Source organism: Ruegeria sp. AM2 (assembly GCF_056540685.1).
In genome coordinates, this window is record NZ_JBQFXE010000016.1 from 1 (window position 1) to 49,816 (window position 49,816).

Genomic DNA, 49,816 nt, shown 5'->3' on the forward strand with positions numbered 1-49,816 from the left:
CAGAACAGCCTTGATGAGCCTTTTTTCATGCGATTGCACAATGCTATCATGAGCGTCGAGGCTGACTATGACGTGGTAATAATCGATAGCCCACCATCACTCGGTTTCATCACTATGTCAGGCATGGCGTCCGCAACATCAGTCGTTGTGCCACTGACACCCAGTATGTTGGATGTGGCCAGCACCGCGCAGTTTCTGCAAATGGCGAGCAGCTACATGAAGGTTATCCAGGATATCGGTGCTGAACTCAGCTATGATGATTTCCGAATGTTGATAACGCGGGATGAGCCCACCGATATTCCGTCTCAACAAATCGTCTCCTTCCTCCGGGCCCTTTTCCAAGAGCGAATGATGATGGCAACAAGCCTGAAATCAACGGCTATCGCAGATGCCGTAATGCTGCAGCAAAGCATTTACGAATTGAACCGGAGTGACATAACGAGATCCACTTATGATCGGGCCAAGGCAAGCATGGATGCCGTTGGCTCTGAGATAGAAAAGATGATTTTGACATCGTGGGGGCGTAACTAATGGCTGGGAGAAGGAAGAGAGACCCGGGTGCAAGCCTGATGAGTGCCTTGCAAGCGCCGTCTGCCGCACAAACAACCGCGGCCCCCAACGACACACCGACAGCCGCCGCGACGGCTCCGGGCATTAAGTTGATTGAGAGAACCTACAATGCTGTTCGGGAAATTGACCCGGATCTGATCGATGATTCCGCATTCGCTGATCGCCTTGAACTCTTCACAATTGTGAAGTCGGCTGAATCACTGAACGCCGATAGCGACGTTGACCATCAGGACGCAACACTAGAGCAGCTGGTGGACAGCATTCTAACACATGGTCAGAAGGTTCCAATTTTGGTGCGACAGTCTTCCAAGGACAAAGGTCGCTATGAAATAATCTTTGGCCGCCGACGTCTGGCAGCTATACGCCACATCCGCTCAAACCCGAGACCGGATATGGAAGATGCTGACACAGGGTTGCGTATAAAAGCCAACATCGAAACGAAGGCGGAGGGGCAGACCGACAAGGAATTCGACAACCAGGCACTTGTCACTCAGGCGCTAGAAAATGCGGCTCGCAAGAACCTTTCGCCATACGAAAAAGCAAGATTTGCCAACATAATCTATGCCGCTGGGGTCGAAAAACAGGATGTTGCTCGCATGATGAATATGTCAGCAACCAACCTTTCCAACTTATTAAAGATTACCCGCGTCGTGCCTGACGAACTTGGCGACCTTATTGGCGCTGCATCAGGTAGCGGCCGGCCCAAGTGGGAAGCGCTGGCCAACGGCTTGCAAAGCGAAGTGATCACCGCTCACGAAGCAAGCAAACTGTTGTCCGATATGGACCCGTCATGCACATCTGACGAACGGCTCAATACCTTGCTAGCAGAAATCAAAAGCAGGTCAGGTAAAAGCACCAAACGGGAAGTGCGGACGTTAGGTGAAGTCGCAAAGGTTCAGAAAGGTCCGACGGGCCTGAAACTAACGATCGCGGATACAAAGAACACTGCGGGCTTTGCTGATTGGCTCGATGTGAACATAGAGGCAATAATTGAGGATTCCCTGAAGAGGTTCAAAGCAGAGAACCCTGGGAAGAACTGACTTCACAATTGTGAAGTCCACTACTGAGGCAACGAGCAAAAAGGAGATTGCAGAAAAGAAAACCCTCGAAACCGGAGGCTCCGAGGGCTGCACCACACTAGTGTGGAATTAGTCTAAGCACCTAATTTTTAGCAGCCCGCGAATCGCTTCACAACAAAAAACACCCTTGGGTGAACGAGATTTCTTTGTCTGCTGATAAAAAACCATGAAGACAGTGAAACGTTTCGCTCCAGACGGCGTAGCCGGGCCGTCTGCAGGGCAGGGGAGTGGTGCGCCTAAGTGGTCACAACTTCGAGCTATCGAAGAGGCGAGAGAACCACTTGGCATCAAAGCCACCAGTATCTCTATTCTCAGGGCAATGCTCAGCTATATGTCAGCTGATCGGATTTCCGAACTGGCGGATGATCAACACATCGTTTTTGCTAGCAATGCGTCCATCGCTCAAAGAGCCCACGTCAGTATTCAGACCGTAGAGCGGCACATCGCCAGACTTGTAAGCATCGGTGTGATCCGGCGCATCACAGCAGCAAACGGAAAGCGTTGGGTACGGCGCAACAGGGCAGGGCGGGTAACACTGATAAGCGGTCTTTCATTGCTACCCCTTGCCACAAGACACGCAGAATTCACAGCGCTGGCACGGGAGTATCGTCAGGCGCAAGACGCTCTGCAGATTTTGCGCGATCAATGCACACTTGCGCTCGCTCGCCTCAAAGGCGCTGTGACAAGCGGTGTCCAGGATCTTTTGGAACGGGCGCGAATTATCCTGCGTCGACGGCCCCAAAAGAGCGCTCTTGAGGCGCTGCTTGTTGAGCTCAACGAGCACATCACTGTGGACAACCGCCAACGAGAGAAACCTGAGCCCATCAATTTGACGGATGCCAACAGCGAAACTGAGGGGCATAAAGAGCAGTCACTGAATCAGAATAGTAATAAAAGAAAATCTCCTTCTATTCATGTAACCCAAGAACAAATGGAGCGCGCATTTCCTCGGCTATGCAGTGAATTGAGGTTTGCTAGGGATCAGGTCCATTGTGATCGGATTATGGATGATCTGGCAAACCAATTGCTGCTTGGTGAGGCTTGGTATGCAATGAAAGCCACCTACGGCCCGGCGACACGCTTCATGGCACTGGGGTACGTTTTTGAGCGTGCGGAGAGTATTCATCGCCCTCTGGCATATCTCAGATCGCTACTTTGCAAAATCCAGACAGGCGAAATCGACCATTCAGTGTTGCTAAGGCCATACAAGGCGGGCAGGGGCGTGGTTCCACACTCCTAAGTCGTTGAATCTACGTCTTGGTATGCTCTCTGCACTTTCTGGGTTCGTTCGCGTGACAAATACTTTGTGCAGCTGGAACACCGAGAGATTTCCTTGAGCCAGGTGTAGCCGCTGTATTTGGTGAAGAGTCGGTGTCGTGGCACAAACCAAGTCGCCACGCAGGTCTATCGGATTGCCAGTCCTTGGAGTCTGCTGGACCCATTGTGATTCCCCGATACGACACGGCCAAAGAAAGAGCTAGGCTGGCCGTCAATCCCCTAGGGATCGGCTTGTCGCGACCTTCAGGTGAAAATGCTCCAGATCGCCGGTTAGCTTTTCGGCCAAGACGTCGATGGCAGTCAGTACGTTTTGCGCGGCTCGGTATTCTGGCGAGTTGATCTTTGCTTGCGTGCAGACCTGGATCGCGCCGAATCGGCCAGTAGCGAGCTTTGCAAGGGCTTCATCTTTTTTAACGAATCCACGGTTTGTTCTCCGACTCATGACGCACCAACTCCATTGGTCAGCATAAACAATGTTCTCTTTGTGTTCTAAGATCAAGCGGCCTGCAAAAACCAACTCTCACATCTTTTTGCAACAACTTTCAATGATGCTGACCCGCGCAAAAATCTCGTGAGCGCTTAAATTGGTAACTCCAACGTAGCCTTCACGGTTGAAACCACAATGGATGTACGAAACTTCCGCACATTTTTGTCCGTGAAGAAGAACCGGTGTGTGAAAGCCTCGTAGTCTTTTATGTCCTTGGCAACAACGATCATGATAAAGTCTGCGTCGCCGGCGATGCAATAAAAGTTGGTCACATGCGGGTCCATCCGGGCTTTGCGTTTGAAATCTGCGGTTTGGTCGACGCTGTCGCGCTCCAACTCGACCGAGACAATTGCAGTGATGCCGAGCCCAAGCACCTCTTGGTCCAGAAGGGCTACCTCGCCGCGGATCGCGCCGCTGTCCCGCAATGCTTTGAGCCTCCGCTGAACCGATGCTGTTGAAGCTCCAATCTTGTCGGCCAATTCTAGAATGGTTGTTCGAGAATCGCTCTGCACAATTGCGAGTAGTTTTTTATCCATGTTGTCCATGATCGAATAACATCACATATGGCCGAACTGGTGAACTAAAAAACCGAAAAACCGCGAAATAGATGATTCAAGGCACATCCGTTGCTGTGCTTTATGATCGGTATGCAACTTTCAACTACAGCAAGAAGCGGAGAGTTCGCGATACTGCCACTCGCCGCTGGAGCGGCCGTTTATGGCTTTGCGTTCGGATTTTTGGCGGCTCAGCTGGGGATACCCTGGTGGGGTGTTGCCATCATGAGTGGCGCGGTTCATGCAGGATCTTCGCAGATCGTCGCCGTTGAACAATTCGCATCAACATCGAGCATCGCAGGTGCTGTTTTTGCCGGCGCCATATTGAACCTGCGGTACATCGGCATCGTCGCGTCACTAACCGAAATGCTGAGTGGCCTTTCCCTTTGGGCAAAACTGGTTGCGATTCACATCACGAGCGATGAAAGCTGGGCGCTGACTATCTCTGAAGCCAGCAAGAACCCGACAGTTGGACTGCGCTTCCTTCTCGGCGCCGGCACGGTGATGATAGTGACCTGGGTAGTTTCAACCGCCTCGGGTGCATTTGTCGGCGCGACCGTCCCCGATCTGGAGCAATTCGGGCTCGGGTTCGCCTTCACAGCTGCGTTCATTGCAATGGGTCGCGGCCTCTGGCGTAGCCCATCGGATTTGGTGCCCTGGCTGGTCACGTTCGTTGTTGCCGTGTGCGCTGTGAAGCTTCGGCTGACGAGCGCCCATGCCATAGTCATCGGGACTATCGCTGGCCTCGCGACCGCCCAGATTGTCCGAAAAATCAAAGGGTCGACGTGATGGGTACAGAGACCATTCTTCTCATCGGTGGACTGGCGATCTGCACTTTCGTCATTCGAGCCCTGGGCCTTGTGACGGGGAATTTCTTTCAAGAATCTCGCTACTCTTGGGTTCTGCGTGATCTCCCTGGAATACTGATTGTCGCACTTGTCGCCTCATCCCTAGCGGATTTGTCACTCGGCGGATGGTTCGCCGCGGCCGTCGCGTTGGGCGTGGCCGTTTATTCCAACCACGTAATTTTGACCATGGTCGGTGGTGTCGCCGCCTACGCGCTTCTGCAGAACGTTCTTTAGTAAAGCCTAGCCTTTGGAGGTTTCAATGAATTATGCCGAACACAATTTTGAGATAAGACAAGACGTGCTTCGGGAGCTGAAGCACCTCACAGATCCAAGCAACTTTGCAGCCGTCCGGACCTTAGCCTTCGAGTATTTTTTGGTAGCCGGGTCCATCTACCTGACAGTGGGCGTCTCATACTGGTTCTATCCGCTGGCGCTCGTCATCATTGGATCAGTCCAGAGGACATTCGCGAATATCTTGCACGAGTCTGCGCATGGGCTGTTTGCGAAGAATAAGATACTCAACTTTGTCGGCGGAACTGTTCTGACTTCCTATCTGATCTTCCATATGTTCACGCCCTACCGGAACTCTCATGTGGGTTTTCACCATCGACATTTTGGCGATCCCGAGGAAGACCCAGACTACAATTTCCACATCCTTTTAGGGCTGTACGAAGAAAAGGAGAGCCACAGCCGGTTTATCCTGAAGAACCTTGTTCTGGCTCTTATTGGGTATCGGACGGTCGAGTACATTAAGTACATCTATCATGATCGACTTCTGTTTTCAGAAGAGCAGGCCGTGGTCAAAATGCCTATATCGGTAAAGACAGACCGACTAATGTTTGGCCTGACCTGGCTGGCTGTGTTGGCGCTGGTGGCCTGGTTCAATGTCTGGGTCGTGTTTCTCCTTTTCTGGATCGTGCCCTGCTTCACCACGTACATCGCAATTGGATGGTGTGCAGAACTGGCGGAGCACTACCCGCTGCCCGAATCCGAAGATAAACGGTTGTTAATGACACGGAACCGTCATGGATGGGCCATCGAGCGCTTTTTGTTCGGGCGCCACTACGACCGGTACCATCTCGTCCATCACATCTTCCCAACAATCCCGTTCTACAACCTGAAGCGCGCCCATCAAGTGTTGCTCAAGGATGACGCTTACCGGCAGTGGGACGCCATGTGGGGCGGTATCTTCACGCGGACTCATCCAGACGAAGAAACCCTGATTTCCTACGTCAAAAAGTACAAAGCCGAGGTGTCTCAAAAACCGACCGATCGGAAGCGACCAAGCTTTGCTGAGCGACTACTGATGCAACACCCCCTAGCCCAAGGAGCGTGAGCTATGAACAAGAGCGAATTTCGTACCTCCGCAGCTAGCCATTTCCGAAATCAGGACGCAGAAGTGGCGAAGGGGCTGCGCAAGCTGGCCGCCCACCCGGTGCTGCGCGAGAAGTTTTCCGCCGACAGCACAATCAAAAGGATCTTTGCTGGTCCAGTCTCTCGTTACATTGTTGGCGACTGTATCGAGACTGCTTGCGCCAACTTCGAAACACTGTCCGACAAAGGGTATCTGATCGGCGTCGAATATGTCGGCGAAGAAATTGCCGACGAGCAGCAGGTTGGTGTGGTGGTCGACGAGAACATTCAGTTTCTCAAGAGTGCGCAATGCCGAAATTTTTCAAAAGGTCTCCAACTAGGCTTTGATCTTTCGAGCGTTGGAATGCTGGTAAGCCGTGATCTGGCAAAGAAAAACACAGCGAACATTGCCGAGGTGGCCGCGGCGCAAGGTTGCAGCGTCATGATAAGCATGGAACGTGCGACACACACAGATCAGATCCTTGATCTCTTCTACGAGCTGGCCCCGAAGCACGAAAACCTTGGGATCACCGTGCAGGCATACTTGAAGCGGCTCTCAGGGGATCTGCCGAAACTCATCAAGGCAAACCGGAAGATCCGTTTGGTGAAGGGCGTTTATGACGAACACGCCTCCCTTGCCCTGCCTCGTGGGCCCGAGCTTGATGACCGGTACATTGAGTACGCGGCCATGTTGGCATCGGCCAAAGCGAGATTTGCCGTCGCCACACATGATCGCTCGCTGATCGAACGCTTGCAGCCCCTCGGATTGTTGGAATCTGTCGAGGAACTTGAGGCGCTTCACGGCTGCAACCCTGACCTCCTCCGAGACCTGCGGGCTGAGGGGTATCCCTGTCGGATCACCGGCGTCTACGGTGAAGAATGGTTTCTGCATTTCCTGCATCGCCTCGCAGAATACACACCGAATTTGCTTCAAGCGTTCTCTGACTACCATCGACCGTCCCAGGTTGTTTTCGGCGAAAGGTACTAGATCATGGATTCAGCGATGACCATCGCGGCACCTTTCGCCTACCTGAACATGGCAGGGGCAGGTCCGGTGTCGGATGAGGTTCTCGAAACCACGAGAAACTACCTTAAGATCGAACAATTGCACGGTGCCTACGACACGGAACTGGACCACTCACCCCAATTGGATAAGCGTGTCTATCGGCAGTTGGCAAAGTTGCTGCATTGCGATGCAAGCGACATTGCGATATTTGAAAACGCGACCCGCGCCTGGATCGAGGTCGTAAGCCGGGTTCCGTTGGACGGCGCCAAGTCAGTGTTCACCACACAGTACGAATACGCTGGCAATCTTCAATTTCTGAAGAGCCTCGCGCACCGGCATGATTTGGAGCTAGTCGTCATACCTTGTGACAGCAACGGGGATATTGACGTCGAGTGGTTGCGCAAAAACATGTCAGGCGATGTTGGCTTGGTCTCTGTGGTTCATGTGCCCTCATGTTGCGGCATTGTAAATCCGGTTGAAGAGATCGGGCAGGTACTGGCCGGCCATTCGGCAGTCTACATCGTGGATGCCTGCCAGGCGGTCGGCCAAGCTGAGATAGACGTCTCTCAAATTGGGTGCGACGCACTTACCGGCGCAGGTCGAAAATTCCTCTGCGGCCCAAGAGGTACAGGTTTCGCGTATGTTTCTGCTGATCTGCGAAACCGGATCGAGCCGGGCTTTGTTGATTTACATCTTTCAGATTTCCGGGAAGACGGCACCGTGACCAAAGATGTATCGTCTGCGCGGTTCCTAGAGGCCGCCGAACGCAATTGTGGCGCAATTCTCGGCCTTTCGATAGCGATTGATGAAGCGATTGCCGGCGATGGTAGACGCAACGACGGCATAAACCATATCCGAGAAGGCGTTTCTGCCCTAAAGGGTGTCATTCCTATTGATCCAGGGCGAACCCGAGGAGGAATTTTCTCTTTCCGCCACGAAGACGTTAGCGCTGGCGACATCGTTGCCGAGTTGCGCAGACAGGGTGTCGCCGCGTGGCGCATTAAAGGGTCACACACACCCCTATACATGCTGCCGCAAGGCCATGTTGAAGCCGTTCGGCTATCGTCCAACAAAATCTGCCCGGAGGACGGCGAAAGGGTGGTTCGGGTTCTGTCAGAGATCCTGGCTGGGTAAAATAGTTTCTTCCTGTGGCGTTCCCCGTCACCACTTAACCCGGCCTAGCGCCGGGTTCTTTTTTGCTGAACCCAAGGTCAGGACTGGTATCAAGGCCTGTTTGGCTCGATCAGATCCGACCAATGTCATCAGCCCCGGTATCAGCCGTCTGCCCGATGAACGCGATTTCAAGTGCATTGTCAGGGAGAGGCCGCTGCAAGGCCGAGGCTTCTTCGCCTGATCCGGTCAGCCAGGTCGAAAACTCCTCCTCTGTTCGAAGGATCACGGGCATCGCCTTCGGGTGGATCGGCGCGACGACGCTGTTTGCCTGAGTTGTCAAAAAGGACATCGCGATGACTTGGGCATTTTCATCGGCAAGATCCGCATCCGCCTTGCGCCTCAGCCCATCCTTTTCCCAATTCCACCGCCGCATGAGACCGGCAAAGGCAAACGGCGGCCGGTTTTCATCGCCGCTGAGGCGAAACCAGGCAGCGCATTTGTTCGGTTTCCCGGCCTTTCCTATGAATTTTTCCGTGGGGTGATACTCTGCAAATGAGGATGCAGGGACCAGACAGCGTTGACGCGGCTCCTGCAAGACCCGTTTCCAAACCGGCGCTGTCAGGTCTCGCGTATTTGTCAGCCAGCTCTCGAATTTCTGGCCTTTGAATCTAACCTTTCGGTAGCCCCATCGAGCAAGCGTCATCGATCGGTAGCCCTCGCGATTCACCCGAACTATAGGCACTTGGTTGTCCGGCTTGATCTGAGGTTGAGACGCAGCGTTGCCAAGCTGGTCGAAGTCTGGCCGGACTTGGAACAGCTGCCGCATGGCCTCTTGACTGGTCGTGTTGGAGTATAAGTTGCACATAGCCTGAAAGCATCCACAGCAATGACGACGGATCAAGTCATTACTTGTTGCGGTCAACGATGCCACGAAATTACACGCCCAAAAACCCATTGAAATTACATACTATTGGGCAAATCCCGCGCCTTCTGCGGGTGACGCGATGCCCTCGCTGCGCTCAGCCTTTTGCAAGGATCACGCTTGATAGACATCGAGCAAAGCGCGGCCCGCATGGCGGTCTGCGGCGCCTGGTTTTCCGAACGTCAGGGGCCGAAAAGCTCTCGTGTCAGATCCGGTCCAGGGGGAAGGCGCAGAGAGAGATCCGCGCAAGGAATCCGGCGATTTCACGCGTCTGCCTTCGATCTGTCCCGATGAAAATGAGCGGCTACGATACACGCCGTGCTGACCAGTAAACACCAAGCCTGCAGGCGCGTGCCGCGCGTGTTGACTGGTCAGCTGGTCCGGCGTGTTCGAAAGCCGCGAATTTTCAACAGGAGACAGACATGAAGTACATTCGCAAAAAATCAATCCAGCTTCGCAAGCTCTCAGCACGCCGCCTGAAAGCCGTCAAAAAGCAGCTGCAGAAGATCGACCTGAGCCTGAGCATTCAGATTAACTTGCTCATCATCAAGATCACCGTCACTGTCAAACGCCCGGCGCCATAGCCCGGGCATTCGCCATCTTGGCCGGTCTGAGGCTGTGCCTGGCCGCATAGGCGGCCGGGATCGGCAGTTTACCACAGGCCAGCCGTTCGCATTCTCGCGTGCTGCCTTTGTGGCCTGCTGCGGTGCCCGAATGATTACAGGGCTTTCGTCAGGTGTGCCGAAATCCCTTTCTCCTGAAGTCGAAATCACGGGCACTGGAAAACTGCCGATCCCCACGGGGTGCGATGTTGAGGATCTATACCAGCTCATCCGCATTTGGATCTGTTGAAAAGGCTTGGGAGATCCGCGCGAGGCGCGCGGCTCGCATGATCCATTAGACAGGGCAGGGGATCGACACGGGCTTGCGCCCGCGCTCACCCCGGCCCTGACATTCTCATGATTTGCTAAGCAGACCGCCGGGCGGTCTGCTGCGCTTGTTTTCCCGAGCGTCGCGGGGCCGAAAAGCTCTCGTATCAGATCCGGTCCAGGGGGAAGGCGCAAAGAGAGACCCGCGCAGGGCGCGGCTCACATATCTCTTTTTTGTGCGCCTCAAGCAGAAATCGTGAAAATCCCGGTTCCTCCCACGCGCCAGCGCGCGGGTCCCTCCCAAATTTGCCCGATTTCAGCCTGACCCCCAGTCCTCGGATCTGAAACGGATCTTTTCCATCGGCCCCCCTCCTTCGCCGGGAAAAACGCGGATGGGTGCGGGTGTCGATGTCACAGCCAATGGGCCGTTTCCTTGGCCCATTGGAACAAACCGAACCACTTGCGGACAGGTCGGGCGCACATCGGCCACCGCATCACCACGAAAGAGAGGCCACCAATGGCTGCAACCGCACATCAAACCGTTGAACCCGGTCAGGTCGATTATGCCCTCATCGGTCAACAGAATGACGCTTTCCGCAAGGGCCTGCCCGAAGGCGGGGAGGGGATTATCGTTCAGACAACCGCCATTGACGATATGGGTCCTGCCTATGTCGCTGAATGTCTGGCCCAGATCGTCGCCTATGACGATTTCACCGAGGACAACGACCCCCACGGCACCCGCGAAATGGGTTTCATGGAAATCAAGGGCCGCAAGGTCTGGTTCAAGATCGACCTGTACGACGAGAACTACAAATACGGGACACCGGACCCCACCGATTTGAGCAAGACGCGCCGCGTCCTGACCATCCTTTTCCCGAGCGATTACTGAGTTCGGTCCCGGCCACGCGGTCGGGGCTGGGTGCGCAACCCGCGCAGGAAAGGAGGTGAGAACATGAACCCATACACCCTTGAACGTCAACGCAAGTTGGCTTGGAGCAATCTCAAGAAGGGCGGCCTTTCGGCCAAGATCGCCCGCGCCTTCTTGAAACGTCACGCTGCTGCCTAAGCGGCCACGCCTCAGCCCGAAAGGGCTGGGGCACCCATAACACGAAACTTCACCACGAGAAAGGGTTTACCCCATGACCAAGCAAACGAAGATCACCGCGACCGAAGCCCGCTTTCCGCTGGCATCGCTGACACTTTCCCCGATCAACCCGCGCCAGAACGTGCCGGAGGCCGAGGTTATCGAATTGGCCGAGTCCATCTGGACTGCTGGCCTGATCCAGAGCATCGCCGGTCTGGCCGACGAAAAAGGCGGCGCTGAAATCGTCGCTGGTGGACGCCGCCTGCGCGCCCTGCAATATCTGTCTGAGAAACACCCGAACCTTGCCAGCATCCGCCCAGAACTGGCGAACCCGCTGGTGATGATTGCACCGGATGTTGAAACCGCCCAGACATGGGCGACAGCGGAGAACATCAGCCGTAAAGACCTGTCGCCCGCCGAAGAAATCCGGGCCTATGGTAAAATGGACAAGGCCGGTGCGCCCGTATCCGGGATTGCCCGCGCCTTTGCTGTGACAGAGGCGCATGTCTACAAGCGCCTGAAACTGGCAAGCCTGCCGGAACAGGTGATCGATGCGCTGGAAGCCAAGGAAATCAGTCTTGGCGAAGCCGCAGCCTTCACCATCTGCGACGATACAGAACTGACTCTGAGCGTTCTGGAACAGGCCCGGAAAGGCCACCTGTCGGAGCATCAGATCAAAAACATGCTGAAACCGGATGCTGTGAGCGCGACGGATCGGCGGGCAAAGTTTGTTGGGCTGGATGCCTACAAGAAAGCAGGTGGCCGTGTTTCTGGTGACCTCTTTGCCGAAAAGACCTTGCTGGATGATGAGGCCATTCTGGACCAGTGCTTTACCGACAAGCTGGCTGTGGCCGCGCGCACGATCCGGCAGGAAAACGGCTGGAAATGGGCCGAAGTCGTCAGCGATACACATTTTGGCGGCTGGGATATCGACCAGTTGAAATGCGCCCGCATCTATGCCGAGCAAGGCGAACTGACCGAGGAACAGGCCGAGCGCTACGACGAACTGGCGGAGCTTGCAGAGGCCGAGGTTCTGGACGAGGCGGGCGAAGCCGAGTTGCAGACGCTTCAAACCATTGTCGATGGGGCCTTTTCGGATGTGCAGAAAGACTGCGCCGGGGTTGTCCTCAATGTCACCAACGCGGGCGAGTTGTGTGTGACCGAAGGTCTGGTAAAGCCCGAGGACAAAGAAGCTGCGGTCGCGGCGGGTGTGTTGAAAGCCTCTCAGCACAAGACAACCGGCGCAACCGACACCACCAGCAAGCCGCGCATGTCACAGGCTCTTGTGGATGATCTGAAACGAGTTGTGACAGGCGCACGGCAACATGCGGCGGTCAACGATCCTGATCTGATCCTTGCTCTGCTGGCCTTTCAGGTGTCGGGCGGCGTGAATTACGGCAGGCCCATCGGTCTCACCAAAGAAATCGTGCCGAACTACCCCACCACCGAGGCAGCGGGTTATGCGCTGGATGAACGCCTGACGACGCCGACCGATTGGAGCCATGACACCAACATGGGCGACTTTGCAAAGGCGTTCCGAGCCTTCCGCAAGAAGGGTGCAGATCACATTCAGGCTGAATTGACCCGGTTCCTTGCGTCGCTGTTGAGCGGAGGCGATGAAAAGTTGAAAGCCCTGATCGACAACGAGGTTAAGACCGATATTCGCGCGGTCTGGACACCGACATTCGACAACTTTTTCAGCCGCATCGCAGGGCCTTACCTCAACGAAATCTGGGGCACCATTCTGGGCCTCAAGCCGGGCAACGTTCAGATGAATATGTTCGAAAGCCTCAAGGTTGGCGAGAAGCGGAAGAAGCTGGACGCGCTGTTCAACGACCCTGAGACCCGCGAGGCGATGAAGCTGAGCAAGGCGGTCGAGAAGCGGATCGCCACATGGCTGCCCGAGGGCATGGTCTGAGACCCGCAGGCGGGGCGCGCAAGCGCCCTGCCACACCGGACAGGAGATAGAGCTATGGCTTTCCAGAATGATACGAACACCAAGCGGGTTCAGAAGGCGGTCGCAAGAGTTCAGCAGATTGTCGATTCCGCGAAAACGAACGGGGCAGGGGCCGACAAACTGGCCGCGATGCTGCGCCCGCTCACCGACGAGCTGGCCGCACTTGGCGCGCTGGCAACGACCGATCGTCCGGCCCGACCGCCTGAGTTTGAAGCGTTGACAGTCGGCCAGCGGGCCGCGCTCAAGCTGGCAGAACAAGCCTCACTGCGCGAACAGATCGTGTCGCTCATCGCGCGCCTTGAGGCCCACGCCGACCAACTGGCGGATCAGCCATGACCTTCCCTTTCAAACACCCGACATGGCCCGGTGTCAGCGAACCGGTTGATGGGGCTGATCTGCGCGTGTTGTCGCTTGGGGCAGGGGTCCAAAGCACCACACTGGCACTCATGGCCGCGCATGGCGAAATCGGCCCCATGCCCGATGCTGCTATCTTTGCAGATACCGGCTGGGAGCCTGCCGAGGTTTACGAGCATCTGGATTGGCTGGGCAGCGGCAATGTCTTGCCCTTCCCAATCCACCGGGTGCAGGCCGTTGATCTGCGCGCGCAGGTACAGGCCCGCTCGGACCACGCCGATGGCCGCTTTGTGTCCATCCCGTATTTTCTGGATCAGGGGGGAATGAACCGCCGCCAGTGTACCCGCGAGGCCAAGATTGACCCGATCCGCCGCGAGGTGCGCCGCTTGCTGGGCGTTGCCAAGGGCGCGCGGGCGACAGGCTATCGCGTTGAGCAGTGGATTGGCATCAGCACGGACGAAATGGTGCGCATGAAGGACGCCCGCGAAAGCTGGATCACACATCGCTGGCCGCTCATCGAGGCCCGCATGTCGCGCGGCGACTGTCTGGCATGGTGCAAGCGGCGTGGATACCCCGAGCCGCCGAAATCCGCCTGCGTCGGGTGCCCGTTTCGCACGAATGCCCGCTGGCGCGACCTGAGCAAGACTGACCCGGATGCGTTCTGGGATGCGGTTGCGCTGGATGCCGCCATGCGCCGCAACGGTCCCGCTGCCGGGATGCACGGGCTGGAATACATGCACCGGTCCTGCCGTCCTCTTGGAGACATCGACTTTGAAGCCGAGGCGGGCGGGCCGGATTTTGATTTTCGCAGTGAATGTGACGGGGTGTGTGGGACATGAAACGGATCATCTACAGAACGCCCGGAACGCGGGTAGAATGGAGCAATGTCAGGGAATGGTGCCTTGCGGCTTTCAATCTGGACCGTCGCCGGTCATCGGAAAAACGCAACCGCGATCTGACCACCCATAGCGGTTGTATGCCCCTTTCCATGATCTACGCGGAGACGGACCTAGAGGCTATCGAAACCGCTGTGTACCTTTTGAAATACGGCCCCTCATACCTTTGCAGGCCCACGCGTGGGAACCGGGCATCACATCCTTCTACGCCTATCATCGTGGCGCTGAGCAATCGGGCAGCGGTTTTGAAACGTGAGGCGGATATCGTCCCGAAGGGTGATAACTGGCTGAATGCGAATGCGAAAAACCGCTCATGATGTTTGGATTTCAGGCAGTATCAGCTTGAAAGCAATGGTTGTCTGATATATATTAAAGATAGATATCAAACGGAGGTAACAATGCCAGATAGAGCGGTTGCAAAAGTGTTTATGACCGGCCGGTCGCAGGCGGTTCGGTTGCCAAAAGAGTTTCGGTTCAGGACCGATGAAGTGCGGATCAGAGCGGAAGGCTCGAAGGTCATTCTTGAACCTATCGAAGACGATTGGGAATGGCTGAACGAGCTTCACAAGCTGGGTCCGCTGGATGATGATGCGGTACAGGCGGCAGAGGAAGATTTACCGCCACAGGACCGCCCAGAATTGGATGTGTTCAAGTGAAATTCCTGCTCGATACCAATGCCGTTATTGGCATCATTGCTGGTAATCGCGGCCTGATTGAACGGTTGTCTGGGCATGTGCCCAGTGACTTCGGTGTGTCGTCAGTCGTTATGTATGAACTCTATTGGGGCGCATACAAGAGCGGGAAAGTGGCTGAGAATGTGGCCCGCGTTGATGCGCTCCGGTTTGAGGTTTTGGACCTGTCCACCTCCGATGCGAAAGCCGCTGGCCTGATCCGCGCCGACCTGAAGAAGAAAGGCACGCCCATAGGGGCCTATGATTTGCTGATTGCGGGACAGGCCGTTGCACGGTCCCTGACGCTCATCACCAACAACGTCAAAGAATTTAACCGGGTTCAAAACCTGATCTATGAGGACTGGCAGACATGACCAAAGTCACCACTCCAAAGGTAACCGAGAGCGCGGCCCGCCGCGTCTGGAAATCGGCGCAGATGTATCTTGCGTTTCACAAGGACCAGAGCAAGCGCGAGCGCAAGGAACCAAAGTTCTGGCCACCGAAGAACGGTAGCGCGTCCCTGCATGGCGATACCGCTGAGCAGGAGGCGATTGTCGTGGTCAAGGCCGCTGATCCTGAACAGACCAAAGATGTGCAAATCAAGCTGCATCCCAATCGGATCGTTGTTCGCCGCGATGCTGATATGTGGTGGCAGGGGGTCGCGGTCGATGATAGTTCCGTGACTGTCCGTATGGCCGACAACACGATTATTGAAGTCCGCCATGACGGGTCGATCAAACGCAGGTCCGCCGAGGATGAGACCCATGTTGAGGCGGATGGCAGCATTTTCAAATGGACGCCGCACGCAGAGTCCACCATGACCGGCGACGGGATCGAAATGTCCCGCCGCACAGAAGGCCGCATTTCGGCCATCACGCATGACGGCGTTGTAGACCGTGCGCGCAAGTGAAAAGGTGATTTAAGTGATGCAAAAGATATCAAAGATTAACTTGATTGGCGGCGGTGCTGTTGCACTCCTGGTCATCGTGTTGGCTGGCAAGATCGTGGCACCCGCTTTTGGAGGCCGGATCATGTCTGTTGCTGAGGTTCCACCAGAACCCAGACCGGGGATAGCATCTGGCGCGGCCCTCGCACAGAACACGCCCTTGCGTTTGGACCGCCCCGCAACATTCCGGTTCACCAATGGACCGCTTGAAAACTGTGACCTGACTGGCGCGCTCACTGCCTTCAACGGCACCAAGGCCGTATTCGAACCGGAACACCTCGTTTGTGGTCAACAGTTGCGTTCCGTGTCACCAAAACAGGTGAGTAGTCTCTATCTGGACAGCCGGTTTCCAAGTGACCCGGAGAGCATCGTTTTCCAGATTTATGACGAACAATTGCTATCGCGGTGATAGCGTCTTTTCTCTCGTGGTGAGAGGTACTTGGCCCGCTTCGGCGGGCCTCTTTTTTGCCGTTGTGCTGGCGGTGACGTTCCTTTGGTGTCCCTTGGCACCCGGGGCATACGCCCCATGTGCCGGCGCGACTGGCGCTTCGCTTCGACGGCCGACACCGCGGCCGGCACACGAAACCAGCGATGCACCAGGTCACTCCCTTGCAGATCGCGTCCGGCGGTTAACCTGGTCCGCGCCAGCGCGGCCCAGGGCCGGACAGACCAGCCGTCGCCTCCGCCTGAAGAAAAGGGCGGTCTGTGCCGCCAATGCGCCCTGATCCTATCTCCTGAGGGTCATTCCGTTTTGGGAAGGCCACCAGCTCATAGGTCAAAACGGTGCGCTTGTGGCAGATCGACCTGATTTCGCCGTGTTACCGTTGAACTACCGTTCGATCGTTCCGCGCGCATCGGGCCCAGAAATTCTTGCCTCTCATCCGCCCTGACAGGTTCACCGCCGTTGCCAATGAAGATCCTCACTCCCCGTGTTTCTTCAAGATGAACATATGCGAGCAGACGGAAATGGCGCTGCCGATCTGGCAACAGATCAGCAGCTTCAACGGCTATTTTCCGCAGCCGGGCACGCCCGGCTTTGCATCGCGAAACAAAATAGCCGCTGACATCTCCTTTGTGCCCGCAAAAAAAATGTCCATCGAAACACTCAAAAGCGAGGATCTAACAATGGCAACTCAAACTCTGAAACTGAACGTCAAAGCAGGTGAAAAAGATGGCAAGAACTTCTGGGACCGCTGCGGGGTTCTCTTCGTCAGCACCGACGACACAACAGGCGAAATCAAATCGATCACCGTCAAACACAGCATGTTCCCCGGTGTCGAAATGGTGGCCTTCCCAAAACGGAACGACGAGGACGGCGTAACCGAATAACCGAAGGGCAGGGCGGCACAGACCGCCCTTTCCTTTGCTCCGGCTCTCGGCTGGTCAGCATGAATCCGCTGTCGTCAAATTTCAGGCTGATCGGGTTCAACCGCTATTCTACTCAAAGGGGTGTCCGCTTTGGTGGCCACTCAGAACAACCGCTACAGCATTTGAGCGCCTAATTCCCCCTTCAGGCGTCCCCGATACTCCCCCTTGGTTATACCGGGAAAATGCTGTAGCGGCCCCTCGCGTTTTCCATTGCGGAATTCATGTATCACCCCGCAAAACCACGCGCTCGTCGCCTGCTTTGCTCGGTAAGTCAAAACCTTTGAATCCGTAAGGTTCCAAAAACTTGAAAAGAGACTCACCGCTTTTGAAGGCGAAAGCATCAAACGGAACATCCTTTTCTTCAGCTTTGGCCTTTTCGTAAATCACCGCGACTTCGTACTCATCGCCAACTGCGCCGCCAAACGAGGTCTCCACCGTTGCCTTAACCCGAAACACAAGCCCCCAACTGCCTTTGGTCTTTCTCCCAATTCCAGAAGAATCCTCAAAGGCAACCACCGTAACAGCAGTGAGCTCATCTTCTGTCTTTGAAAACCAAACTCGCTTTGCAAGTCGTTTGGGTGGAGAAAGCTTGTCGAGGTTCATGTGATGCGGCTCAAAATACAGCAATTGGTCTTTCTATGGTTCTGACTGATGTAGCTCAATTTGATGACGATGAGTATGGCAAATCCCGCGCTTTCAGCGCGTGACCGGTCCCTACTCGGACGCCGGCTGTGCCGGCCTCCTCCCCGAACCAACCACGTGCGATCGACCTTTGGCCCGAGTGTGCCGGAACCTGTCTCTCTGAGCCAGCTTGCCGGCACGGCCAAATGGTCGCCTGCACCTGGTTGTTTCGTCCCTGCGGGTGACGCGATTCCCTCGCTGCGCTCAGCCTTTCGCAAGGATCACGCTCGATAGACATCGAGCAAAGCGCAGACCGACTAACGGTCTGCGGCGCTTGTTTCCCCGAACGTCAGGGGGCCGAAAAGCTCTCGTATCAGATCCGGTCCAGGGGGAAGGCGCAAAGAGAGATCCGCGCCACGGCGCGGCTCACATATCTCTTTTTTGCGCCTCAAGCAGAAAAACGGCTTTCACCCGCTGCGCGGCCAAACCTTCCGTTTTTCAGCCTGACCCCCAGTCCTCGGATCAGAAACGGATCTTTTCCATCGGCCCCCCTCCTTCGCCGGGAAAAACGCGAAGGGGTGCATGTGGCTGATGGCAGTCCAGCAGGCCGTTTCCTTGGCCTGCTGTGTTCACAGCAAACCGCAAGCGGACAGGTCTGGCGCACATCGGCCACCGCATCACCACGAAAGAGAGGCCAACAATGGCTGATATCATAATCCAGAACCTCAATGATCCCGCCTACTGGCAACAGGTCCAGCACGACGCAGCCCACCGCAAAGCACTGGCAGAGGTCCAGCAGGGCTTCGCCGACACCGATTGCGGCATGGTCTATGAGGCATGGGTTGCCGACCTGATGGATATCGTGCGCAGCGCCGCCCACCAAGCCGGGTTTCTCAGCGACCGCGCGCGCTACCAGTCTTTCCGCGAAGACTGCGCCGCATTCATGCAATTGCCCGAAATCGCAACCGAGGATCACAAGGCGCTGTCTCGGGCCGCGTTCGACGCCATCGATGACGCCGCGCAAGCGCTCTACGGCAATCAGGAGGCGTGAACATGTCCAGCATCCAAACCGAATACACTCTCTTGTTCGACTACGGAACCGAGTACCACCGGGTTTACTGCGACAACGCAGTTTTGCTGCGCGCAATCGGGCAGGACCACCACAAGGCCGCCAAAATCAAGCCCTGCATGACCATCACAAACTCAACCGGTGACACCGTGGCAGAGATGGACGAATGGGCGACGGAATGGACCGAGGGGCGCGGCGCATGAGTGCCCCCTTTACCGTCCATTGCTCGAACTGCGGCGGGCAGAACGTGAAGCGGGACGCCCACGCTGAATGGAACCCTGAGCTACAGCTATGGGAGCTTTCCGCCGTCTATGATGAATGGGATTGCGACGATTGCGGCCACTCGGTTGCAGTATACGAGCAGGCTGTTAGCGACCCGTCCGACATCAAGGCGTCAGCATGATTCCGGCGGTTAATGACTTTGTGCGGATCATCAACGAGCTTGACCGATCCAAGCACCGGGACGAGATTTTCCGCGATTTCTGCGAACTCTCGTATTGTGCGCTGGCTAAGCGTGCCTGCCCCGATGAAGCCCAAAGAGACGCGCTTGAGGCGCAGTATATGGAGGTGGTCGGGCGCTATCGCAACAAAGACGACATCCGCCGTATGCCCGAATTGCTGGCTATCATGGCCGGAACGATCGGCAATGGCGGGTGTGACTTTCTCGGCATGGTGGCCGGTGAGTTGGGTGTGCTGGATGCCAAGCTGGGCCAGTTCTTTACCCCTTACGAGGTGTCGCGCATGATGGCGGAAATGACCTTGACCGATGCCAAAGCGACCATCGAGGCGGAAGGGTTCATAACGATTGACGAGCCCGCCGCCGGGGCAGGCGGCATGTTGCTGGCCGTTGCCGACACCATCGAGGGTATGGGCTTTGAACTGGAAACAAGCGTTTGGATTCGGGCAACCGAGTTATCACGCGCGACCTATCACATGGCCTATCTGCAGCTGACTGCGCGCGGTCTGGCCGGGCAGGTCATTCACGGCAACAGCATCAGCCTGGAAACCTTCACAGGCGCATACACCGCCGCCGCGCCTGTTTTTGTCGGTGCCAATGGCGATCCGTTTGCCAAGCAAAAGGCAGAGCGCGAAGCACAGGCCAGGGCCGAGGCTGAACAGGCTGCACAAGACGAAGCAGAACGCAAGGAACGCATCAAATCGCTGGGTGATGGCCCTGCGATCCAAGGCGACCAGCTCAGTCTCTTTTGAGGCTGGGCTGTTTTCACTTCGCAACGCATCATCGCTTTAGATTTTCCTTGGTGTTGCCGATTTTCGATAGGTCCGGGTAACTCACACCACAGCGGTTGTGCAGCGCTATTCCGCTTTTCTCGCGTGGACAGTCTTTGGCGATTTTGTACCTTGCCTCTGGCAATGACGTATCCGCTCCGACAAGCTCAATGAATCGCGCTTTTGAATACTGGCCGTAGCGTCCACACGTCTCACATTTGAGCCGGACGATATCCAGAGGATAATCCCAAGCGCGCACTGTCAGCCCTTTCCTTGTTCATTCCGCCGCTACCCGCATGTACTGGCCCAAGAACTTTGGAATGCCCTCTCCGCTGGCGCGGCCGAGGGTTATCCAGTCAGGGCAATTTCAACCTTGGGCGAAATTGTCCTGACCGAAGCAGGCTGTAAGCAGAGACCCCAAATATCTCAGCGTCAGCCTGTGGGTAACCCTCGGCCGGCGATGCCCTGACCACCAGCGCGAGTTTGGAGTTTTGCATCGACAGAACAAAACGGGATCAATGCAGCGTTTGATCCTTTATCGTGGTTCTGATCATTTTTGCAATCTCTGCGTCATTGTCCCGCAAAACCTCTTTGAAATAGGCCCCCAGATTAAAGCTCTTCTGGAAGGCAAGCGGTATGTTGTTGCGGATCTCTTCCAGCGCAACTGCAATTTCTGAGCCGTCGGAGGTTGAGATTTGCACGCGAACAGGTTGCCCTTCCTCGCCCTGTGCTGTTGTGATCGGTTTGGTTTTTGCTCTGTCAGCTTTCTTTTTACCCATGGGTCTTATTCTCCAACGCTCTTTCGGATCATCGCGGCAATCTCCGCATCATTTTGGATCATGACCTGCCTGAACAAAGCGCCAATGCTGATGCCTGACCGCAGGGCTTCAGGGATTGAGGCAAGAATATCGTGTAAAGCTCGCTCGACTTCACCGCCTTCCGGGGCCGAAATCTGAAACCGGATCGGGGTATTGGGTTTGGGCGCCACTTGAACAGGGGCCTTTCCCTTGCGTTCGCGTGGTGACTGCTTCGCCTGTTTGGCAGGCTCAGCCTTTGGTTCAGCTGATGGCTCACCCTGCTCTTGCTGTTTAAGCTCTGTCACGGTCGGCGCGATTTCAGATGCGGGGCCGTTCAGCAGGCTATCTATGCTCTTAGGCCGCGACATTCTGGGCCTCGCTTTCCTTCAGGGCGTTCAGAACATAGGCGGCATTGCTCAGCGCTTTTTGACACCGATCCGCCATGCGCCGGGCGTTTGAACGGGCGGTCTGCGTATCCGCCTGTTCTATGGCCTCCTGAGCAAAGCCCATCAGCCGCCCGATCGTTGTCCCTGCCCGAAGCGCGTCATCCATAGCCGCTGTGTCGGCGATTCCGCCGATACAGCGAAACTGCTTTTTCAACGACCGTTTGCCTTTCTGAATACCAGCTGACTGCGCAATGGACTGGCGGGTGAACACGATCCGAAACTTGTCTTGCGGATCAGCTGCGCTGCCAATTTGCTGCAACGCCGCTTCGCATGATCTGTAAGTGACCATGATTGGATTGTATTCCGCCGACGACCCATCAGAGGGGCACAGCACCATGTCAGCCACGGCCATTGCCATGGCGGCCGTCATGCTGGGTTCGCCCTTGGTGTCGATCAACAGATAGTCAAAGCCCCCCGCCTTTTCGGCTTCAAGAATGTGGGCATAAGCCCGTTTTGCATTCTCTGCATCTTCCTTGGCAAACTGCCCGGCCTCGATCAGCAGCTCATCGGTAGGGATCGGTTCCAGCCCGTTATTGGGATTCAACCAGTCCGAGAGCGTGCCTTGTGAATCCAGATCGAGGATGCGCACCTTTTTTCCCTGATGGTGCAAAGCAGAAGCGAAGGCGACGAGCATGGAAGATTTCCCCGCCCCGCCTTTGGAGTTTACGGCTGCATAGATTTTCAATTTGGTCTCCGGGTCTGTGCCCGAAAGCCACGCCGCTCTGCGGCGTGCCACAACCGGGCTCGCGATTACAAGTTATCGCACGATCCGTCACCCGCGCTGAAATCTACGCTATTGCTTTTCTAAGCAATCCGCAACGGCCGTTTTACGACGACCGCGCAACCGCTTAGCGCTGCCGACCGACAGTCGACCACTGACGACCGTAGTGCAGCGTTAGATGGTTGGTGGTCAGCCATCAGCAGTCCGCCGACAGTCGGGCGCGGCTTGCCGCTGGTCTGTAGCGTACCGACCTGCAACCGTTGCAGACTGGTGGCCACCGGCTGCAAACGGTTGTGTCTCGTGCTACAGACAGTCTACATCCTACGCTAACTTTGCGGGATTATAGTGAATGTAGTACCGACATTCATTTGTACTTGCAGTAGGCTATCTGTTCAACTTACAAATGAAGCTACATACGCGCGGTCTGACGGGGCCTCGCACGATTTCTGATCGTGGAGAAAACCCCGATGCCATCCGGCGTACCTAAGACTCTTGTAAAATCCATGCGCTTTGACGAGGACGAATGGACGTTCCTTGACCAGCGCAGGAAGGCCATGCAGCTGCGCAGCGTCACAGCACTGGTTCGAGTTTGCCTACGTGTGGCGTTCGGGATTCCTACGAAAGAAGAGTTGCGGACGCAGCAATTCCACGAGCACCTGGTGCAGCTGGCCGGCATGGCGAACAACCTCAACCAGATGACCCGTGCCGCCAATGCCGGCAAGTTCCGGCTCAACAAACGCACGGAAGATCAAATCGAGGCCATGAAGGTCGAGATCCGTGTGTTGCGTCAATTGTTCGAAGACTACTCCGACGCAGCCCACGAGCGATCCTTTACCCGCGCACTTCAGATCGAGCGTGTGGCCGAGAAACAGCGCGCAGCGCGTGTGTCCCCCAACGCAAAGGTCAAATCGTGACCAGCCTTACCACCGCATATGACCCAGCATGGGACGCGCTTTTTGGGGAGTTTCAACTTATCCCGAACCTGAAACCGCGGGCTGGTCAAAACCCCGTGCGGCCGCGGCGTCGGCCGGCGCAGCGGCCGAGCGCGTCAGGCGGGCCGGCAGGCATGATTGCCAATGCGCTTTTGACCAATCAGGCGGTGGTCAAGGTTGTTCGTGGTGGTGGCGTCACGGCGTCCGGCCGCCTGGGCGGTCAACTGTCCTACATCACCCGCAAGGGCACCGTCGAAATGGAGCGCGGCGATACCGGCGAGTTGACGCATGGGATGGACGGACTGCGCGACGTCCAGGACGAATGGGCGAAAGACTGGGCCCGGATGGACGCGCGGGTCACGAACTACAGCTATCACGTCATCCTGTCTTATCCGAAAGACACCGACCGGGAGGCAGCGAAACAGGCCGCGCGCGCTTTTGGCGAGAGGCTGACGAATGGTGAGTTCGGCGACCGCTACAAATATGTGATGGCCCATCACGACGACACCGGCCACCCACACACGCATCTGGTCATCAGCCGGGCAGGGGCGTCTGGCAAGACCCTTCAGATCAGCCGGTACGGGATTACGACGCAGGATCTGCGCGAGCTACAGGCTGAAACCGCACGGGACGTTGGTATAGTCCTGACCGCCACCAGCCGGTTCAGCCGCAACCTGCGCCCCGAGCGCGAAAGCAGTGCACGGGTGCACGCACGCCGCGACGGCCGGGATCTGCGCGAACGGCCCGACCCGGAGCAGCGCAGCGGTTTTCCCTTCTTTGGGATCGGCCGACAACAGCCCGTCGCGCCGGACCAGCTGCAGGTCATGAAAGATCAGCGCAACGCAGACTACGCCGCCCTGGGCGAAACACTCCGGTCGCATCACGCCGGGGTCAAACAGGGCATTTTCACAACACAATACCCAGGGCGTGCCGAGACCCTTGGGGCCTTCAGTAAAGCTGTACTCGGCGCAGCATCAATCCTGGTGACGGACGGGGTTCTCAAAAGAGAGGAAATCGACATGAACGCACAAGTCGCCAACCAGATGGACCCGGCTCGCGCGCCGGCCATTGATGGTGAGATAAAAGCCATTGGCAGCGATATCCGGACATTCATCCAGGGTATGACTGACAAGGCCGAAGCCATGGAAGACGAGGATAAGCGCAGCCAGACCGAGGCAGCAATTTCTCGTGTTCTGCGGGACTATGAGCCGCTTATGGATGAAGAGACCAAGACGTTCTTTGGCAAACGCCTGGAACGGGACGATGATGCTGAGGTGGGCCGCGATGACGTTGATCCCACACGCCAGCGCCGGGCGGCAGAACGGGATGCGACAGATCCAACGCGCACTCAGCCGATCGATCAGGAGCGGGCAGATCCACGGGCAGATTCCAATGATCCGCGCAGCGCGGCTACCAAGGCGGTCCTGAAGGATGCCGACAGGCAGGTTGCCGAGCGGTTCGAAGCGATGGGCATCAATGGCGACCTGGTATTGTCGCGCATCCGCAATGGCGCCGATGTGGACCGGCAGACGCGCGAGAACTGGTTTGAACGCGATGTTAAGACCTTGGCAAACGCGCATTCGCTCAGCGAGAACCAGGCGCGGGCCGACATGAAGGCCGCGTACAAGGATGCCGCCGAAACCTACCGCGATGCGCGCACCGAAATTCGCTCGATCAATCGCGCATTCTCCGAGGGCAGGGGAGAAGAGTACCTGAAAGGGCGGGTCAACGAGGCCGTTGTCAATGAGCTGGAACGTCAGGATCAGCGGAAACTGGATGATCCCAGCTACCAGAAAGAAAACCCGTTGGACGTTTCCAACCGCCTGCAGGCGAAGATCACAGTCCGCGCGCCGGATCGCGGCGAGGGCGCAGCGCGCCCGGGCCCAGAACGTCGAAGCCAGGCCCCAGACGCCCGCACTGCCGGATCAGCACCGCAACGTCCCGATCTGGACGCGGGCGTGCGCGGACAGATCGTCAAGGCCGGGTCTACGCTCTACAAAGAAGACGAGAAAGACAGCCTCTCGCCTTATGTCGATTTGAAGGTAGAGGGCCGGGACAAGCCGTTCCGCGTCTGGGGCGTTGATCTGCCCGACCTGATGCAGCGCGAAAACCTCAACATCGGTGACACGGCCACGCTTGCCCATGACGGCTACAAGAAGGTGACGGTCAGCAAAGTCGATCCGAAGACCGGCGAAGAGAAGACCATCGAGGCACAGCGCCGGGCATGGAAGGCATCTGACATCGAGCGGGCACCGCGCGAGGAGCAGCGCGGGCTTGAACCACTGCAAGAGGCTGCGCGTATCAAAAGGGATGCACCCCAAGACCGGCCGGAAGAAAAAGGCCAGCAGGACCGTGCTGTCCGGCAGGAGGTCTCCGTTGAAACCGGCGTCACAGGTGTCATCGTTGATGCCAAAGAGGCACTGGCGCGCCCCGATGATCCAAACAGCAAGTCGTTCTATGTGGATATGAAGGTCGAGGGCAAAGACGAGCCGGAACGGCTCTGGGGCACCGCCCTGCAAGACCAGATGGCACGGAACAATATCTCTATCGGTGACAAGGCCACGTTCGTCAAAGCTGGCAAAGAAGAAGTCACCCGGTCTCGCCGGAACCCCGAGACCGACGAGCCGGAACGCGTCAATGTCACCCGCACCGCGTGGGATGTGAAAAACCTCGATCGACAGATCGACCGCGATCCTGCGGTGCAAGAGCAGCGGCGACGGGAGCGGGAGGAACGTGCCAAAGGTGATCGGGGTATCAGCCGATGAGCCGTCACCTGGAAAGCACGTTGAATCGGGTCTTCGGAGGGCAACTGCTCTCCGATCCTCTCCTGTCTGAAATCGTTCTGAACCCGGATGGTCGGGTCTGGATCGAGCGCAGTGGTGAGCCGGCGATGCGCCAGCTGGACGAGCCGATGGGTGAGGATGATGCCGAAGCGCTCGCCCACGATCTTGCCGGCGGCAATCCGATTTCGGAAAAAACACCGCTGGCCGGGTCGCAATTTGAAATCGACGGGTCATTGTGGCGGGCACAGGTTGCAGTTAAACCAGCCGTCGAGGCTGGCGTTGCCTTTGCCTTGCGCCGGGCCGTGGCAAAGCAACTGTCGCTCGATGATCTGATGGCTGGCTTGCCAGACCTTGATGCCAACATGGCCGATCTGAAGTCCGGCACCGATCCTGCCGACGAGGCTGTTTTCGACGCATACGAAAACAAAGGCTTTGGGGATTTCCTGCGCGCGGCCGTCAGGGCCAAATGGAACATCCTTTTATCGGGCGGGACCTCCTCCGGCAAGACGACCTGGCTGCGCGCCTGTCTTGGCGAAGTCGACCACTCAGAGCGGATCATGACCATTGAGGACGTGCTTGAGATCCGGCCCGGCCAGCCGAATGCGGTATCTCTGGTGGTGAACAAGAACGCATCGAGCAGCGATCTGTTGAAAGCTTGTCTGCGATTCCGGCCGGAACGGATCATCATGGGGGAGCTGCGCGGCGCCGAAGCCTATGATTTCCTGTCCGCCATCAACTCGGGTCATCCGGGCGGGATTTCCACGTTGCACTCCGCATCACCGGAATCCGCCCTGTCGCGCCTGGCCCTGATGGTGCTGCAGGCGGATACTGGCCTGACCTATTCCGAGATCCTTGAATACTGTCGTTCGATGATTGACGTCATTATCCAGTTTCGGAAAACAGGGGATCAGAGGCGACCAGTCGCCGTAAGAGTGTTGCGGCAGAAGTGATTACAAAACCAAGAGAGCAGAGGTAACAGATATGGCATTGAATTGTGGATTTTGCGGAACAGAAATCAGAGACGGATATCGGGCTTGCTCAGCTTGCGGCGCAGTATTGCGCCGCCCACCGCTGAGGAAACTGTTCGTTCATCTGTTTCTTTTTATGATAGCGATGAGCATATTTTTTTCGGTCGGTATTGCTTTGAGGAACGCCATTCTGCCCTATTCAGAGCTCCTCGCCAGCCTGGTCAGCTTCGCGTTCCTGAGCCTGCTGCCCTTGGTGACGATCTGGAAGCTGGCGAAATACTACCTGCAACGCCGTTGGTTCCGGGTGGATGTTTACCGCTGACCGGCTAACTTGTTGACGTTCATGAGCTATCTCAAGGTACGGTTTTCCCCCCATTGAATTTCCTGTAATAACGAGGTCTCATCACGACAGTGGGGCGCTTGGAAGAGCGAGCAGCCAGGAATCAGTGAATTATTGTGAGTGTCTAGCAGCTTAAAGCATTGGCCCTGGTTGCCGACTTCCGAGGTATTGGCCCCGAGACCTTCTCCCCCTCTCGGGGTCAGCAGTGCTTTACCCCATCCCCTATTGTTAGCGATTGTATGAAATGTGAGGCAGGTAACGATGACAGCGACACGATTTTCCAACGGCACCACCAGCGACAATTTAAATGCGCTACTGCAGCATATTGAATCGCAAGACGATGTGCGCTTGTTCGCGACGCATTACGACGAGACGTTGGGCGGCTTTGACCTTAAAACTTCGGGTCCGGCTACCAATCTGCCGTTGGTGGCGGCAATCGCTCATGACGGTTTGAGAACCACCGTGTTTGACGGGAATTTTCTGAATGCGGCGCGCAGCCCTCGTATCTCAGAGGTTAAACTCTTGCTTGATGCAGCGATTGCGGAAGAGCGTGTGCTTTTCGGCGCAAGCCCGGTGGATTTTACGGCGTCTATGGCACCGCATGACGCCGCTGAATACCTGCTTCAAGTCCCCACCGAGAAGCTTACAAATCTCACCCGCAATGAGTTTTCACGGATGTTCAGAATAGTTGGCGGCTTTTGACGAAAGAGGACAGCTAAAACTCGCTTCTGATCTCCCCGGGATGTGACCTTTTACTTCACACTTTCAGCTTGCCCTGCAGAAAACTTGCCCTGCAGATAAGGTTCGGCTGGAACGATTCTGACAGCCTGTGAGCTAGTGCCTTCACATATGAAGATGATCTGGGGCGTTTTCGCTTCGTCGCCGGCCTGGATAAAATCTACCGTGTATTCGCCGCCTGCATCGATGCAGGCAGCTTTCCAGTTTTCGATAGCTTCATCTTCAGTCAGCGCAAAACAGGCCGTTGCCGCGCAAGGCATTAAAGACGCGAGAAAATACTTCATGATCGTTACCTTTGTACTCGAAACAATGAGCCCGTCGGCCCGCCTGCGGAAAGATACGTTTTGTCCGGGTATTTCAAGCACCTGACACGTATTTTCCAGGATTTCTTCCGCATCATGTAAGCGCACCCCACTCACTGTTCTGAAACAGTGGTCTTAGCCGGCTGATAAGCTCGTCAGGGGACAGTCGCCGCGCCAGCTCCGCCAGATCAGGTTCGCTGTCTGCGTTGATCGGCGCGAGGTCCAAGAGGCTGCCGAGATTTGCAGCAAAACTTGGGGCCGCCACCGATTCCATTGCTTGCTTCAGCTGGCGATCCTCGGCCGTTTCTTCTTCACCTTCACTCTCGCTCGGATCTTCGAAGAATCCGTAGCCTGACACGCCTTGATCAAGATAACCGTCGTGCTCAGGTGGATCGTAAGGGCGCGGTCCGGAGACGGTCGCACGCTGCGACAAGGACAGTTTGGCAGCAGGCTCAGGCTCCGGTTCTTCGACCTCGGCCGATTTTGGAGAGTTGGCATCCTTCAGGAACTCATCATACCGGGTCACAACGCCATCTTTGACGACTGGCACATCCGGCCAGGGCTTGCCCTTCTGGCTGCCATTCAGCGCTTTGAACCGATGATCTTTGTAAAATGATACCCGATTTGTGCGGATCGGGAACATGCCCTTGCCGGTGATAATGACCTCTTCCTTGCCCAACCGGCCGATTTCTTCAGGCGTAAGCAAAGCGCGGCTTTTCTCCGACCAGCTTTCCGACCGGCTGGGATCTTTCGACCAGTTGCGCCCCGAGACGGATTTCTGCGTCACCGTCTTGTTGCCAAGCGCCTTGGACAGCTTTTGCTTTGTTTCTTCAGAGTTTGGCGTCAGCCACACATGCAGATGCGAACTCTCGGTCAGAATCTCCTCACCTGCAGGGCCATAGTGTTCGCGCAGTGATGCCGGCGATTGCACAACCAGACACAGCCGGCCACCATAGCCGGGCAGGGTGGTCACAGCATCGAGCACGCCCTGCATCTTCCCCAGCGAATGAAACTCATCGATCAGAAACAGGACCGGCAGGAAATCCTCACCGGAGGCCATCAGACGCCGACGAAGCGCGTTAATGGCGCACTGGATGAACAGACGCACCAAAGGCCGCGACACTTGCTTATGCGCCTCCGGAATCGAGATATAGCAGGTCTGCGGTTCCCAACGCATCGATTCAAAGTCAAAATCGTTGTGCTTTGTCGCGCGAACGATCGCGGGGTTGCGCCATGCGTTCAGACCACCCCCCATCAGGACCGACAGATAGATCCCCAGCTGCTTGTTGTCCTGACCCGCCATCCGGAGCATCGCGCCCTTTGAAACCGGATCAGGCGCGCGCGGAGCGAGAGCGGCAAACATGCCTTTGTAGTCCGGTATTTCATCATCGCCTGCCACTTCGGGCGTCAACACCTGAAGAACCCGGCCAAGCGACGGTTCCGATTCATTGCAGACGATGGCTGCGGCGGCCTCAAAGATTTCCTGCGCATCTTCCATCAGTGACGCCTCAGCGCCGGTTGAGCTTTTAGGGGCCAGCAGCGCCGAGCTGATTTCCGAGATCCGCACAAGCCGGTCTTCCAGGTCTGGCATTGCCGCAATCTCAACCAGCGGGTTGAAGCTGTGCGACCGGCCGACAAGGGAGCCATCGGGGTTGTTCGGAAACTGAACGTCGAAAGGCGACAGAACCCGCACCTTGTCCCCCTTTGCCAGCCGTCGCCGGGACGTGGTTTCAAAGAGCTCACCCTTCACATCATAGACGATCAACGAACCGGGATAGTCGAGCAGGGTAGGGACAATGATACCAACACCTTTACCGGACCTGGGCGGACCCGAGACCAGCACCGTGCCCTGGTCATCGGTATGGGCGCGCAGGTGCGGTGCTTTTTTCTCCGGCTTTCCCAATTTGCCCAGCACCAGCCCCCAATCGCTGACCAGCCGAGCTGCGCGGATCTCTTTGGCAGATGCCCATCGCGCATCACCGTGCGCATCGGTTGCGGTTACGCCAAACACCATGCCACCAAAAAGATAGGCAAGGCCGGCGCCAGTCATCAGCCCGAGGGTGATACCGCCCCAGAGCACCAGTTCCCAATCCTTCGGGTGCAGGCTGTCATAATAGCTGAGCAAGAGCCACGGTCGCCATGTTTCAATGTCGCCATTCACCTTCCAGGCAATCAAAAGCGCCGCCCAGAGCGGGATGCTGATGACACCAGCTGCAATCGTATAAGGAAGGTGGGTTTTTGCCTGTATGGTGCTCATGGCATCGTTCCTCGTGTAAGGCGCTTTCATGGAATGTGCGGAAGGCGTGCGACTGCCGATCAGGCGTCAGGTCCGGTTTCCGCGGTCTGGCGGTCCTTTCGGCCAAGGATGCGATCGACCTTTTGCCCGAGCAAGCTGTCTTCGAGACGCAGCAAAAAATAGAAGATACAGGTGGTCGGCAGAACGGCAGCCCAGAGAGGAACCCACGGGATAACCATCAGCAGCAGAACCGGAGGAACGAGCGCAAAAACCCTTTCACCGGGAAGGCCCAGAATCGTTTGACGATCACCCGTTTCCTTCGGTCCGCGCGACAGGGCCTCGCTATCAAATACCGACCACATGAACAGAATGGCCAAGATCAAAATCACAACTTCCCATGCGACCTTCAACACCCCCTCCAGGTGCTCGCTGAATATTTCGATGGCTTCGGGACTGAGCAGGCGAGCAAAGAGGTCCAGCCAAAACACAATGCGCGCGTCCAGAGCAGACATCGTTTCGTTCTCCGGAGCGTCGCGCAGCTGCGTAACATACTCCGCATAGTTCATTTCGCCGGCCAGCTGGTAAGGCACGCTCAGAAACAAGAGTACGATCAGCGCTTTGAGCGCAGGGCCGCCGAATTTAAACGGCTCGATCAGCGGAATGAACCGATCTACCGTTGCCCAGAAAATGTCGCTTAGAAACGTCGCCTGTTGCGGTGCTTTAAATTCCTTCGGAGTCGTCATGGAGCAATGTCCTTGTTGTTTCAGGTTATGTTTTGAAGGTATTGGCTAAGAAGAAACCGGCCGAAGCCGGTTTCTGAGGGGTCACATGTAAAGATCCCGCGACACGAACACGTTGATATTCTCGCCCTGATCCACCCAGATCGTTGGCGGGATCGACAGGTACTCTTCAAAGGCATCCTGGCCGGCATCCGCAAAGCCATCGCTTCCGGTCGACAGATCGTTGTCGCTCAGAGTGCGATTGCCGAAGCTGGAAATCCCCGAGAAGATCGAGATGAAGAACGCCGCTTCAAACTTGAGGCCAAAATGGTGCTGAACATTGCCTGTCAAACCGGCCCGGCCGAGGCTATCGACGCCGCGCGACCCGATCATGACCGAACGTTTGTCGGTTGTGATGACCCGGTTCCAGGCCACCAGTACACGGCGCTGGCCGAGGGAGATATCCGACGAGTATTCACCAATCAGCGTTGAGCCTTTGGGGATCAGGATCGTGGTTGCATCAGCTGACCACACGTCCCGACTTATGGTCGCCTTCAATTCCCCGGGCAGGTCAGACGAGATCGCTGTTTCAAGCACAGCCGGAATCACCGAGCCTTGTGTCACCAGACGATGCACATCTTTCAGCTGTGAGGCGCGCGCTGTCTGAACGGTACGGGACGCGGCGGCATCAAGGAACTCGTTGCCCGTGCTATTGTTCTTGCGTGCAGCTGCTGCAGAACCGCCGCCGCCAAGGCTGTTGCTCAGCGGCTGTGCCAGACGTTCCTCCTCGGCCTTGCGGGCCGCTTCCAGGCGTTGGGCTTCTGCGTCACCATTTGATGCGGTTTCCGGCGTTTGACCTGGCTCGGTGATGGGCCGGTTCGCTTGAATCCGCGCGAGCAATTCCCGTTGCCGGCGTTCGTCTGCACGCCGATCCTCTTCCAGTTTCTTCAGGAACGCATTGAGCGTCTCTTCCTGACGATCTGCACGTTTTTCGAGCGCTGCGAGGGCCGCCGCGTCCAGATCCGGACCAGTTGCTTCAGCGGCTGGTTCAGTCTCCGGCTCCTGGGCCTGTGCAGCTGCAATCATTTCCCGCAATTCGGCCAGCTCAGCCTCAAGCAAAGCCACGCGCGGATCTGCCTGTGGCTCAGCTTCAGGCATTGGTTCTGTCGGTACGGTCCCAAACAGAGTGCCACCCTGACGGCGAGGGTCCGGCGTTTCATTTACTTCCGGAATGATACCGGCACGGCGGCCGCCTTCCCCGCCGCCAACGTTAATCCAGATTCCAGCCCCAACAAAAGCGACAAGTGCCCCAATGCCAAGGATCATGGGCAGATTCGGGCCGCGCTTTTCTTCACCAGAACCCTCGATGCGGTTCTCAAGCAATTTGTTTTGATCAGACATCAGCGGTTCTCCCCAGCTTTGCGTGAATTGCGTTGCGACGTGGACGACGAAACCCTGCGCGGCTTATTCGGGTCGCGGTTCTGGTCGATTTCATAGAGGGGGATATTGAACACACAGACCACGTAAGGCCCGTCGCGCAGAACCAGACGCGGATAAACCCCCGTCACGACAATGGTGCCGTCCGCCAGATCCGTTGAATTGACCAGTCGCTCGCGCCCCTGCGCATCCATCGCAAAAACAGCAGGCCGCACGCTTTGATGTTTCAGGCGCAGATAGGTCTTGCGCCCATCGTCGAAGGCCACTTCGGGGCGTAGCAACCTGTCGCCGCCCGCGCTGTATTGCAAATTGGCAGGGCGCCCGGTGGTGTTGAAGGCCGCTTGGATGTTTCCGGCCTGTCGCGGTTTGTACCCCCGTTTCCGGTCGGGATAGTTGAACCGGTAGAGAAACCCGACATTTCCGGGCGCACCACCCTTGTGGGCGTGGAGCAGGAACACATATGTCCGCAGGTTGGTTTCCAGAATAAGGTTGCTGGCCTGCGGCGTGGCGTATTTCGCCTTGATTACAAACCCGTCCAGTGCGGTGTTGGGGATGAAGTCCCAGGTCTTCGGATCACCCCGAACTTCATCAACCATCACCTCACCCTCTTCCAGCTGGAACGTGGTGGCGTAGCCGGTATAGGCGTTGATCTTGTAAACGTCGTCGGGATGGTAGTTGAGTGTCCGGATGCGGCCATCGGTACGCGTGCCGCGCCCTTGTTGTTCCGCTGATACCGAGACAGCGCCCACGGCCAGCATCACGGCAGCAGTTAAAATCAAGCGAAGCATTAACGAGCCTCCTCATCCAAGCGGTAAGTGTTCACGCAGAAGCCGGTCGGGTTCTCCCAGCGTTCTTCCAGCGTCATGTTGCCGGTGCGGTCGAATTCGTATCCCATCGTCACCACGAAATTCCGCGTTGCGACCGGAGCGCCCTGTTGCTGGCGCGCGCTTTTTGTGATGCGCAACGTGGCCGAATTGCCGGCGTTCAGCGTGACAGACCGAATGCGGACATCCACCCGGCCAAAGCTGCCGTAAATGTTCATAGGGCTGTTGGGATTGTCCTCGTTGTAGAGCGCAGCCAGATCCTCTGCAGCCCCACCACAGGTGCGCCGGTACACATCGGTCAGCCGGGCGCGCTGATCGTGTGCGTCATAGGTTTCCCGGTCTCGGGCATACTGGAACAACAGCGCCTGCGTGACATACTCATCATCGTCCAGCGTCAGATCACCCAGACGGGATTCCACGTTGACCAGGCCGGTATGTTTGTCGACTGTCATTGTGATGGGAACGACCTGTTTGAGCGGAGCCAGCCCCATGACGGCCGCAACGCCCATGACGCCGATCAGCGCGCCGATCCCGCCGACGATATAGGCCATCCGGGCCCGGCGCCGCATCGACAGGTACATCTCATCTTCCCAGCGGTCGTGGCCCTCGTGGAAGGTGGTTGTGTCGGGCACGGGCGAACCTTGATATGGCCCGTCAGGATTGAGCGGGTCGGGTCTCAAATCTGCTGCTGCGTGTTGCATCTGGTGACTCCTCGTCTGTTGCGGGGCCAGCCCGCCATTGTTTTTATGGGGTTTTGATCAGCTTCTGCGCCGTCGGCTGTCTTCGGCCATGCGTTCAGCCCCGCGTCTTACGGCATCCTGAATGCGTTGGTTGTTGATCTCGGCCGCAGAGGGTCGATCGGCTTCATTCGCAGCGCTTGCGCGTTGATTGGAAACGCCGCCCAGGTTGTCGCCACCCGAGCCACCACCTGTCAGTCGACCACCGAGAAGTTTCATGCCGGCCATGCCCGCACCTTTGATCTGGGATTCACCCAGATTGATCGCCGCACCGCCGATCCGCTGTGCGATCATCGGGCAAACGAGCAGCAATGCAGCTGTAATCCCGCTGATACTCGCCAGCTTTATCATTTCCAATGGGATGTTAGCTCCGGACTCAATGCCGGCAGTAACCGCGTCAGCAGTGCCCGCAGAGGCAGCAAGTGCTATGCCCATGACGCCAAAGAGCAGGACCTGGAACAGAAGCAGCATGGTAATGCCGCGTACCCAGCCGTTGAAGATCTCGGCGGTGCTTCGAAGATAGGCCCAGACCGCAAGGACCGGGAAAATGGCAATCAAAATCGCCAACAAGACTTTTGAAGATACCAGCAAGGCAAGGGCGATAATAATCATGGCAAGGATCGCAAGAGCCGCCAGCGCTGCCATCAGAAAAACGCCCTGTCCTTCGCTCGAAAAAAGATCGGATACACCATATGATTGCAAGGCAATCGTAATATTGTCGAACGACGTTTCAGCGAAATTGGCAAAGGCGGTCGCAATACCCCCTGCATCCCCCCGTCCGCCAAACTCGCCGATGATCGTATTGCCGACATTGATGGGGAATTGAGTGATGAAAGGAAAAATGAACCGGGTCCAGAGCGCCCCGCCTGAAACCGCCAGATAGAACAAGGAAAACCGGAAAACGAAGGTGATAAAACCGTCAAGCGAGAAGCTGCCCCGATACGCTGCCGTGACCGCCCAGACCGCCAGCGCAGCCCCGGCAAGCAATGTCAGAAACTCGCCGCTGGGGGTCGCCAGCGCCTCAAATACGCGCTGCGAACCCCCGGTGATGAGGTCGTCAAAAGCCTGATCAGTGTCGACGAGGAAATCTCTGAGACTCATGATCCATCTTTCCTTTTCTTGGCATACTTGCGCTCGCAATCAACGATTGCTGCGCCCGCTGCTCTGAAGGCGTCAGACCCGAGCCCCATTTGCTCCGAGAGTTCCTCGCTGGTCATTTTCAACAAGTCGTCGCCAACCACCAATTCCTCAGTAATGCGAAGATCTTTCTCAGGCATGGGCCTGCCATCTGCGAAGGCTGCTTCACAGTTTTCGGCATATGTGGCCCAGACCTTCGCTCTTCTTTGAATTCGCGCAGCGCGTTTGGCATCCAACAAGCGTGATTTTTCCCGCTTTTCATCGGGGGTCATTGGAGCCTGATCCGCGAGGGCGGTGCCGGGCTGAACCGTCGCCAGAGTGGCGACGGTTGCTGCGATGAGGAGGGTGTTTGTGGTAAAGCGCATCAGTTTGATCCTTCAGGTCTGTACGCCTGGCGCGCGAGGATATCCTGACCGCGCAGGCGCTGGTTTACGATTGCAGCGTCCAGCTGGCCTTGTGCAGAGAGGGTCTGCAGCAGAGTGGCGAGCATCATGCCGTTCTCAATCGCTATGCGGGTATTCAGGTCGACGCTAGCTTTCAGATCGTCGGTCGCGGAAATCTGCTGACGATAGCCGTCATAACGCTCCATCGCTTCGCCAGCTCCGGCAAAGCCCTCCTCGGCGATCGCAAGACCTGCGATGCTGGAGCCGCTGAGCAGGTCGTGCGATTTCGTGCCGGGATCTTCTGCGGAGCGTCCAAAGACCCGCAATCCGGTCAGCGGCTGAAAATCGACCCGCAGTTCTTCCATGTAACTGCTCAGGCGGCTGTTCACCGAAGTGCCGGTCTTGGACAGACTGGACAGGGACGAAGACAGCTTGCGCGGGGTGATATCGCCGTCGAACAGACTGCTGATCGTATCACGTGCGCCGGTGATCGCATTGTGCGTCTCACGTGCCTGCCGCAATTGCTCCTGAAGCTCCTGCAGCTGCAGCGCGGCATTATCCAGGATTTCGGTGTTCAAGCCGACCATTTCGCCGCTGGAATTGAGCAGCGCGATCAGCTCCGCATGTTCCGCTGCACTGAAGGTTGGTACGCCCTGAGCCTGGGCTGTGCCGGCGGTCCCGACGAATCCGGCCAGTGCAAGGGCAACAACCGCGGCGGTGCTTTTGAAGATGGTCTTCATTGTCTTTTCCTTTCAGGGGAGGGGTCAGATTTTGCCGATGCTGAGCGGCGGGGTGGTGGCAAGGCCGGTCTGCGGGACCGGATCTGCGTCTGCGATGTTGCAATTGGCCTTCAATTCGCGGGGCGGATCGACCACATCACCAGTGATGGTGCAGGCGCCCAGCAGGGGCAGGCCAAGTGCGACGAGAACGAATGTGCGGATCATTGGGAGGTCTCCTGTGGGGCTTTGGGGGTCATGAAGGCATCCAGCCAGCCATCCTCGCCATGCTCGGCGCGCAGCTGGTCCATCTCGGCCACGCTGTCGCCGGTGGCAGACAACACCCGGTAGAATTGCTCGGGAAGATCAAGCCGCGTCGAGACCACGGCCGATCCGTTCCCGTCATTGATGAGTGTCAGACGGGATTTGGGTGGCATGGACGAAACAGCGTTGAACTCGGCTTCCGTCAGCCGGAACGCATCCACATAGGTTTTGCGGTCGGCCTTGGGGTTGGCAAAGAAGATGCGGTTTTCCGTCGACTGGATCAGCGTGTCCGAAATAGAGGATTTGGCCGCATCCGACGTTTCCTGCGTCATGAACACCAGAATGCCATCCAGCTTCCGGATGGTTTTGATCCAGTCCTGAATGCGCGGTCCAAAACGCGGATCGTCAAACAGGGCCCACGCCTCATCAACCATGATAATCAGCGGCTTGCCTTCGGCCAGTTTGCGCTCGATCCGGTAAAACAGGTAGTCCAGCAGGGGCAGACGAATATCCGACGCTTTCAGCAGTGCCGTCATGTCGAAGGCGGTTACCGACTGATCGAGGCTGAAACTGTCTTGCGGGTTGTCGAACAGCCAGGCGCGACTTCCGGTCCCGTACCACTTGCTCAGCGCATCGAGCAGCTGGACGGGCGCGCCCGCATCATCGACAGACCGCAACGTGTCGGCAAAATCCGAGAACGTGCGCAAAGAGGGATCACCCGATGACAGGCGGCGCAGGCCGGTCGCAATCCGGCGCTCTTGCTCTGGGGTGAGTTTTTCCGCGCCGGTCAGGCGTTGAATAAAGCCCTCAAGCCATTCGATCCCAATCTCATCGGTGGCAACAGCAAACGGGTTGAAGCCGAGGTTCATGCCGGATTTCAACTGAAGGTATGTGCCGCCAATCGCCCGGATGAACGTCTCTGACCCACGATCCTTGTCAAAGGCTATGAGATGCGGGTGTTCGGGCAGGCGGTAGCAGCAGGACATCAGGAAGTTTGCCAGCAGCGTTTTGCCTTCACCGGTCGCCCCAAAGATGGCCGTGGTTCCTGGTCCCTTGGATTTGTCGGACCCTTCGCGGTGGAACGAGAACCAATAAGGCGTACCGCCCAGCGTCCGGAACGCCGCCACAGGCCCACCCCAACGCAGTCTTTCCCGCGATCCGGTCGGCCAGGAATGCAGGTTTGCGAAATCGGCAAAGTTCTTGTCGGACACAAAGCGCTTTTTGCTGCGAGTCTGATAGGCGAAGTTACCGGGCAGCTGCGCCCACCAGGCCGCTTCCAACCCGATGTCCTCGCGCCGGGTGCGCAGGTCCGCGCCGGTCAGACATGAATTCACCCGCGTGGCCGCGTCTTCGAGTTCTTCGCGGGTATTCCCCAGCACTGCGACTGTGATGTGGTGCCGCCCAATGGACATGGCGCGGGAGGCAACCGCGTCGCGCGCCTCTTTCAAGTCTTTCTGCAGGGTTTCCGCTTCATCGCCGGCATCTTTCATGCCACGTTCGGCGTCGCGGATCTTGGTGCCGCCCGATACACGGTCCATCGGTGCATAGCATTGGGTTGCGATGAACTCGCAGCGTTCCCCAAGAAGCTCATCGAACATGTAGTATTTGGACCGTTGCGGATAAGCGTTGACCGCAAAGATGGCCCCAAAACGATCCTTGTCCCCGCCCGGCGACAGGTTGTGAGCATGGTCTTTGCGGAACGTGATGCGCCCGTTTGGCACCGCATCGGCCAAATGGGTCCAGACGGACGGGGCCTTTTGCCAAATCCCGCTTTGCAGCATCGAGAGGAAAGACAGCGTGCGGCTGCGATCCGCCTCTGATCCCGTGAGCCTGCGCGCGCCGAACACGGACAGATCCCGCATGGCCTGTTCTGCGGCCACATGCAGGGCTTTGCGGTTCTTTTCGCGTGCGGCGCTGGTGGCCGGATCTGTTGTCGCCGAGCGCAGAGACCGCAACCCCGCATCCAGCAGCCGCTTACCGCTGGTGTAAGGGCGCCGGACGATCGTCAGGAAGTGGCGCAGCTGATAAGTCTCGTCCTGGTCCAGCTGGGCACGATAGTGCTTGTCGAGCTCTGCAGAAAAGGCGGGTTCGCTCACGGACGGCAGTGTGTCGGCCAGTTGGATTCTGGTCCGGATGATATGGCTATAGAACGCTGTCCGGTTATCTTCAAAGCTGGAGGCAAGCCGGGCGAGCGTATCATTCGCGGCCTTGATGGCCGCCCGGTCGGCAGTTTCGTGGATGAAGCCCTTGAGTTCCAACACCGCCACCAGATCACCGTTGCGGGTGGTGAATGTCCCATCCGACAGGAAACGCACAAACGGGATATGCGTGGTGGCCGGCACCTCTCGGGCGGCGCGGCGCGCGGAAGGCATGACCTTTTGAATCTCAGGGTGCATATTCATATCGGCTCAATCTCCGGCGTAGGAATTGCCGCCCCAGAAGGGCTTGTTTGTGGTGAACAGTTTGCAGTCCGCTATGGTGGCGACGTGATCCGGCAGGTACGGATCGACGCTCACAATCCAGCGGGCGGCGGCATAAGACGGGGCGATTGCCAGCAAGCCCCAGAAGCCCAAAAAGCCCTGGGTCATGATGAACGTCATCAGGGGGATGCTGATTGCCACAATGTGAAACGTCATCGGCATCCCGGCCCGTTCAGAGGGCCGGGTGATCGCCTGGAATATGCGGTTGTCGTCGCTCATCAGCCCGCAAAACCCTGAATGGCAGCGGCAATGCCAAACGCACCGTAGAAGATGCCCAGCACGACGATGATTACAAAGAAATGGCCCCATGTGACCGGCACACGCGGGCTGGCGGCCGAGATGCCGGCCAGCGCAATGGCAGCGCCACCGAGCAGAATACCATTGGGCCCGGTTACAAAGGTGCGGATCTGGGTCAGGAGCGACACAGGGGCGGCGAACAATTCCTGTGCCAAAGCCGGACTGCTGAATGCAATGAACGCCAGCAAGGTCATCATTGCGACGTTTTGAGGGTTACGTTTCATATAGATAGTCTCCTTGGATTGAGGTGTTCAGGCGTCGGGCGGAAGCCCGGCCCCTTCGAGAACGGTTGCGACGTAATGGGTGGTTTCCGAGTAGGGTGGGACGCCTTCATAGCGTTCAACGGCCTTGGGCCCGGCGTTGTAAGCGGCCAGCGCCAGCCGCCACGTGCCGAACTTCAGGAACATGGCTTTGAGATACCGCGCGCCGCCATCGAGGTTTTGCACCGGGTCATGCGGATCGACGCCAAGGGCTGCGGCTGTCGGCGGCATCAGTTGCGCCAATCCCAGCGCGCCTTTTGGGCTGACCGCATTGGCATTCCAGCGGCTTTCCTGATGGACCAGCGCATGAAACAGCGGCACCGGAACACCATGGCGTTTGGCGGCGCGCTCTGCTTCATCGGCCCATTCGCCTTTGCTGCGCGGGCTTGCGTTACGGGCGACGATCTGTTCAGCATCGCCGCCATCCTCATATCTGAGGCAAACCATTGCACCCGCCCGGAATGACGGTTCCAGGCAGGTGCGGGCGGGGGCGGTCACACAAAGCAAGCGCCCTCCACTCAAAATCGGGCCATCGCGACCCGCACAAACCGCAGCCTCGTCATTCTGAGCGAATGCCGGGGCTGCTACTGTCGATAGAAAAGCAAGAGTTAGGAATGTCGCTCTAGCCATGGTCGTTTGCTCCTGTGGGGAGAATGGGGCTATCCCAAATCGTGTCGCGTTCATCGCCCGATACGCTGTGCTCGCCTGCCGGTGATGGCCTCACACTATGACCGGCAGCGCCCCCCTCCGGCATCCGTGAGTGGGTTTTGGAGGGGGACGCGCCACGATCCGGGAACGGGCTCATCAGCCCATCATCAAACCAGCACCAGCTCGCATACCGGCCTTCTTCAGAGGCTTCGGTGAGCAGTGCCAGCGCGCCGGCATCGTCGGGGTTTTCGGCAACAAACACGGCGACCGGATCTGATGTATCCAGCAGCACCGCCGACGCGATCGGCGCGTCCATCGGCAGGTTGAACCGCATCTGTTTCTGGAAGGCGCGGGACTGTTCGGTCAGCGCGTTCAACACATCCAGTTCGCGCAAGCCTTCGAAGGGAACCCAGTTCTCTGTGACCAGCATCATGCCAATCTCCTGCAGAACCGGATAACCCGCCTTAGCGATGGAGAAACTGGCGATCACGATGGCATGACCGGAACCCATCGCTTCGAGAAAGCGCAGCTTATCCTCGAATGCTGTGTCGAATTTCTTGGACAGGTCCTTGTCGGCAAAGAACGCGCAATCGGGGGCGTGTTTGAAGATGAACCGTGCCCCGTGTGGCGTCGTTTCCTTGCCCTTGTATTCGGCGATCACCAGACCAAACGGAGTGGCGCCGCGACCAACTGGCCGCAGGTTTGCAAAGAGCCGGTTCCGTCTGGCCGCAATCTCTGCCTTATTGTCAGGCTTGAAGTATTCCGGGATGTAGAGAATGCGCGACAGGTCCTGACCTTTGACAATCTTCGCCGCCGCGGCGCGGCGCAATGCGTGGTGGATCACGCCCCAGAACCGCTTGCCCTCCATTTTGGGATACCACTTGCCCAAGTCAGCCTCATGCCAGAGGAAGTGCAGAACGCTTGTCATCGTCAGCTTGCGCGGTGCGACTTTGGCCTCTGTTGGTTTTGCGCCGGTCTGTTCCGGTGCGGTCCGGCTCTTGTTGTTTTGACGCAGAGGGAAGCCCAGTTTAAGCGTGGTTGTGCCGTCGTCAGGATCTTCGGTGATGGCCGACGCCTGAACCTGTGCCAGACCCGACAGTTCTTCGGGCGGCAGGAAAGACGGGCAATCAATCGCGTGGTCCGGCCCGGTGCCCGGCATACGTTTGATGATGAACTTGCCCGCCGTGGCTGCGATATACATTTCCGGAGCGGGCACCCGGCAGCGGCATTCAACACGCGTGCGGGCATTGTGCGCGGTCGTCAGGGCGCGTTGCCCCTCTTCGCTATCGACCACCAATGGTGTTCCATTCAGAAACAGACTCATTGCAACGCCTCCTGTTCATCAAGGCAGCGCAGAATCTCGGAAAGGCGTTGCGGGCCGGATTGGCTGTCGTCGATCCCGACCAAACAAAGGCAGAGGGAAAGGCTGCCGCGATCCGACTCTACACATTCGGCAATGGCTTTGACCTGTGCCTGCATTTCATACACAGCGGCAGGACCAGCGACCGGCAGACCTTGCGCCTGAGCCTGCGTTGTCAGGACAAAGCAGAGAGGAGCGAGAACGCGGGTGATGGGATTGCAGCGTTTCATGCGGTGTCCCCCAATACATCTGCCGGGGGCTCAAACGGCGTCTTTGGCCAATCGCCTACCGATTCAAGATACTGGTCTGTCCAGGCGGGAGCGATGCTGACAGCAGCAACCAGCCAACCTGCGAGGCTGGCATATTCCTCATCACCCAGGGCGGATTGCTTGGTTGCGATGGAACGCGACAGGTAAGACACCACCACGCCATGCTGCAGCAGCAGGGAAATCAGGATGCAGAGGTCATGCAGGTGATATTCGAGGTCACTGCCGGATCTGAACCCACCGCTATAGAATACCTCGCGGGGCTTGATCGGCTCAGCCGGGTCATAGCCGACTGTCACAAAGGCGGTGTGGCCTTGCGGTGTTTCGACCCGGCGTGTTTCTGCCAGACGACGATCAGGGAGGGCGGTGCGGTCGGGCTTGTTCATCGTCACAACCCCTGTGCATCCAACTCGGCACGCCGGATCATCGACGCGAAAGCAACTTCGGTGCGCAGCTCATCAACCACGCAATACGGCAGGGTGATATCCAGCCAGATACCTTCGCGGATCAGATGGATGTGATAGGTGGCATCCGGGTACACGAACCACAGCGCTTCATGCCGGGAAAGCACGTCCCGCGTGGTTTCCGCGTCGATCTGGCCGGACAGGTCGCGCCCAAATTCCAGCGTTGCATAGGTGCGGGCGTAATCCGCCCGGCTTTGGCTGTGGATCAGTGCTGCAGCTTTTTCCGGGGCGGCAAACTTGAACAGATCCTCGGGCGAACGCGACTTGTGGAGTGCGGCGTGAAACTTCAGTTTCTTATAGAGCCGCGTTGCGGACCGGTAGTTCAGATCATCGAGAACGTGAAAGACCTCAAGCGCGATGCCATAGGCCGCAGCGCAGGCATCGCTTTCCAGCCAGTATTCGCGCATGGCACGTTTGATGGTAGACAGTTCGCCAGTGAGAAAACGTATTACAGTGATAATGTCAGCGCGGGCTTGCTCGAAGCTTTGAGCGGCGGGCACCCAGCGCCTGTCAATCTTGCTTTCGATACTGTCAAAGGCCATTTCGATCACCTTTCGTCTCTCACTAATAGGTCAGCATAGTTTACATAATAATGATTATGGGGCGTATTTCGGGCTTGCAGATCGCACGCCTGTCGGACCCCTGAAAACCGCTCAGAAGTCGCTATTGCATTCCGAAGTCTGGGCATTGACTCCGGTGCATTTGCCGTCCTTTTTAGGAGCAGCATCGAGGGTTGCTGTTTTCTTCATCGTAACGGTTCTCTCTTGATGTTGAGGAATGCCCCGGGCTTGGGGTGTTTCTGGTCCTGTCGATTGCGCCAACAACCGACAGGACCGTTATTCGCTCGATTGATTTCCTTCCTTTTCCTGCATTCCAGTCTCCACTCAGATGCACCAGGACCGGCGCTTGCCACCGTGATAGGGTCGCGCAAGACCTTCAGAAATCAGGATAGGCCCGACATTCTGTCCAGCCACGCGCCCGACCGCCAGAAAACGACCATACTTGTCCGGGTCCGGCTGAATGACCAACTTGATTTGGCCCGCCGTCTCGATGAGTTCCGCCAGCCGAGCTTTTGCTTTCAGGCCCAGTGCCTTTTCGGCAGCACATCGCGCGCGATACGTCTCAGGCGTATCGAAGCCTACCAGCCGATACCGATCCTTCCCGTGATCGATGGTGTCACCGTCTACGGCGATAACCTCTGTGGCACTCAGAACCTTTGTCGTATGGCTGATGTAGCGATCTGCGACCACCAATCCAGCCAACACCGCGCAAGAGAGAAGGAGCTTTTTCATGCGCCCTGCCCCCTTGGGTCATCAATTGGCCCCGTTCCAATAGAATTTATGCGGTTGCGATCCTCAATCTCAAGTTGAGGCGGCCAAGAGTAGTCAACTTGAACCGTTTTCGAACACTGCGTCAGGGTCAACCTTGCAAACACCGGTCTCACCCTCCACATCCGGGATGGCAACAACCGTCGCGCCCAGCGAGGTAGCCAAATTGTAAACACCGTTCACCGTTTTGACGACGCGATGCTCGATGTTCCTCTGTACGACAAGGACTTGGCGAACGAACTCGCCTCCTTGTTTTGATCTGACGAAGAATTTCCATTCGCCGGTGATGGAGCCCTTCGACTGGGCCACTGGCGCGGTACAGTCTATTTCCAGTATTCCACCATCCCGCAACGCTTCCCGAAACCCATTTTCCAAAAGCACAGGTGTTAGTTCTCTCATAGGTTGCGGACTCCACTCGTTCACGGGAGTCTGTACTAGGGCATTGAGCCAATATGAAGTCTCTAAGAGCCATAATGTAACGATTGCTATCAGGGGATTTTGATTAAATCAATAGTATACTGTTGATGCGTCATAGAAACTTTGCTGCAAGAGATCAAAAATTAGGCAGAGCGGGATTTACCCTGTTTTTTCTAGGCTTTTGAGTGTCAAGACAAAATTCGTCCAACCTAACCAAAGAATAACCCACCTAACCAAAGGATAGGTCGTGCCTCGCTTCGCTTTACGGCACCTTTCCCCATCAAATAACAATGCTTCAACCGTGGCACGAGTGTTGCCAGGATCGCTACATACGGGAGTCAAAGGTGCAATCAGGAATTGAAGTGAAGGTCATCCCTTTCAATTGTGATGGCGAAGACGAAATCTACCGGCAGCAGTTCCACAGGATGCGCAGCAAGGTGTTCTGCGAGCAAAAGGGCTGGGATCTGGGCAGCATTTCGGGGTGCGAATACGACGAGTACGATTGTCATCTGACCAAGTACGTTCTGGCTATCGATACAAAGAACAAACAGGTTATAGGCGGTGCCCGACTACTCCGAACGGACCGAGAGGAATACGTAAGCGCTATTAGCCCAGATCCAAACTCGTACATGATCCGTGACGCATACCTGCAGCGCATCGAGGGCATCCCGTCGAACCTCTGCTTTTTGCCGCCCCCTGTCTCCGCAGATACGTGGGAACTGACACGGATTATCTCGAATGGGAAACTCCGTATCGCCCCACACATTTTGCTGAAGGCCAATGAGTACCTGCTGTCCGTAGGAGCTAAGTCCTGCTTGTTCCTCGGCCCGCCCAGCTTCATGCGCATGGCAAAAATGATGGGCTTTTCGCCACGCGCCATGGGCAACCTGGTATCTGACCAGCATTCAACATTCTTGGCGTTTTTCACTGATGTTCGCGAAGCTCCGAGACAGCCGAAGATCCAAGCAGCTCAACTCATTCGAAATCGTACCTGCGGCAACCCGGTTGCGGAACTGTTCAATGAACAACGCGACCGCGTTGGCATCGTATTCAAGTGGAATACGGGCGAAGAACAAGTTCGCTGGTCAATACCATGGGAAGGCAAAGAGCCCGAAGCTGCCGCCTTCATGAGGGTGGAGCTTCCGGCAGCGCTTGCATCATAAGTGCAGTATTGATTGCTAAAGGTGTCTAATGATGGCAAAAAGATATCTGTTAAGCGATTGATGTAAGATTGTCACTCGCAACCAAGATATGAATCCAAATCAGAGAGGATTGCCATGACTAAACTGTCTAACTCAATCAAACTCGCGCTTTTGGTATCTTCGTCCGCCATCGCTGTACCAACAGAAAGCGACGCCTACCCTATCGACTGCGCTATTTTCCTTTGCCTTGCCGGCGGTTGGCCGAGCGATCCGGATTGCAACGCCGCACGCGCCGAGTTCATCAGGCGCATAACCCCCATGCCCGTCGAGCCGCCGCTTCAACTGTGGCGCTGTCCGATGGGAGCCGCCACGGGCGCATCCAACCTTTCGCCGATGCAACGCCTCGAAGCCATCAAGGAGAACAGCGCCAATCCATTGCCGGAACTACCCGCAGTCAATTCGGAAAGCCTTCAAGTTGTAGAGGTGTCATATACTGCCGAGGCCTGGAACGTATTGGGCGCTGCACAGGTAGCCGTTTGGAAGCCACTCGCTGCGACGGGTATCCCTTGGGAAAACCAAGGAGACGGCCCCCCTTCCCTTCTGACGCCCACTCCGGCAAACGTGAACCTCTCATCACCGGATTTCGATGTTGTCCGTTCAATTCGCGTTTTTGATGTTCAACACTACAGTTTTCGCGAAAGAGAACGTGATGGACCCTGCGAAGCCCGGCTAAGAATGCACGGAGGGTCTTACGACGAGTACGCTAACTTCCATTGGCGCAGAGGCGCTCCAGGCCCAATGCCCAGCTGGATACCATTGCGCAGAGAATGCGGGGCCTATTTCCGTGGCGTCGGCGTCGAATGGACAGACAGTATGGGACACTACGGCTACGAGCTGGTCCCATATTAACCGACACAAAGTATAGGCGAGCACTGAGACCTCGCCTACCACTTCTAGCGGGCCAAGCCCGATGCTGGTAGGGTCAAAGGCATATGACAGAGAGAATCGGAGGGAGTTTCCAAGCGCCTTAAAATAAGAACCCCCGCAAGGCGGGGCCTCTACGGGGGGGATCTGTAAATCAGCGTTTGGTCACCTGATTTATAGCTTACCTCCCACAAGACAGGCAAGAAAAAAACGCATGTGTGCGAACAGAAAAGTTTTGCCTGCTTTTGAGGCCCGATCCGCCTTGCTTCACGAACGAGGAAGCGAGCATGAAAACGAAAAAACAGGCGAACTACGCCCCCCAAAATGACGCGCAAGTCTGCTGCGCGACGCAGCGTGTGAGGTCTCAGGCATGAGTTTCCGTCACATCGCAACGGCTCAGGCGCAGCCCACAACACGCTATCACAACGGTTTGCCCGAAGCCTGGAACCGTGACCGGTTTCGTCAACTGTGCGTTGTCTACGCTCAGATCATGGGGCTATCAGCGCAGTGCATTCGAACACTTGAAATCATCATTGACCTGATTTCTCCGACTGCCTTTCGGGACGTTTCACAAGAACCGTTCTGCTATGCCAAACAGGAAACGCTCATCGCCATGCGCGGCCTGACAGACAAAACCATATACAACCACGAGCGCGAGCTGGAACGCATCGGCCTACTGGCTCGCAGGCTTGGCGCGAATGGTGCCAGATGCAAGCGCAAGGGCCTTGGGCTTTACCTGACCCCTGCCCTGAACCTCATTCCTGATATGCTGGACGCAGAGGAACGGGATCGAGCAGAGAAGAAGCAGCACGACGAGCTGCGTGGAGACCGCTCGCGGCTGTATCGCTACGTCAAGGTCACTTTGACCACTCTGGCGGCGCTCCCCTGCCCTCCTGAAGCCTCTGACGAGCTTATGGACGAGTTTCGGTCATGGCCGCGCTCTGACAAGCTGAAGTACATGACTCTGGAACGCCTCGCTGCGCATGTCCAGGCAGCACATGATCTGTGGAAAAGAGCCGAATCCTTTGTGAAGAAACCCACCAATATTTCGGGTGAACCCGAAGCTGGTTTCGGGTGTCATATACAAGACCAAATTGAAGATAACATTTTGTCCTGTAACGCTGATGGCGAGATAACAAGGCCCTCGGCTAACGCCTCGGAACCAAATTGTTCAGGCTCCGGGCCTGACGGCCCTCCGCATTGCTTAGAAAGCAAGTATGAGGCGGATTCCGAAGCACACAATCCCGAAAAGCTGCCCAAAATCAGCAACAGGCTGTTTTATGAGCTTGCTTCACCGGAACTGCGAATGCACATCGACATCGCTGGTGGCGGGATGGAAAACCCCAACCCGACTTGGTATGACATCGAGACAGGCACCTGGACACGATTGTCGGAAGTAGGCACCAACATTTCCGTATGGCAAGACGCTATCGCCCGGCTCAAACCTTTGGGAGCTATGGTTGCTGGTTTGATCGCAGACGCACGGTTGTCAGATCCGAAGCAACCCCCTGTCGTAAATCCAGGCGGGTACTTCCGGGGAATGCTGAAAGCCGACGAACGAGGCGAGCTGAACCTGATTTCCAGTTTTATGGGGCTGTTGGCCCGCCGCGCCAAGGAGGACGAACAAAACCTAAGAATGTGATCGAGGTTCTATCACACTGTTGTGAGCGGTTCGTGGCCGACGGCCGGTGCACACATCTTAAAAGGTTGTATTCATGGCTAAAAACACCAACTATCGCCCCCCCTACCCGGCCCTATGGTCAATTGCGGGGTGAATAAGTGGCAGGACTTCCCCTTTTCACCTTCTCGTTGAAGTTGTACCCGGTGTTAATGTTTTGGAGCTTGGTTGTTTGTACGATCCAAATAAAGTTAACGGTCCCATAGTTACGGTGGCGCAGCCTACTAACGTCGGCAATTATGTCGAAGACCGAAAGTGGTTGGCTGGTCTTGCCAACGCTGGCTTCACTCTGGTCATCAACTACACCGCCCTCGGCTTCAAATACTATGACAGTACGTTTGATGAGGACTGGCAGCGTGAATACATGGAGAACAACTATGTATCCAAAGATCCGATCGTCTTAGCGGCGCTGTCGTCGGTTTCCATGACGAAGAGATGGTCGGAAATACGACTACCCGACCCCTGGAAAGTATTTGGTGCCAGTGCAAAGTACGGGCTGATTTATGGCGCTTCATTGAGCCGAACCAGGCGTTTTCGGAAATCCATGCTTACCGCTTCCCGCTTTGACAGGGAGTTTACCGACGAAGAAATGTCGAGTATTTCTCTGTGGTTTGACAATTTCGTTGATCTGGCAGCCGAGATTGTTGAGCTCACAGATAAGGAAGTCGAAGTAGTACGCCTTTTGGCTATGGACAAGAGTGTTAATGACATCGCCGACGAGTTGGAACTTACGCCTGCAGCAGTGAAAGCGCGCCTCAAATCCGCGAGAAAGAGAGTTGGGGCGCGAAGCAACAATAGTCTGGTAGACAAGGCCACGCGTAACAATCTTTTATGAAACTTATGTTTGGCGGCAATTATCGCTGTTTTCGTATTACAATTTAACAATTCCCAGCCGTGAATCCGGCGGCACTTCACAATTGTGAAGTAAGCCACCCCACCTCCAATGCTAGCTAAGAAACCTTCGCCTATTGCAAAAACCGTTGACATGAATCGGCTCTTCGGGTCTCACTGCAAAGTAGAGCGGTAAACGCCAAACCGAGCATATTGAGGTAACTATGATTCCGACCAACCCGATTGCGTCGACATCCCCCGTGGATATTGCGTCAGAGATCAGCACGCGCTTGAACATGGCGATCAAGGAACACTTGCTCGCTGCATACGCTCCAGACTCTACAAAGCAACTACGACATTTCCCCGCGACTGAAGTTTGCGACCTTCTTGATATCAGTCATCAATATCTTAGGAAAGCGACAGTCGAAGGAAAAGTGCCCGAAGCATCGGAAATACGCGGTGGCCGCCGCTACTATTCAGCACAAGAGATCCTTCAGCTTCGGCGCGATCTGGACAGCCACGCCAAGAGACCGGGTCGCTACGTGCCCAGCCGTCGTGATGATGAACATTTGCAGCGCATTCAAGTGATGAACTTCAAAGGAGGCAGCTCCAAGTCGACAACTTGTATTCATCTGGCTCACTACCTTGCGCTTCAGGGCTATCGGGTGCTGGCGATCGATCTGGACCCGCAAGCCTCACTGACATCTATGTGTGGGCTTCAGACGGAACTCGATCAGGATATCGAGACTGTCTACGACGCGATCACCTACAACGATCCCATACCGATGCGTGACGTTGTGAGACAGACATATTTCCCAAATCTATCGGTCGCGCCCGGAGGGCTGATGCTCTCCGAATTCGAGACAGAAGCAGCAAAGCAGAACAGCCTTGATGAGCCTTTTTTCATGCGATTGCACAATGCTATCATGAGCGTCGAGGCTGACTATGACGTGGTAATAATCGATAGCC

The 49,816-nt window shown here is 56.6% G+C and carries 60 protein-coding genes and 1 pseudogene; 34 read left to right on the top strand and 27 right to left on the bottom strand.

Annotated elements, in window-relative coordinates:
- From ACR0CR_RS19305 to ACR0CR_RS19315, 3 genes are all read left to right on the top strand, one after another.
- Positions 1–531 (top strand): AAA family ATPase (locus tag ACR0CR_RS19305; RefSeq protein WP_480602344.1); only part of this gene is annotated, 531 nt, incomplete at its 5' end.
- 38 nt (positions 532–569) lie between these two features.
- Complete coding sequence (locus tag ACR0CR_RS19310; protein ID WP_480602346.1) at positions 570–1,610, top strand: ParB N-terminal domain-containing protein; 1,041 nt, start codon at positions 570–572, stop codon at positions 1,608–1,610.
- A gap of 205 nt (positions 1,611–1,815) precedes the next feature.
- The gene (locus ACR0CR_RS19315) at positions 1,816–2,889 is read left to right on the top strand and encodes a helix-turn-helix domain-containing protein (RefSeq protein WP_480602349.1); all 1,074 of its coding nucleotides are present in this window, start codon (positions 1,816–1,818) and stop codon (positions 2,887–2,889) included.
- Positions 2,890–3,138: 249 nt separating this feature from the next.
- On the opposite strand, the gene ACR0CR_RS19320 is transcribed toward ACR0CR_RS19315, so the two are convergent.
- Complete coding sequence (locus ACR0CR_RS19320) at positions 3,139–3,369, bottom strand: hypothetical protein (RefSeq protein ID WP_480602352.1); 231 nt, start codon at positions 3,367–3,369, stop codon at positions 3,139–3,141.
- 137 nt (positions 3,370–3,506) lie between these two features.
- On the bottom strand, positions 3,507–3,950 hold the full coding sequence (locus ACR0CR_RS19325; RefSeq protein WP_480602354.1) for an Lrp/AsnC family transcriptional regulator: 444 nt from the start codon (positions 3,948–3,950) through the stop codon (positions 3,507–3,509).
- A gap of 90 nt (positions 3,951–4,040) precedes the next feature.
- On the opposite strand from ACR0CR_RS19325, the gene ACR0CR_RS19330 reads away from it, so the two are divergent.
- From ACR0CR_RS19330 to ACR0CR_RS19350, 5 genes are read left to right on the top strand one after another with little or no spacing between them, the layout of a single operon-like run.
- Entirely contained in the window at positions 4,041–4,757 is a 717-nt protein-coding gene (locus ACR0CR_RS19330; RefSeq protein WP_480602357.1) for an AzlC family ABC transporter permease, read from the top strand.
- On the top strand, positions 4,757–5,050 hold the full coding sequence (locus ACR0CR_RS19335; protein ID WP_480602359.1) for an AzlD domain-containing protein: 294 nt from the start codon (positions 4,757–4,759) through the stop codon (positions 5,048–5,050). The genes ACR0CR_RS19330 and ACR0CR_RS19335 overlap by 1 nt, the downstream gene beginning before the upstream one ends.
- Before the next feature lie 25 nt (positions 5,051–5,075).
- Complete coding sequence (locus ACR0CR_RS19340; protein ID WP_480602361.1) at positions 5,076–6,152, top strand: fatty acid desaturase family protein; 1,077 nt, start codon at positions 5,076–5,078, stop codon at positions 6,150–6,152.
- A gap of 3 nt (positions 6,153–6,155) precedes the next feature.
- Positions 6,156–7,157, top strand: coding sequence for a proline dehydrogenase family protein (locus tag ACR0CR_RS19345; RefSeq protein WP_480602363.1), 1,002 nt, complete (start codon positions 6,156–6,158; stop codon positions 7,155–7,157).
- A gap of 3 nt (positions 7,158–7,160) precedes the next feature.
- A complete protein-coding gene (locus ACR0CR_RS19350) occupies positions 7,161–8,309 on the top strand; it encodes an aminotransferase class V-fold PLP-dependent enzyme (RefSeq protein ID WP_480602365.1) in 1,149 nt (382 codons plus the stop codon).
- Positions 8,310–8,418: 109 nt separating this feature from the next.
- Here ACR0CR_RS19350 and ACR0CR_RS19355 read toward each other — a convergent pair whose 3' ends face one another.
- Positions 8,419–9,243: an SOS response-associated peptidase gene (locus ACR0CR_RS19355; protein WP_480602367.1), complete on the bottom strand. Its 825-nt coding sequence runs from the start codon at positions 9,241–9,243 to the stop codon at positions 8,419–8,421.
- A gap of 389 nt (positions 9,244–9,632) precedes the next feature.
- Between ACR0CR_RS19355 and ACR0CR_RS19360 the strand changes: the two genes are divergently transcribed.
- From ACR0CR_RS19360 to ACR0CR_RS19410, 11 genes are all read left to right on the top strand, one after another.
- Complete coding sequence (locus tag ACR0CR_RS19360; RefSeq protein WP_480602369.1) at positions 9,633–9,794, top strand: hypothetical protein; 162 nt, start codon at positions 9,633–9,635, stop codon at positions 9,792–9,794.
- A gap of 802 nt (positions 9,795–10,596) precedes the next feature.
- Complete coding sequence (locus ACR0CR_RS19365) at positions 10,597–10,968, top strand: DUF3768 domain-containing protein (RefSeq protein ID WP_480602371.1); 372 nt, start codon at positions 10,597–10,599, stop codon at positions 10,966–10,968.
- Between the two features lie 250 nt (positions 10,969–11,218).
- Positions 11,219–13,081, top strand: coding sequence for a ParB/RepB/Spo0J family partition protein (locus ACR0CR_RS19370; RefSeq protein WP_480602373.1), 1,863 nt, complete (start codon positions 11,219–11,221; stop codon positions 13,079–13,081).
- Positions 13,082–13,135: 54 nt separating this feature from the next.
- Positions 13,136–13,456 carry a hypothetical protein gene (locus ACR0CR_RS19375; protein ID WP_480602375.1) on the top strand — a complete coding sequence of 107 codons (321 nt, stop codon included), beginning with the start codon at positions 13,136–13,138 and terminating at the stop codon, positions 13,454–13,456.
- Positions 13,453–14,313, top strand: a complete 861-nt coding sequence (locus ACR0CR_RS19380; protein WP_480602377.1) for a hypothetical protein — start codon at positions 13,453–13,455, stop codon at positions 14,311–14,313. Before ACR0CR_RS19375 ends, ACR0CR_RS19380 begins: the two co-directional genes overlap by 4 nt.
- Entirely contained in the window at positions 14,310–14,687 is a 378-nt protein-coding gene (locus tag ACR0CR_RS19385; protein WP_480602379.1) for a hypothetical protein, read from the top strand. The genes ACR0CR_RS19380 and ACR0CR_RS19385 overlap by 4 nt, the downstream gene beginning before the upstream one ends.
- Positions 14,688–14,768: 81 nt before the next feature.
- Positions 14,769–15,026 (top strand): antitoxin, encoded by a 258-nt coding sequence (locus ACR0CR_RS19390; RefSeq protein ID WP_480602381.1) that lies wholly within the window; start codon positions 14,769–14,771, stop codon positions 15,024–15,026.
- Positions 15,023–15,415, top strand: a complete 393-nt coding sequence (locus ACR0CR_RS19395; protein WP_480602383.1) for a PIN domain-containing protein — start codon at positions 15,023–15,025, stop codon at positions 15,413–15,415. Before ACR0CR_RS19390 ends, ACR0CR_RS19395 begins: the two co-directional genes overlap by 4 nt.
- Entirely contained in the window at positions 15,412–15,951 is a 540-nt protein-coding gene (locus ACR0CR_RS19400) for a hypothetical protein (RefSeq protein WP_480602385.1), read from the top strand. Before ACR0CR_RS19395 ends, ACR0CR_RS19400 begins: the two co-directional genes overlap by 4 nt.
- Before the next feature lie 16 nt (positions 15,952–15,967).
- Positions 15,968–16,396 carry a hypothetical protein gene (locus ACR0CR_RS19405; RefSeq protein ID WP_480602387.1) on the top strand — a complete coding sequence of 143 codons (429 nt, stop codon included), beginning with the start codon at positions 15,968–15,970 and terminating at the stop codon, positions 16,394–16,396.
- Between the two features lie 557 nt (positions 16,397–16,953).
- The gene (locus ACR0CR_RS19410; protein ID WP_480602389.1) at positions 16,954–17,316 is read left to right on the top strand and encodes a hypothetical protein; all 363 of its coding nucleotides are present in this window, start codon (positions 16,954–16,956) and stop codon (positions 17,314–17,316) included.
- A 258-nt stretch (positions 17,317–17,574) separates the two neighbouring features.
- Here the strand turns inward: ACR0CR_RS19410 and ACR0CR_RS19415 are convergent, their stop codons facing one another.
- Positions 17,575–17,958 carry a hypothetical protein gene (locus ACR0CR_RS19415; protein WP_480602392.1) on the bottom strand — a complete coding sequence of 128 codons (384 nt, stop codon included), beginning with the start codon at positions 17,956–17,958 and terminating at the stop codon, positions 17,575–17,577.
- 718 nt (positions 17,959–18,676) lie between these two features.
- Here ACR0CR_RS19415 and ACR0CR_RS19420 point away from each other — a divergent pair.
- From ACR0CR_RS19420 to ACR0CR_RS19435, 4 genes are read left to right on the top strand one after another with little or no spacing between them, the layout of a single operon-like run.
- Positions 18,677–19,027, top strand: coding sequence for a hypothetical protein (locus ACR0CR_RS19420; protein WP_480602395.1), 351 nt, complete (start codon positions 18,677–18,679; stop codon positions 19,025–19,027).
- 2 nt (positions 19,028–19,029) lie between these two features.
- Positions 19,030–19,248 carry a hypothetical protein gene (locus tag ACR0CR_RS19425; RefSeq protein WP_480602397.1) on the top strand — a complete coding sequence of 73 codons (219 nt, stop codon included), beginning with the start codon at positions 19,030–19,032 and terminating at the stop codon, positions 19,246–19,248.
- Entirely contained in the window at positions 19,245–19,448 is a 204-nt protein-coding gene (locus ACR0CR_RS19430; protein ID WP_480602399.1) for a hypothetical protein, read from the top strand. Before ACR0CR_RS19425 ends, ACR0CR_RS19430 begins: the two co-directional genes overlap by 4 nt.
- On the top strand, positions 19,445–20,254 hold the full coding sequence (locus tag ACR0CR_RS19435; protein WP_480602401.1) for an N-6 DNA methylase: 810 nt from the start codon (positions 19,445–19,447) through the stop codon (positions 20,252–20,254). Before ACR0CR_RS19430 ends, ACR0CR_RS19435 begins: the two co-directional genes overlap by 4 nt.
- A gap of 533 nt (positions 20,255–20,787) precedes the next feature.
- Here the strand turns inward: ACR0CR_RS19435 and ACR0CR_RS19440 are convergent.
- Genes ACR0CR_RS19440 through ACR0CR_RS19450 form a run of 3 tightly spaced genes read right to left on the bottom strand, consistent with a single transcriptional unit; the run spans position 20,788 to position 22,251 of the window.
- Entirely contained in the window at positions 20,788–21,051 is a 264-nt protein-coding gene (locus tag ACR0CR_RS19440) for a hypothetical protein (protein WP_480602404.1), read from the bottom strand.
- A gap of 5 nt (positions 21,052–21,056) precedes the next feature.
- Positions 21,057–21,437 carry a hypothetical protein gene (locus ACR0CR_RS19445; RefSeq protein WP_480602406.1) on the bottom strand — a complete coding sequence of 127 codons (381 nt, stop codon included), beginning with the start codon at positions 21,435–21,437 and terminating at the stop codon, positions 21,057–21,059.
- Entirely contained in the window at positions 21,424–22,251 is an 828-nt protein-coding gene (locus ACR0CR_RS19450) for an AAA family ATPase (RefSeq protein WP_480602408.1), read from the bottom strand. The genes ACR0CR_RS19445 and ACR0CR_RS19450 overlap by 14 nt, the downstream gene beginning before the upstream one ends.
- 452 nt (positions 22,252–22,703) lie before the next feature.
- Here ACR0CR_RS19450 and ACR0CR_RS19455 point away from each other — a divergent pair, with 452 nt between their 5' ends.
- The 6 genes and pseudogenes from ACR0CR_RS19455 (at position 22,704) to ACR0CR_RS19480 (ending at position 27,961) form a co-directional block, all read left to right on the top strand.
- On the top strand, positions 22,704–23,150 hold the full coding sequence (locus ACR0CR_RS19455; RefSeq protein WP_480602409.1) for a MobC family plasmid mobilization relaxosome protein: 447 nt from the start codon (positions 22,704–22,706) through the stop codon (positions 23,148–23,150).
- A 152-nt stretch (positions 23,151–23,302) separates the two neighbouring features.
- Positions 23,303–25,933, top strand: coding sequence for a relaxase/mobilization nuclease domain-containing protein (locus ACR0CR_RS19460; RefSeq protein ID WP_480602411.1), 2,631 nt, complete (start codon positions 23,303–23,305; stop codon positions 25,931–25,933).
- The gene (locus ACR0CR_RS19465) at positions 25,930–26,901 is read left to right on the top strand and encodes an ATPase, T2SS/T4P/T4SS family (RefSeq protein ID WP_480602413.1); all 972 of its coding nucleotides are present in this window, start codon (positions 25,930–25,932) and stop codon (positions 26,899–26,901) included. The genes ACR0CR_RS19460 and ACR0CR_RS19465 overlap by 4 nt, the downstream gene beginning before the upstream one ends.
- 31 nt (positions 26,902–26,932) lie before the next feature.
- Positions 26,933–27,004 (top strand): annotated as a pseudogene (locus tag ACR0CR_RS19470) (zinc-ribbon domain-containing protein); the annotation flags it as partial.
- Positions 27,005–27,064: 60 nt separating this feature from the next.
- Positions 27,065–27,241 carry a hypothetical protein gene (locus ACR0CR_RS19475; RefSeq protein WP_480602483.1) on the top strand — a complete coding sequence of 59 codons (177 nt, stop codon included), beginning with the start codon at positions 27,065–27,067 and terminating at the stop codon, positions 27,239–27,241.
- A gap of 279 nt (positions 27,242–27,520) precedes the next feature.
- Entirely contained in the window at positions 27,521–27,961 is a 441-nt protein-coding gene (locus ACR0CR_RS19480; protein WP_480602416.1) for a hypothetical protein, read from the top strand.
- 50 nt (positions 27,962–28,011) lie between these two features.
- On the opposite strand, the gene ACR0CR_RS19485 is transcribed toward ACR0CR_RS19480, so the two are convergent.
- From ACR0CR_RS19485 to ACR0CR_RS19580, 20 genes are all read right to left on the bottom strand, one after another.
- The gene (locus ACR0CR_RS19485; RefSeq protein WP_480602418.1) at positions 28,012–28,281 is read right to left on the bottom strand and encodes a hypothetical protein; all 270 of its coding nucleotides are present in this window, start codon (positions 28,279–28,281) and stop codon (positions 28,012–28,014) included.
- 112 nt (positions 28,282–28,393) lie between these two features.
- On the bottom strand, positions 28,394–30,556 hold the full coding sequence (locus ACR0CR_RS19490; RefSeq protein ID WP_480602420.1) for a type IV secretory system conjugative DNA transfer family protein: 2,163 nt from the start codon (positions 30,554–30,556) through the stop codon (positions 28,394–28,396).
- Between the two features lie 59 nt (positions 30,557–30,615).
- The gene (locus tag ACR0CR_RS19495; RefSeq protein WP_480602423.1) at positions 30,616–31,278 is read right to left on the bottom strand and encodes a hypothetical protein; all 663 of its coding nucleotides are present in this window, start codon (positions 31,276–31,278) and stop codon (positions 30,616–30,618) included.
- An 81-nt stretch (positions 31,279–31,359) separates the two neighbouring features.
- Complete coding sequence (locus tag ACR0CR_RS19500; RefSeq protein WP_480602426.1) at positions 31,360–32,655, bottom strand: TraB/TrbI/VirB10 family type IV secretion system protein; 1,296 nt, start codon at positions 32,653–32,655, stop codon at positions 31,360–31,362.
- Positions 32,655–33,479, bottom strand: a complete 825-nt coding sequence (locus ACR0CR_RS19505) for a TrbG/VirB9 family P-type conjugative transfer protein (RefSeq protein ID WP_480602429.1) — start codon at positions 33,477–33,479, stop codon at positions 32,655–32,657. Before ACR0CR_RS19505 ends, ACR0CR_RS19500 begins: the two co-directional genes overlap by 1 nt.
- Positions 33,479–34,216 (bottom strand): VirB8 family type IV secretion system protein, encoded by a 738-nt coding sequence (locus tag ACR0CR_RS19510; RefSeq protein ID WP_480602431.1) that lies wholly within the window; start codon positions 34,214–34,216, stop codon positions 33,479–33,481. The genes ACR0CR_RS19505 and ACR0CR_RS19510 overlap by 1 nt, the downstream gene beginning before the upstream one ends.
- Positions 34,217–34,273: 57 nt before the next feature.
- Positions 34,274–35,353 (bottom strand): type IV secretion system protein, encoded by a 1,080-nt coding sequence (locus tag ACR0CR_RS19515; RefSeq protein WP_480602433.1) that lies wholly within the window; start codon positions 35,351–35,353, stop codon positions 34,274–34,276.
- Complete coding sequence (locus ACR0CR_RS19520; RefSeq protein ID WP_480602436.1) at positions 35,350–35,661, bottom strand: hypothetical protein; 312 nt, start codon at positions 35,659–35,661, stop codon at positions 35,350–35,352. The genes ACR0CR_RS19515 and ACR0CR_RS19520 overlap by 4 nt, the downstream gene beginning before the upstream one ends.
- A gap of 92 nt (positions 35,662–35,753) precedes the next feature.
- Positions 35,754–36,512, bottom strand: coding sequence for a type IV secretion system protein (locus ACR0CR_RS19525; protein WP_480602438.1), 759 nt, complete (start codon positions 36,510–36,512; stop codon positions 35,754–35,756).
- A 24-nt stretch (positions 36,513–36,536) separates the two neighbouring features.
- Positions 36,537–36,716, bottom strand: coding sequence for a hypothetical protein (locus ACR0CR_RS19530; protein WP_480602440.1), 180 nt, complete (start codon positions 36,714–36,716; stop codon positions 36,537–36,539).
- Positions 36,713–39,154 (bottom strand): VirB4 family type IV secretion/conjugal transfer ATPase, encoded by a 2,442-nt coding sequence (locus ACR0CR_RS19535; RefSeq protein WP_480602442.1) that lies wholly within the window; start codon positions 39,152–39,154, stop codon positions 36,713–36,715. Before ACR0CR_RS19535 ends, ACR0CR_RS19530 begins: the two co-directional genes overlap by 4 nt.
- Positions 39,155–39,160: 6 nt before the next feature.
- Positions 39,161–39,451 carry a VirB3 family type IV secretion system protein gene (locus tag ACR0CR_RS19540; protein WP_480602445.1) on the bottom strand — a complete coding sequence of 97 codons (291 nt, stop codon included), beginning with the start codon at positions 39,449–39,451 and terminating at the stop codon, positions 39,161–39,163.
- The gene (locus ACR0CR_RS19545) at positions 39,451–39,753 is read right to left on the bottom strand and encodes a TrbC/VirB2 family protein (protein WP_480602447.1); all 303 of its coding nucleotides are present in this window, start codon (positions 39,751–39,753) and stop codon (positions 39,451–39,453) included. The genes ACR0CR_RS19540 and ACR0CR_RS19545 overlap by 1 nt, the downstream gene beginning before the upstream one ends.
- 27 nt (positions 39,754–39,780) lie before the next feature.
- A complete protein-coding gene (locus ACR0CR_RS19550; RefSeq protein WP_480602449.1) occupies positions 39,781–40,419 on the bottom strand; it encodes a lytic transglycosylase domain-containing protein in 639 nt (212 codons plus the stop codon).
- Entirely contained in the window at positions 40,412–41,761 is a 1,350-nt protein-coding gene (locus ACR0CR_RS19555; RefSeq protein ID WP_480602452.1) for a DUF1173 family protein, read from the bottom strand. Before ACR0CR_RS19555 ends, ACR0CR_RS19550 begins: the two co-directional genes overlap by 8 nt.
- A complete protein-coding gene (locus ACR0CR_RS19560; RefSeq protein WP_480602455.1) occupies positions 41,758–42,027 on the bottom strand; it encodes a hypothetical protein in 270 nt (89 codons plus the stop codon). The genes ACR0CR_RS19555 and ACR0CR_RS19560 overlap by 4 nt, the downstream gene beginning before the upstream one ends.
- Positions 42,024–42,449, bottom strand: coding sequence for a TSCPD domain-containing protein (locus ACR0CR_RS19565; RefSeq protein ID WP_480602458.1), 426 nt, complete (start codon positions 42,447–42,449; stop codon positions 42,024–42,026). The genes ACR0CR_RS19560 and ACR0CR_RS19565 overlap by 4 nt, the downstream gene beginning before the upstream one ends.
- 2 nt (positions 42,450–42,451) lie before the next feature.
- The gene (locus tag ACR0CR_RS19570) at positions 42,452–43,069 is read right to left on the bottom strand and encodes a hypothetical protein (protein ID WP_480602461.1); all 618 of its coding nucleotides are present in this window, start codon (positions 43,067–43,069) and stop codon (positions 42,452–42,454) included.
- Between the two features lie 342 nt (positions 43,070–43,411).
- The gene (locus ACR0CR_RS19575) at positions 43,412–43,819 is read right to left on the bottom strand and encodes a thermonuclease family protein (protein WP_480602464.1); all 408 of its coding nucleotides are present in this window, start codon (positions 43,817–43,819) and stop codon (positions 43,412–43,414) included.
- Positions 43,820–43,912: 93 nt separating this feature from the next.
- Complete coding sequence (locus ACR0CR_RS19580; protein WP_480602467.1) at positions 43,913–44,254, bottom strand: hypothetical protein; 342 nt, start codon at positions 44,252–44,254, stop codon at positions 43,913–43,915.
- Between the two features lie 362 nt (positions 44,255–44,616).
- On the opposite strand from ACR0CR_RS19580, the gene ACR0CR_RS19585 reads away from it, so the two are divergent.
- The 5 genes from ACR0CR_RS19585 to ACR0CR_RS19605 all read left to right on the top strand — a co-directional run.
- On the top strand, positions 44,617–45,435 hold the full coding sequence (locus ACR0CR_RS19585) for an acyl-homoserine-lactone synthase (protein WP_480602470.1): 819 nt from the start codon (positions 44,617–44,619) through the stop codon (positions 45,433–45,435).
- Positions 45,436–45,549: 114 nt separating this feature from the next.
- Positions 45,550–46,323, top strand: a complete 774-nt coding sequence (locus ACR0CR_RS19590; protein ID WP_480602472.1) for a hypothetical protein — start codon at positions 45,550–45,552, stop codon at positions 46,321–46,323.
- A 385-nt stretch (positions 46,324–46,708) separates the two neighbouring features.
- Positions 46,709–47,980: a helix-turn-helix domain-containing protein gene (locus tag ACR0CR_RS19595; RefSeq protein WP_480602475.1), complete on the top strand. Its 1,272-nt coding sequence runs from the start codon at positions 46,709–46,711 to the stop codon at positions 47,978–47,980.
- Between the two features lie 208 nt (positions 47,981–48,188).
- Entirely contained in the window at positions 48,189–48,851 is a 663-nt protein-coding gene (locus ACR0CR_RS19600) for a helix-turn-helix transcriptional regulator (RefSeq protein WP_480602478.1), read from the top strand.
- A gap of 220 nt (positions 48,852–49,071) precedes the next feature.
- Positions 49,072–49,816: AAA family ATPase (locus ACR0CR_RS19605; RefSeq protein WP_480602481.1), on the top strand; the 745-nt coding region annotated here is incomplete at its 3' end.

What these genes read in the sequence shown, in the direction of transcription:
- ACR0CR_RS19310 (WP_480602346.1), top strand. Translation starts at nt 570, where the DNA reads ATGAGTGCCTTGCAAGCGCCGTCTGCCGCACAAACAACCGCGGCCCCC.
- ACR0CR_RS19315 (WP_480602349.1), top strand. Translation starts at nt 1,816, where the DNA reads ATGAAGACAGTGAAACGTTTCGCTCCAGACGGCGTAGCCGGGCCGTCT.
- ACR0CR_RS19320 (WP_480602352.1), bottom strand. Translation starts at nt 3,369, where the DNA reads ATGAGTCGGAGAACAAACCGTGGATTCGTTAAAAAAGATGAAGCCCTT.
- ACR0CR_RS19325 (WP_480602354.1), bottom strand. Translation starts at nt 3,950, where the DNA reads ATGGATAAAAAACTACTCGCAATTGTGCAGAGCGATTCTCGAACAACC.
- ACR0CR_RS19335 (WP_480602359.1), top strand. Translation starts at nt 4,757, where the DNA reads ATGGGTACAGAGACCATTCTTCTCATCGGTGGACTGGCGATCTGCACT.
- ACR0CR_RS19340 (WP_480602361.1), top strand. Translation starts at nt 5,076, where the DNA reads ATGAATTATGCCGAACACAATTTTGAGATAAGACAAGACGTGCTTCGG.
- ACR0CR_RS19345 (WP_480602363.1), top strand. Translation starts at nt 6,156, where the DNA reads ATGAACAAGAGCGAATTTCGTACCTCCGCAGCTAGCCATTTCCGAAAT.
- ACR0CR_RS19350 (WP_480602365.1), top strand. Translation starts at nt 7,161, where the DNA reads ATGGATTCAGCGATGACCATCGCGGCACCTTTCGCCTACCTGAACATG.
- ACR0CR_RS19355 (WP_480602367.1), bottom strand. Translation starts at nt 9,243, where the DNA reads ATGGGTTTTTGGGCGTGTAATTTCGTGGCATCGTTGACCGCAACAAGT.
- ACR0CR_RS19360 (WP_480602369.1), top strand. Translation starts at nt 9,633, where the DNA reads ATGAAGTACATTCGCAAAAAATCAATCCAGCTTCGCAAGCTCTCAGCA.
- ACR0CR_RS19365 (WP_480602371.1), top strand. Translation starts at nt 10,597, where the DNA reads ATGGCTGCAACCGCACATCAAACCGTTGAACCCGGTCAGGTCGATTAT.
- ACR0CR_RS19370 (WP_480602373.1), top strand. Translation starts at nt 11,219, where the DNA reads ATGACCAAGCAAACGAAGATCACCGCGACCGAAGCCCGCTTTCCGCTG.
- ACR0CR_RS19375 (WP_480602375.1), top strand. Translation starts at nt 13,136, where the DNA reads ATGGCTTTCCAGAATGATACGAACACCAAGCGGGTTCAGAAGGCGGTC.
- ACR0CR_RS19380 (WP_480602377.1), top strand. Translation starts at nt 13,453, where the DNA reads ATGACCTTCCCTTTCAAACACCCGACATGGCCCGGTGTCAGCGAACCG.
- ACR0CR_RS19385 (WP_480602379.1), top strand. Translation starts at nt 14,310, where the DNA reads ATGAAACGGATCATCTACAGAACGCCCGGAACGCGGGTAGAATGGAGC.
- ACR0CR_RS19390 (WP_480602381.1), top strand. Translation starts at nt 14,769, where the DNA reads ATGCCAGATAGAGCGGTTGCAAAAGTGTTTATGACCGGCCGGTCGCAG.
- ACR0CR_RS19400 (WP_480602385.1), top strand. Translation starts at nt 15,412, where the DNA reads ATGACCAAAGTCACCACTCCAAAGGTAACCGAGAGCGCGGCCCGCCGC.
- ACR0CR_RS19405 (WP_480602387.1), top strand. Translation starts at nt 15,968, where the DNA reads ATGCAAAAGATATCAAAGATTAACTTGATTGGCGGCGGTGCTGTTGCA.
- ACR0CR_RS19410 (WP_480602389.1), top strand. Translation starts at nt 16,954, where the DNA reads ATGGCGCTGCCGATCTGGCAACAGATCAGCAGCTTCAACGGCTATTTT.
- ACR0CR_RS19415 (WP_480602392.1), bottom strand. Translation starts at nt 17,958, where the DNA reads ATGAACCTCGACAAGCTTTCTCCACCCAAACGACTTGCAAAGCGAGTT.
- ACR0CR_RS19420 (WP_480602395.1), top strand. Translation starts at nt 18,677, where the DNA reads ATGGCTGATATCATAATCCAGAACCTCAATGATCCCGCCTACTGGCAA.
- ACR0CR_RS19425 (WP_480602397.1), top strand. Translation starts at nt 19,030, where the DNA reads ATGTCCAGCATCCAAACCGAATACACTCTCTTGTTCGACTACGGAACC.
- ACR0CR_RS19430 (WP_480602399.1), top strand. Translation starts at nt 19,245, where the DNA reads ATGAGTGCCCCCTTTACCGTCCATTGCTCGAACTGCGGCGGGCAGAAC.
- ACR0CR_RS19435 (WP_480602401.1), top strand. Translation starts at nt 19,445, where the DNA reads ATGATTCCGGCGGTTAATGACTTTGTGCGGATCATCAACGAGCTTGAC.
- ACR0CR_RS19440 (WP_480602404.1), bottom strand. Translation starts at nt 21,051, where the DNA reads ATGGGTAAAAAGAAAGCTGACAGAGCAAAAACCAAACCGATCACAACA.
- ACR0CR_RS19445 (WP_480602406.1), bottom strand. Translation starts at nt 21,437, where the DNA reads ATGTCGCGGCCTAAGAGCATAGATAGCCTGCTGAACGGCCCCGCATCT.
- ACR0CR_RS19455 (WP_480602409.1), top strand. Translation starts at nt 22,704, where the DNA reads ATGCCATCCGGCGTACCTAAGACTCTTGTAAAATCCATGCGCTTTGAC.
- ACR0CR_RS19460 (WP_480602411.1), top strand. Translation starts at nt 23,303, where the DNA reads ATGATTGCCAATGCGCTTTTGACCAATCAGGCGGTGGTCAAGGTTGTT.
- ACR0CR_RS19465 (WP_480602413.1), top strand. Translation starts at nt 25,930, where the DNA reads ATGAGCCGTCACCTGGAAAGCACGTTGAATCGGGTCTTCGGAGGGCAA.
- ACR0CR_RS19475 (WP_480602483.1), top strand. Translation starts at nt 27,065, where the DNA reads ATGAGCATATTTTTTTCGGTCGGTATTGCTTTGAGGAACGCCATTCTG.
- ACR0CR_RS19480 (WP_480602416.1), top strand. Translation starts at nt 27,521, where the DNA reads ATGACAGCGACACGATTTTCCAACGGCACCACCAGCGACAATTTAAAT.
- ACR0CR_RS19485 (WP_480602418.1), bottom strand. Translation starts at nt 28,281, where the DNA reads ATGAAGTATTTTCTCGCGTCTTTAATGCCTTGCGCGGCAACGGCCTGT.
- ACR0CR_RS19490 (WP_480602420.1), bottom strand. Translation starts at nt 30,556, where the DNA reads ATGAGCACCATACAGGCAAAAACCCACCTTCCTTATACGATTGCAGCT.
- ACR0CR_RS19495 (WP_480602423.1), bottom strand. Translation starts at nt 31,278, where the DNA reads ATGACGACTCCGAAGGAATTTAAAGCACCGCAACAGGCGACGTTTCTA.
- ACR0CR_RS19500 (WP_480602426.1), bottom strand. Translation starts at nt 32,655, where the DNA reads ATGTCTGATCAAAACAAATTGCTTGAGAACCGCATCGAGGGTTCTGGT.
- ACR0CR_RS19505 (WP_480602429.1), bottom strand. Translation starts at nt 33,479, where the DNA reads ATGCTTCGCTTGATTTTAACTGCTGCCGTGATGCTGGCCGTGGGCGCT.
- ACR0CR_RS19510 (WP_480602431.1), bottom strand. Translation starts at nt 34,216, where the DNA reads ATGCAACACGCAGCAGCAGATTTGAGACCCGACCCGCTCAATCCTGAC.
- ACR0CR_RS19515 (WP_480602433.1), bottom strand. Translation starts at nt 35,353, where the DNA reads ATGAGTCTCAGAGATTTCCTCGTCGACACTGATCAGGCTTTTGACGAC.
- ACR0CR_RS19520 (WP_480602436.1), bottom strand. Translation starts at nt 35,661, where the DNA reads ATGACCCCCGATGAAAAGCGGGAAAAATCACGCTTGTTGGATGCCAAA.
- ACR0CR_RS19525 (WP_480602438.1), bottom strand. Translation starts at nt 36,512, where the DNA reads ATGAAGACCATCTTCAAAAGCACCGCCGCGGTTGTTGCCCTTGCACTG.
- ACR0CR_RS19530 (WP_480602440.1), bottom strand. Translation starts at nt 36,716, where the DNA reads ATGATCCGCACATTCGTTCTCGTCGCACTTGGCCTGCCCCTGCTGGGC.
- ACR0CR_RS19535 (WP_480602442.1), bottom strand. Translation starts at nt 39,154, where the DNA reads ATGAATATGCACCCTGAGATTCAAAAGGTCATGCCTTCCGCGCGCCGC.
- ACR0CR_RS19540 (WP_480602445.1), bottom strand. Translation starts at nt 39,451, where the DNA reads ATGAGCGACGACAACCGCATATTCCAGGCGATCACCCGGCCCTCTGAA.
- ACR0CR_RS19545 (WP_480602447.1), bottom strand. Translation starts at nt 39,753, where the DNA reads ATGAAACGTAACCCTCAAAACGTCGCAATGATGACCTTGCTGGCGTTC.
- ACR0CR_RS19550 (WP_480602449.1), bottom strand. Translation starts at nt 40,419, where the DNA reads ATGGCTAGAGCGACATTCCTAACTCTTGCTTTTCTATCGACAGTAGCA.
- ACR0CR_RS19555 (WP_480602452.1), bottom strand. Translation starts at nt 41,761, where the DNA reads ATGAGTCTGTTTCTGAATGGAACACCATTGGTGGTCGATAGCGAAGAG.
- ACR0CR_RS19560 (WP_480602455.1), bottom strand. Translation starts at nt 42,027, where the DNA reads ATGAAACGCTGCAATCCCATCACCCGCGTTCTCGCTCCTCTCTGCTTT.
- ACR0CR_RS19565 (WP_480602458.1), bottom strand. Translation starts at nt 42,449, where the DNA reads ATGAACAAGCCCGACCGCACCGCCCTCCCTGATCGTCGTCTGGCAGAA.
- ACR0CR_RS19570 (WP_480602461.1), bottom strand. Translation starts at nt 43,069, where the DNA reads ATGGCCTTTGACAGTATCGAAAGCAAGATTGACAGGCGCTGGGTGCCC.
- ACR0CR_RS19575 (WP_480602464.1), bottom strand. Translation starts at nt 43,819, where the DNA reads ATGAAAAAGCTCCTTCTCTCTTGCGCGGTGTTGGCTGGATTGGTGGTC.
- ACR0CR_RS19580 (WP_480602467.1), bottom strand. Translation starts at nt 44,254, where the DNA reads ATGAGAGAACTAACACCTGTGCTTTTGGAAAATGGGTTTCGGGAAGCG.
- ACR0CR_RS19590 (WP_480602472.1), top strand. Translation starts at nt 45,550, where the DNA reads ATGACTAAACTGTCTAACTCAATCAAACTCGCGCTTTTGGTATCTTCG.
- ACR0CR_RS19595 (WP_480602475.1), top strand. Translation starts at nt 46,709, where the DNA reads ATGAGTTTCCGTCACATCGCAACGGCTCAGGCGCAGCCCACAACACGC.